Source organism: Streptomyces sp. NPDC059398 (genome assembly GCF_042751845.1).
GTDB lineage: Bacteria > Actinomycetota > Actinomycetes > Streptomycetales > Streptomycetaceae > Streptomyces.
This window is the reverse complement of the sequence record NZ_JBHYWP010000067.1, coordinates 2,546-45,263: the sequence shown is the minus strand read 5'-3', so window position 1 is coordinate 45,263 and position 42,718 is coordinate 2,546. Positions and strand designations below refer to the sequence as shown.

Below are 42,718 nucleotides of genomic sequence, written 5' to 3'. Positions count from 1 at the left end.
CGGGCGGGGGGTGGGGGGGGGGCTTGGTGGCGGCGGGGGTGCTCTGGCGGGCCCCCCCGCGGGGGGCCCCCCCCGCGGGTCCCCCGCCCCTCCGCGGGCTTCAGGGCGTACGACTTGCCGGACTTCGGGTCCGTGAAGTCGATCCGGCGCTCATAGGCGTCGGTCAGATTGAGCTGGCCTGTGACAACGTTCTCCCAGGTGGGGGCGGACGCGTCCTCGAAATCTGCGAGCCAGACCCGGGCGCCCGAGTTGAGGGCGTTGATGGTCATCTTGCGGTCGGTCGGGCCGGTGATCTCGACGCGGCGGTCGTTCAGCGCGGCCGGGGCCGGCGCGACCTTCCAGCTGTCGTCGGCGCGGATGCTCGCGGTCTCCGGAAGGAAATCGAGCGAGGACGTCCGGGCGATCTCGGCACGGCGCTCGGCACGGCGGACGAGCAGCTCGTCACGGCGGTGGGTGAACCGCCGGTGCAGCTCGGCCACGAAGGCCAGGGCCGCATCGGTGAGGACCTCGTCCTGCCGGGGCAGGGGCTCGGCATCGACGATGGCCAGCGGAGACGGCGCTGGTGCGGACATGAGCTGTCACTCCTTCAGCGGGCGGTACCTGACGGCCGCAGGACTCTCATGGTGGCACGGAGTGCCACGGGGTCGCGATACGGTCGCGGGCGCTCTGTGGGGCACAGAGCGCTTCTGACGTGTGGATACTAGTTTCCTCATGGTGGAAGTTCAACGCTATGTTGACATCGAGATTCTCCGGATCGACAGAAGTCGTCGCAGAGTGCCAGGCCGGTCACTCCAAGTGGAACAGGTCCTCTACCGTGTCGATGTCGTACTCCTCGGCGATGTCGGAGCACTCGACCAGGGTGACGGCCGCCCGGTGGGCCCTGAGATAGCCGCGGGCCCCGCGGTCGCCGACGGCGCCGGCCGCGATGTCCGTCCAGCGGTCGGCGCCGAAGAGGACCGGGTGGCCGCGCTTCCCCCCGTACGAGGCGGCCACCAGGCTTGTCGCGGAGCCGCCCGCCTCCCGTACCCGGGTCACCGCCGCCGCGCCGATCCCCGGCTGGTCGACCAGCAGGACGAGGGCGGCGTCCGCCCCCGACCCGGCGAGCGAGGCGAGTCCGGTGCGCAGGGACGAGCCCATGCCCTCCTCCCACCGGGCGTTGTCGGCCAGTACGCATCCGGACAGTTCCGCCCGTTTCCGTACGTCGTCCGCCGCGGCGCCCAGGACGACATGCACCGGTCCGCAGCCGCCCTCGCGCAGCACCCGCACCGCATGCTCGACCAGCGGCCGGCCGCGGTGCTCAAGGAGGGCCTTCGGCCGTCCGCCCAGCCGCCGCCCGCCGCCTGCCGCGAGCAGCAGCCCGGCCACCACCGGTCCGGCCGGACCGGTGGCGCCCGGGTGTTTCGGGTCCGTCGTGTTCATTCTTTTCCGCCTTCGTGTCGCATCAGGACTGGATACCTCATGGACACCACCCCGTCCGGCTGAATTCCCGCTGTGGAGTGGCGAGAACGCCGGGCGGTGGCGTTAACTGACTCGTGACCCGCGGTGTCCGACCAGCGCCACACGGTCGATCAACCGTAGGGAACGACCGGCACAGAGTGGTGCGAGGGGGAACTTTGTTGCGAAGTGCGGGCCAGAAACGCGTAACGGGCACCGGTGACGACCCCAGGGTGTCGGAGCTCAGCTCATCGGTCGCCCGGCTCCGCCGTGAACTGGCCGCCCACCCGGCCCAGTTCCCGGACCGTGCCATCGCCGAGGACGAACTGGCCGCCCTGGAGGCCATGGCCAGGAGCGGTGTGCCGGAAATCCTGCCGCTGCGCCGCTCGTTGCTGCTGGTCGCCGGGGCGATCGGCTCGGTCAGCGCCCTCGCGGTCTCCCTCGCGGAGGTGCGGAACGCGGTGGAGCTCTTCGGATCGGCCACCTGATGTCCGTCCGCAGAGTGGTGCCGGACATCACCACGGACGCCATGGCGGAGAGCCGCGACTTCTACGCTCTGCTCGGGCTCGGCGAGGTCATGAACCACGGCTCGCTCATCACCCTCGCCTCGCCCGTCAACCCCACCGCGCAGATCACCCTCACCACGCAGGACGCGAGCGCCGCGGTCCAGCCCGACGTCTCGGTCGAGGTGGAGGACGTGGACGCGGTGCACGCGGCGATGCTGGCCGCCGGGGCGGAGGTCGTGCGTCCGCTCCAGGACGAGGAGTGGGGCGTCCGGCGGTTCTTCGTACGCGATCCGAACGGCACGGTGGTCAATGTGCTGAGCCACCGGCACGGCGGATGAGCCGTTTCGCCGAGGCCGCGGCCACCGCCGACGTACGGGAGTCGACACCCAGCTTCGCGTAGATGTGCACCAGATGGGACTTCACCGTCGCCTGGCTGAGGAAGAGCGCCTTGCTGATCTGCTGGTTCGACAGCCCGTCCGCGACCAGCTGCAGCACCTCCAGCTCCCGGCGGGTGAGCGACTCGCCCGGTGTGCGCATCCGGTCCATCAGCCGGTGGGCGACGGCCGGGGCCAGCGCCGAGCGGCCCGCCGCCGCGGTCCGCACGGCGGCGGCCAGCTCCTCCGGCGGGGCGTCCTTCAGCAGATAGCCGCTCGCCCCGGCCTCGACAGCGGCCAGGATGTCCGCGTCCGTGTCGTATGTCGTCAGCACCAGGACCCTGGGCGCGCCTTCGGCGGCGGCGATCGCGGCCGTGGCCTGTGCGCCGTGCATGCCCGCGCCGAACTGAAGGTCCATCAGGACGACATCGAACCCGCCCGAAGCGGCCAGCTCGACGGCCTGCTCGGCGGTCGACGCCTCCCCGGCGACCCGGAAACCCGGCTCGGTGTCGAGTACGGCGCGCAGCCCGGCCCGTACCACCGGGTGGTCGTCGGCGAGCAGCAGCCGGATCGTCATGCGGACACCTCTTCCGGCGCGGGCGCCTGATCGGATTCGGGCAGCGGCAGGGTGACCGCGATGGCCGTCCCCTGGCCCGGCGCGGACTCGACGGCGAAGGTGCCGCCCAGCGACTCGACCCGCGCACGCATGGCGCGCAGCCCGAATCCGCCCTCTGTCGACGGGGTACCGGCGGAGAGCGGATCGAAGCCGGAGCCGTTGTCGACGACGTCCAGGGCGACCGCGGTCTCCATGAAGCTCAGGGTGATCCCGGCGCGGGACGCCCCGGCGTGCCGCACGGTGTTGGCGAGCGCCGACTGCGCGATACGCAGCAGCGCCACCTCGTACGGGGTGGGCAGCGCGACCGGCGTACCACTGGTGGAGAACCGGACGCGCGGTCCGGGGCTGCCGGTGCTGAGGCGGTCGAGCGCGGCCGCCAGCGAACCGTGTTCGAGCGCGGGCGGCGAGAGCGCCCGCACAAAGCGGCGGGCCTCGGCCAGATTGTTCTGCGCGGCCTGGCGCGCCTGTTCGATGTGGGTGGCGGCCGGAGCTCCGGCGGGCAGCGTGCGCCCCGCGGCCCGCAGCAGCAACTGGATGGAGGAGAGCCCCTGGGCGAGCGTGTCGTGGATCTCCCGGGCGAGCCGCTCGCGCTCGGCGAGTGTGCCCGCGGCCCGTTCGGCTTCGGCGAGTTCGGCCCGGGTCGAGATCAGCTCTTCGATCAGCCGGCGGCGGCTCTCGCTCTCGCGGTAGAGCACCTGGTAGCCGAGGACGGTGGCCACGGCGACCGCCGCCCCGAGCAGCGGCCCGATGAACGCACCGGGATTCAGCGCCGCGCCGTGCCCCAGATAGGCGGCGATGGCCGCACCCGCCGTGACCAGCACCACCGGAACCGACCAGCGCACCGGCAGCAGGTGCAACTGGAGGAAGTACAGCGGGAAGGCCATCCACAGCCCGTCCGGCGAGACCACGAGCAGCCCCAGCCAGGCGAGGCCCAGGACCCCGAGCCAGACCGCGGCGGAGCGGCGTGAACTCCGTACCGAAGGCCAGGCCGTGCCCGCCGCGTACACCGCGCCCATGACCGCGGCGGCGGCCACCACCGCGGGCGCGTCCGCCGGCTGACCGGCGAGCGCCCGCACCGCGGCCAGCGCCAGCAGCCCCGCCATCAGCAGATGGAGGCAGAGCCGCAGGACGAGCAGGGCGGGGGTCAGTGCACGGGGGTCCATGATCCCTCCAGCGTAGGCGGATCGTCCCGGAACGCCCTCAATCGAAAGGTTGACTGCCGGCTCCGCCCTTCGATCCGCGCGGAGCCATCCGTGGCGCGATGCCCGCGCACCTCTGTGGCCAGCAGGGTGGGGCACATGTTCGTCGCATGGAGAGATCTGAGGTTCGCCCGGGGGCGGTTCGCCCTGATGGGGACGGTCGTCGTACTCATCACGCTGCTGGTCGGGCTGCTGTCCGGGCTGACCGCCGGGCTGGCCAAGGACAACACGTCCGCCATCACCCGGCTGCCCGCCGACCATCTGGCCTTCGCCGCGCCGCCCTCCGGGCAGTCCCCGTCCTTCTCCGGGTCGCGGCTGCCGCAGAGCGCCTGGCGGACCTGGGCCGCTCAGCCCGGAGTGCGGAGCGCGCAGCCGGTGGCCATCGACACCGCCGATGCCGAGGCGGGCGGGCGCACGGCCGCGGTCTCCGCGTTCGGGGTGCGGCCCGGTTCAGGTCTGGCGCCCGTGGACCCGGGGCGCTCCGGTGTGGTGCTGTCCACCGGCGCCGCGGAGGACCTGGGGGCGGCGGCCGGGGACACCGTCACGCTGTCCGGCCGAAAGCTCACGGTGAAGGCGGTCGCCGGGGACGACTCGTACAGCCACACCCCGGTCGCCTGGACCTCGCTCGCCAAGGGGGAGCAGGCCAGTGTGGTGGCCCTGACCACCCACGGGGCCGACATCGGCACGGGCGACCGCGCCGCAGGTACGACGACGCTGACCCGGGACGGCTCGCTGGGCGCGCTCCCCTCCTACCAGGCGGAGAACGGCTCGCTCCAGCTGATGCGGGGCTTCCTCTTCGTCATCTCGGCCCTGGTGACAGGCGCGTTCTTCACCGTCTGGACGATCCAGCGCAGCGGCGACATCGCCGTTCTGAAGGCGCTGGGCGCCTCCACCCCGTATCTGCTGCGCGACGCGCTCGGGCAGGCGGTCGTGATGCTGCTGTCCGGGGTGGTGCTGGGCACCGCCGTGGCGGCCGGGACCGGCGCAGTCGTACCGGCGAGTGTTCCGTTTGTGCTCGATCCGCTGACCGCTGCCGTCCCCGCCGCCGTGACCGTCGCCCTCGGGGTGCTCGGCGCCGCTCTGTCCATCCGGCGGATCACCGCCGTCGACCCGCTGACCGCACTCGGGAGCGCACGATGACCCTCACCCTCGACGCCGTGACGCTGACCTACCCCGACGGGGACGGCCGGCTGGTCGCCCTGGACGCGGTCTCCCTCGATGTCCCGGCCGGTTCGCTGACGGCGGTGGTCGGGCCTTCCGGCTCCGGCAAGTCGAGCCTGCTCGCCGTGGCGGCGACGCTGGTCACCCCCGAGCGCGGCCGGGTGGTGGTCGACGGAACGGACACGGCCTCGCTGAACCGCGCGGGGAAGGCGGCGCTCCGGCGCGACCGTATCGGGATCGTCTTCCAGCAGCCGAATCTGCTCCCCGCGCTGACCGCCGCCGAGCAGCTCCAGGTGATGGCGCATCTCGCGGGCAGATCCACCGGGCAAGTACGGGAGAGAGCGCGGGAGTTGCTGGACGCGGTGGGCCTCGCCGACCAGGCGGGGCGGCGTCCGCACCAGCTGTCGGGCGGGCAGCGGCAGCGCGTCAACATCGCCCGTGCGCTGATGAACGAGCCGTCGGTGCTGCTGGTCGACGAGCCCACCAGCGCCCTCGACCACGAGCGGGGCGCGGGCGTGCTCGACCTGCTGACCACGCTGACCAGGGCGCGCGGGACCGCGACGGTGCTGGTCACCCATGACCACGCCCATCTGGACCGGATGGACCGGACGGTTTCGATGGCGGACGGGCGGCTCACGGTGCCGGTGGCATGAAGCACGCGGACAGGCGGCTCATGGTGCAGGGCGGCTGAGGTGCACGGATGGGCGGGACGCCCGGACCCGGACAGGGGCCTGGACCCGGACAAGCCGGGGCCAACCTGCTGCGGCCCCGTGGCCGCGAGGAGGGCGGGATCAGACCTGCTGCGGTCCCGTGCTCGCGAGGGTGGCCGAGAGTTCGAGTGCGATGCCCTGGAGGATCGGCACGATCCGCTCGGTCGCCTCCTCCGTCACCCGGCCCGCCGGGCCCGAGATCGAGATCGCGGCGGCGGTGGGGGAGTTGGGGACCTGGACCGCGAGACAGCGGACCCCGATCTCCTGCTCGTTGTCGTCCACCGCGTACCCCGCCCGGCGCACGGCCTCCAGCGCGTCGAGAAACCCCTCGGGCGTGGTGATCGTCTTCTCGGTGGCGGCCGGCATACCGGTCCTCGCGAGCAGCGCCCTGACCTCGGGCGCCGGGGTGTATGCGAGAAGTGCCTTGCCGACGCCGGTGGAGTGCGGCAGGACCCGCCGTCCCACCTCGGTGAACATCCGCATCGAGTGCTTCGAGGGGACCTGGGCGACGTACACGATCTCGTCCCCGTCGAGCAGGGCCATGTTCGCGGTCTCGCCGGTCTCCTCGACCAGCCGGGCGAGATAGGGGCGCGCCCAGGTCCCGAGCAGCCGGGCCGACGACTCGCCGAGCCGGATCAGCCGCGGGCCCAGGGCGTAGCGCCGGTTGGGCTGCTGACGTACGTAACCGCAGGCGACCAGGGTGCGCATCAGCCGGTGGATCGTGGGCAGCGGCAGACCGCTGGCGGCCGAGAGCTCGCTCAGGCCGACCTCCCCGCCGGAGTCGGCCATCCGCTCCAGCAGGTCGAAGGCGCGCTCCAGGGACTGGACGCCACCGCTCGGTGCTGCGGTCTTGGCGTCGGGTGCGCTGGCGTGGGACTGCGGCACGGCGGCGGTCCTTTCGAGGCGGGCGGGGCAAGGCGCCAGCCTACCGGTCCGCGGTCCGCGGCATCCGCTCAGGCGACGGGCGTAGGCGCCGGTCAGGACCCCTTTGTCCGGATCGGGCCGTCGGATGGGTACGATCCGGCCCCAGGGTCACCACGAGAAGCACATTCCGGTGGCCGAAATTTGGCTTTTGCTTTGTGGAATCGTACAGGCGACCGGTTCGGTCTTGACGCGCCACGGTGTGCGGCGAACACTCCATTACTGGAACGTGAATTTCGCTATATGGAAAGAGGGGCCCGGGTGTCCACCACCGAACTGGTACTGCGCTCGACGCGTGTCATCACCCCCCAGGGGACACGCGCCGCATCGGTCGCCGTTGCCGAGGGAAAGATCGCGGCAGTGCTGCCCTACGACGCGGAGGTGCCGGAGGGTGCCCGGCTGACGGACTTCGGGGACGATGTGCTGCTTCCCGGTCTCGTCGACACCCATGTCCATGTGAACGACCCCGGGCGTACCGAGTGGGAGGGGTTCTGGACCGCCACCAGGGCCGCGGCGGCGGGCGGCATCACCACTCTGCTCGACATGCCGCTGAACTCGCTGCCGCCGACCACCACCGCCGCCAATCTGCGGACCAAGCAGGATGTGGCCCGCAGCAAGGCCCATATCGATGTCGGCTTCTGGGGCGGCGCGATCCCCTCCAACGTCAAGGACCTGCGCCCGCTGTACGACGCCGGGGTGTTCGGGTTCAAGTGCTTCCTGTCGCCGTCCGGCGTCGAGGAGTTCCCCGAGCTGGACCAGGAGGAGCTCGCCCGTTCCATGGCGGAGATCGCCGGTTTCGGCGGGCTGCTGATCGTCCACGCCGAGGACCCGCACCAGCTGGCCGACGCCCCGCAGCGCAGCGGCCCGCAGTACGCGGACTTCCTGGCCTCCCGCCCGCGCGCCGCCGAGAACGCGGCCATCGAGGGCCTCATCGCGCTCGCCCGGCGCCTTGACGCACGGATCCACATCCTGCATCTCTCGTCCAGCGACGCGCTGCCGCTGATCGCCGCGGCCAGGCGGGAGGGCGTCCGCGTCACCGTGGAGTCCTGCCCGCACTTCCTGACCCTGACGGCGGAGGAAGTCCCGGACGGGGCAACGGAGTTCAAGTGCTGCCCGCCGATCCGCGAGGCCGCCAACCAGGACGCGCTGTGGCAGGGGCTCGCCGACGGGACGATCGACTGCATCGTCTCCGACCACTCGCCCTGCACCACCGACCTCAAGACCCCCGACTTCGCCGACGCGTGGGGCGGGATCTCCTCCCTCCAGCTGGGGCTCCCGGCGATCTGGACGGCTGCACGCGAGCGGGGCCACACCCTCGACGACGTGGTCCGCTGGATGTCCACGGCGCCCGCCGCGCTCGCCGGGCTCTCCGCCAAGGGCGCGATCGAGGCCGGACGGGACGCCGACTTCGCGGTCCTCGCGCCCGACGACACGTTCACCGTCGACCCGGCCGAGCTGTACCACCGGAACCAGGTCACGGCGTACGCGGGCAAGACCCTGTACGGGGTGGTGCGCTCCACCTGGCTGCGGGGCGTACGGATCGCCGAGGACGGCGTACCGGGCGAGCCGGTGGGCCGACTGCTTGAACGCGACGGCGGCTGAGGGGCGGGACGACGGTTCGGGGGCCGGGACCGCCCGGCGGCGCCGTCGAGGCGGTCTCATCGGCCGGGCCGCCCCGCCGGGCCGTGGACAGTAGGGTTCGCACGTCCCGGCAGAGCGGAGGACGGCACCGGCAGGTCCCAGTCCCGGTGGGAAGCGGAGCGGGCGCCTCGCACCGCCTCCGGAACCGAACGGCCGGTGCCGGCCGTTCATCTGCCGGTACGGACGTACGTACCCGCCCCGCCACCGCCCCAAGGAGAACCGGCCGTGACCCTCCAGCAAGAGATCGTCGGCAATGCCATGCAGATGGCCGTCGTCAGCCTTCAGCCAGGCCAGACCGTCTACTGCGAGGCCGGGAAGTTCCTCTTCAAGACCTCGAACGTGAGCATGGAGACGCGTCTCTCCGGTCCCGGCGGTGGCGGCGGCCAGCAGGGGCCGGGCCAGCAGGGGGCGAGCGGTGGCATGGGCGGGATGCTCAGGCAGGCCATGGGCACCGCGATGCAGGTCGGCCAGCGGGCCCTGGCGGGCGAGTCGCTCGCCTTCCAGTACTTCGCGGCGACCGGAGGCGAGGGCACGGTCGGATTCGCGGGCGTGCTCCCGGGTGAGATGCGGGCCCTGGAGCTGAACGGCAGCCGGGCGTGGTTCGCCGAGAAGGACGCGTTCGTGGCGGCGGAGTCCACGGTCGACTTCGGTATCGCCTGGCAGGGCGGCCGGACCGGCCGCAGCGGCGGCGAGGGCTTCATCCTGGAGAAGTTCACCGGCCGCGGCACCGTGATCATCTGCGGCGCGGGCAACTTCATCGACCTCAACCCGGCCGACTTCGGCGGCCGTATCGAGGTCGACACCGGCTGCATCGTCGCCTTCGAGGAGGGCATCGAGTACGGCGTCCAGCGCATCGGCGGACTCAACCGCCAGGGCATGATGAACGCCGTCTTCGGCGGCGAGGGCCTGTCCCTGGCCACTCTTGAGGGCAACGGCCGTGTCATCCTCCAGTCGCTCACCATCGAGGGTCTCGCGAACGCCCTGAAGAAGGCGCAGGGCGGCGACAAGCAGGGACCCACGGGCGGGCTCTTCTCCACGAACGCCGGATAGACCGGCCGGCGCCCGGGTAGACCGGCCGGGCCGTACGCCGTCGGCCAGGACCGGAGCTGTCGGACGGGGCCGTACGCTGTCGCTGTCGGTCAGGCCCCGGCGGCGTACGGCCCCTGACCGGCCCACGGCCCCGGCGGGGCAGCGTGCGGCCGGGCCCGGCGGTGCGCCCGCCCGCCGTGGATCCCGGGTCCCGGCAGCTCCCGCGGTCCCGGCAGCTCCCAAAGTCTCGGACTCCGCGACTTTGGTCTCGACTGCCCGCCTGAACACCGCACCGGCGCGGACCGCTGCGTAACTTTGTCGATATGACGCGTTCGGAGTACCCCTGGCTGCTGCCATCGGCCCTCGCGGGCAGCGAACCCGCCCCGGACCGGGTGAGGCCGCGCCGTACCCTGCGCGACTGGATCGTGGACGTCACGGCCTTCGTGATCGCGCTGGTCATCGGGGTGCTGGCCCTGGACTCCCTCAGCAACCAGCCGGGCTACTCCGACCTCGACAGCGTCGCCGACATGCTGATGGGCGCCGTCTCCTGCTGCGCGCTGTGGGTGCGCAGGCGCTGGCCGGTGGGGCTCGCCGCGGTGCTCGTGGTGGTCAGCGCGTTCGCGCCGCTCGCCGCCGGGGCCGTGCTGGTGGCGCTGTTCAGCGTGGCCGTGCACCGGCCGTTCCGGCCGGTCCTGGTGCTGGGGGCTGCGGCGGTCGCGGCGGGGGGAGTGCAGCCCGCTCTGCGCCCCGACCCGTCCATGTCCTGGATCAGCTCGACGCTGTACGGGATGGTCCTGGTCCTGCTGGTGATCCTGTGGGGCATGTTCGTACGCTCCCGGCGCCAGCTCGTCGTCGTGCTGCGCGAACGCGCCCACCGCGCCGAGGCGGAGGCCGACCTCCGCGCCGAACAGGCCCAGCGGCTGGCCCGCGAGGCCATCGCCCGGGAGATGCACGACGTACTGGCGCACCGGCTGACCCTGCTCAGCGTCCACGCCGGAGCCCTGGAGTTCCGGCCCGACGCACCCCCGCCCGAGGTGGCCCGCGCCGCCGGGGTCATCCGGGACAGCGCCCACGAGGCCCTCCAGGACCTGCGCGAGATCATCGGCGTGCTCCGGACCCCGGGCGACGGCGAGGAGAACCGGCCACAGCCCACCCTGGCCACGCTCGGCGCCCTGGCCGCCGAGTCCCGGCAGGCCGGGATGTCGGTCACCCTGCACGACGAGGTCGCCGACCCGTCCACCGTCCCGGCCGCCACCGGACGCACGGCCTACCGCATCGCCCAGGAGGGGCTCACCAACGCCCGCAAACACGCGCCGGGGGCCGAGGTCACCGTCACGGTCGCGGGCAGCCCCGGCACCGGGCTGACCGTCGAGGTACGGAACCCGCCGCCGCCCGGTGCCGTGCCGAAGGTGCCCGGTTCCGGCCAGGGGCTGATCGGGCTCACCGAGCGGGCCACCCTCGCGGGCGGCCGGCTCGACCACGGCGCGGCGGACGGCGGCGGCTTCCGGCTCGCCGCCTGGCTACCCTGGCCGGCGTGACCATCAGGCTCCTCGTCGTCGACGACGACCCCCTCGTACGCGCCGGGCTCGCCCTCATGCTCGGCGGCGCCGACGACATCGAGATCGCCGGTGAGGCGGCGGACGGCTCCGAGGTGCCCGCGCTGGTCGCGGCGCTCCATCCCGATGTGGTCCTGATGGACATCCGGATGCCGGGCGTCGACGGACTGACGGCCACCGAACGGCTGCGCGGCGGTGCCGGTGCCCCCGAGGTCGTCCTGCTCACCACCTTCCACGCCGACGAACAGGTGCTGCGGGCGCTGCGCGCGGGCGCGGCCGGGTTCGTGCTCAAGGACACCCCGCCCGCCGAGATCGTCGCCGCGGTCCGCCGGGTGGCGGCCGGCGACCCGGTGCTCTCGCCCGCTGTCACCCGGCAGCTGATGCGGCACGCGGCGGGCGGCGCCGCCGACGACCGGGCGGTGCGGGCCCGGACCCGGCTGGGCCAACTCTCCGAGCGTGAGCGGGAGGTGGCGGTCGCCGTCGGACGCGGCGAGCCCAACGCGGCGATCGCGGCGGCCCTCTATCTGAGCGTGCCCACCGTCAAGACCCAGGTGTCGCGCATCCTGGCCCGCCTCGGCCTCAACAACCGTGTCCAGATCGCGCTGCTGGTCCACGACGCGGGGTTCCTGGACGGCGGCGGCGACGTACGCTGAGGCGATGACGCTGATCGATCTGCGGCAGGACACGGCGGACTTCAACGCGAACCCGTATCCGTACTACGAGAAGATGCGCGCCGCCGGGCCGGTGCACCGTATCCGGACCGAGGACACCGACGCCGCTGGCGTCTGGCTCGTTGTCGGTCACGAGGAGGCACGGGCCGCGTTCAACGACCCGAGGCTGATCAAGGATCCCCGGCGACTGAGCGACTGGAAGGACGAGTCGGACGGCCTCTTCTCCAACATGCTGGACACCGATCCGCCCCAGCACACCCGGCTGCGCAAGCTGGTGGCCCGGGAGTTCACCGCGCGCCGCGTCCAGGCGCTGCGCCCGCGGGTGCAGGAGATCACCGACGCCTGCCTCGACGCCATGCTTGCGGCGCCCGAGCGCACGGCCGATCTGGTGGACTCGCTGGCCTTCCCGCTGCCGATGACCGTCATCTGTGAACTCTTCGGCGTGCCCGACCTGGACCGGGCGAGCTTCCGGGTCTGGTCCAACGAGCTGATCGGCCCCTCCGGCGGCGACCAGGAGAGCGCCGCGGTCCGGGCGATGAGCGGCTATCTCGTCTCGCTCATCGAGGCCAAGCGGGAGCGGCCAGGCGATGACCTGCTGAGCGCGCTGATCCGGGCCCGTGACGAGGACGGCGGACAGCTGTCGGCCCAGGAACTCGTCGGGATGGCCTTCCTGCTGCTCGTCGCGGGCCATGAGACCACCGTCAACCTCATCTCCAACGGCGTGCGCGCGCTCCTCGCGCACCCGGACCAACTGGCCGCGCTGCGCGCCGACATGAGCCTACTGGACGGAGCCGTCGAGGAGATGCTGCGCTACGACGGACCGGTGGAGACCGCCACCTACCGGCACGCGGCGGAGCCCCTGCGGATCGGTTCGGCCGACATCGCGGCGGGCGATCCCGTACTGGTCTCGCTCGGCTCGGCCGACCGCGACCCGGACCGCTTCCCGGACGCCGACCGGTTCGACATCCGGCGCGCCCCGCAGGGACACCTCGCCTTCGGGCACGGCATCCACTTCTGTCTGGGCGCGCCGCTGGCCAGGATGGAGGGCCGGATCGCCGTCCGTACGCTGCTGGAACGCTGCCCCGCCCTGGCGCTCGACCCGGACGGCGGCGCATACCAGTGGATTCCCGGGCTGCTGATGCACGGGGTGCGGAAACTGCCGGTGCGCTGGTGACACCGGGACGACGGGACGCCGCCGGACGACGAGGAGTGGTGTGATGAGCGGACCCGACCTGGAGCTGGCCCGCAGGACGCTCGACGCGCAGCCCTTCAGCCGGCTGCTGGGCACGCGCGTCACCGGGTTCGGCGACGGCGCGGCCGTCCTTGAGGTGGACGTACGCGACGAACTCCTCCAGCAGGACGGCTTTCTGCACGGGGGAGTCCTGGCGTACGCGGCGGACAACGCCCTGACGTTCGCCGCCGGGACCACGCTGGGGGCCGCCGTGCTGACCGGCGGCTTCTCCATCCAGTACGTACGGCCGGGCGCGGGCCGTACGCTCGTCGCCCGCGCCGAAGTGGTGCACACCGGGCGCCGCCAGGCCACGGTCCGCTGCGAGCTGTTCATGGTGCGCGACGACGGCGACGAGGTGCTGTGCGCCGTGGCGCAGGGCACGGTGCTCTCGGCCGCCGCGCCGCCATCGACGTGACAGGGCGTCAATCCGCTTAGCGGGCAGGAGTGTTGGGGAGTGTTCCGGTCATCCCGCGACCAGTTCGGCCGCGTGGACCGGGCGGCGCTCCCGGCGCGACAGCTCGCACGCCTCCGCGACGCGCAGCGCGGCCAGCGCCTCCCGGCCGTCGCACGGATTGGCCAGCTCGCCCCGTGCCACCCGCAGAAACGCGTCGAGCTCGGCCTCGTAGGCCGGGGCGAACCGCTCCAGGAAGCCGGGCCACGGCCGGCCCGCGGGCGGCGGGCCCTGCGGTTCGGTCGAGGTGACCGGCGTACGGCCGTCGAGCCCCACCACGATCTGGTCCAGCTCCCCGGCCAGCTCCATCCGTACGTCGTAGCCCGCCCCGTTGCACCGGGTGGCGGTCACCGTGACCAGCGTCCCGTCGTCCAGGGTGAGCAGCGCGGCAGCCGTGTCCACATCACCGGCCTCGCGGAACATCGCGGGCCCCGCGTCCGACCCGGTTGCGTACACCTCGGCCACCTCGCGCCCGGTCACCCACCGCACCATGTCGAAGTCGTGCACCAGGCAGTCCCGGTAGAGCCCGCCGGAGAGCGGCAGATACGCGGCGGGCGGCGGCGCGGGGTCGGAGGTCAGCGCGCGGACGGTGTGCAGCCGGCCGAGCGAGCCCGACCGTACCCGCTCGCGGGCCGCCGTGTACCCGGCGTCGAAGCGCCGCATGAAGCCGAGCTGGAGGACGGTGCCCGCCTCCTCGGCCTCCCGGAGCGCGGCCAGGGTGCCGGGCAGATCGGTGGCGACGGGCTTCTCGCAGAAGACCGGCAGTCCGCAGCGGGCGGCCCGGCCGATCAGGGCGGCGTGCGATGAGGTCGCCGATGCGATGACCACCGCGTCCACGCCCCGGGCGAAGAGTTCGTCCACCGACGGGACGGCCGTCGCCCCGGTCTGCCGCGCGACCTCCGCGGCGCGCGCACCTTCGGCGTCGGCCACCAGCAGCGCGCCGACGTCCCGGTGGCCGCTGAGCACCCTCGCGTGGAAGGAACCGATCCGGCCTGTCCCGATGAGTCCGATACGCATGGACCCCAACGTGGCCGCAGCTCCGCCCCCTGTCAAGCCTTTGTCCTGACAACCGGACCTGGGCTACCCTCTCGGCGTGTCCAAACCCGAGGCGGACCCCGCCCTCAGCCTTGAGCTCAGCGTGGACCGCGGCAGTCCGGTCCCGCTGTACTTCCAGCTCGCCCAGCAGCTGGAGTCGGCCATCGAGCGGGGCAGGCTCGCCCCGGGCAGCCTGCTGGGCAATGAGATCGACCTCGCGGGACGCCTCGGCCTGTCGCGCCCCACCGTCCGCCAGGCCATCCAGTCGCTCGTCGACAAGGGGCTGCTGGTCCGCCGCAGAGGAGTCGGCACCCAGGTGGTGCACAGCCGGATCAGACGCCCGCTCGAACTGAGCAGCCTCTACGACGACCTGCTCGCCGCGGGACAGCACCCCACCACCACGGTCCTGCGCAACGAGACCGTCCCCGCGCCCGCCGATGCGGCCGCCGCACTCGGAGTGCCCGAAGGCGGCCAGGTCCGGTATGTCGAGCGGCTGCGGTTCGCGTACGGCGAGCCCATGGCGCAGCTCCGCAACTATCTGCCCGAAGGGCTGCTGCCGCTGGAGACGGCGCGGCTGGAGTCCACCGGTCTGTACCGGCTGCTGCGCGTCGCGGGGATCACCCTGCACAGCGCCCGCCAGTCGGTGGGCGCGCGCGCCGCGACCGCCGACGAGGCCGCCCGGCTCGGGGAGCAGGAGGGGGCGCCGCTGCTGACCATGGAGCGGACCACCTACGACTCCACGGGACGGGCCGTCGAGTTCGGCACCCACACCTACCGGGCCTCGCGGTACGCCTTCGAGTTCCAGCTGCTGGTACGCCCGTAGGGCCTGCCGCCGAAGTGCGGACGCGAAGTGCCGTCCGCCGCGCGGTCGTCCGGGCCGCCACAGCTCGTAAGAATGTTCTGACAAACCATTGACGAGGCCGGGTGCCCGCCGCTAGAACTCCTCTGCCGCAACCCGGCGGCCGGGAGAGAGGGCGGACCCCCTTGCGTACGACCCGTACAGCAGCAGCGCACCCCTCCGCACCCCTGGGCGGTACCCGATGACTCGTCCGCGACCAGCGGTGACCCATACTTGGGCCGCCGGTCCGGACGGGACCGGCCAGCGTCCGCACCGGCGGGCACGGCAGCAGGCGCGGCGGCCGGCGCAGACACGGCGACCGCGGCAGGCACAGGAACACCGAGAAGGGCATCACGTCGTGGCAAGGGTACGAAGCTGGGTCAGCGGGGCGCTGGCGCTGGCGCTGGGGCTCTCCCTGGCGGGATGCAGCAGCACCGGGGGCAAGCGGGCCGAGGAGCGCGCATCGCGGGCCGCGGCCGTCGGAAAGGCGGCGGTGAACACCCCCCGCTGGAAGTTCGCGATGGTCACCCACTCGGGAGACGGCGACACCTTCTGGGACATCGTCCAGAAGGGCTCCAAGCAGGCGGCGGCCAAGGACAACATCACCTTCCTCTACTCGCACAGCGAGGAGGGCCAGCAGCAGGCCCAGCTGGTGCAGACCGCCATCGACCAGAAGGTCGACGGGCTGATCGTCACCCTTGCCAAGCCCGACTCGATGAAGGCCGTCGTGCAGAAGGCCGAGAAGGCCGGCATCCCGGTGATCACGGTGAACTCCGGCTCCGAGGAGTCCAAGCAGTTCGGCGCGCTCACCCATATCGGCCAGGACGAGACGATCGCCGGCCAGGCCGTCGGCGACGAACTCAACAAGCGCGGACGCAAGAAGGCGCTCTGCATCCTGCACGAGCAGGGCAACGTCGGCCATGAGCAGCGCTGCGCAGGTGCCAAGAAGAACTTCCACGGCACCATGGAGAACCTGTACGTCGACGGCACCAACATGCCCGACGTCCAGTCCTCCATCGAGGCCAAGCTCCAGGCCGACCACTCCATCGACTCGGTCGTCACCCTCGGCGCGCCCTTCGCCGACGCCGCCGTCCAGGCCAAGGACACCGCGGGCAGCAAGGCCGAGATCGACACCTTCGACCTGAACGCCAAGGTCGCCTCCGCCCTTCAGAAGGGCACCCTCGGCTTCGCCGTCGACCAGCAGCCGTACCTCCAGGGGTACGAGGCGGTCGACCTGCTCTGGCTCTACAAGTACAACCGCAACGTCCTCGGCGGCGGCCGCCCGGTCCTCACCGGCCCCCAGGTCATCACCAAGAAGGACGCGGGCACGCTCGCCGCCTACACGCAGCGGGGGACCCGATGAGCACCGCCACCCGGGCGCCCGACGAGCGGCTGCTGCGGCCCTCACTGCTGCGCCGGCTGCTCAACCGCCCCGAGCTGGGCTCGGTGGTGGGCGCCGTCGCCGTCTTCGTCTTCTTCTCCTTCGTCGCCGACAGCTTCCTGCGGCCCTCCAGCCTCTCCACCGTGCTGTACGCGGCGTCGACCCTGGGCATCATGGCCGTACCGGTGGCGCTGCTGATGATCGGCGGCGAGTTCGACCTGTCGGCCGGGGTGATGGTGACCAGCTCGGCGCTGGTCTCCTCGATGTTCAGCTACCAGATGACCGCGAACGTCTGGGTCGGCGTCGGGGTATCGCTGCTCGTCACGCTCGCCATCGGCGCCTTCAACGGCTTCATGCTGACCCGCACCAGGCTCCCCAGCTTCATCATCACGCTGGGCACCTTCCTGATGCTGACCGGGCTCAACCTCGGCTTCACCAAGCTGATCAGCGGCACCGTGTCGACGAAGTCCATCGGCGACATGGAGGGCTTCCCCTCGGCGAAGAAGGTCTTCGCCTCCCAGCTCAGCATCGGCAACGTCGACCTCAAGGTCACCCTCCTGTGGTGGGCCGCGCTGATCGCCGTGGCGACCTGGGTGCTGCTGCGCACCCGCGCCGGGAACTGGATCTTCGCGGTCGGCGGCAACGACGACGCGGCCCGCGCGGTCGGCGTCCCGGTCGTCAGGACCCGGATCGGGCTCTACATGGGTGTGGCCTTCGCGGCCTGGATCTCCGGTCAGCACCTGCTCTTCAGCTATGACGTGGTGCAGTCGGGCGAAGGGGTCGGCAACGAGCTGACGTACATCATCGCGGCGGTCATCGGCGGCTGTCTGATCACCGGCGGCTACGGTTCGGCGATCGGCTCCGCGGTCGGTGCCTTCATCTTCGGCATGACCAGCAAGGGCATCGTGTACGCGGAGTGGAACCCGGACTGGTTCAAGTTCTTCCTGGGAGCCATGCTGCTCCTGGCCGCCCTGCTCAATGCCTGGGTGCGCAAGCGAGCGGAGGCGTCTCGATGACGGAGCAGATCACGCCGGGGGAGCCGGAGCGGGCACCCCTGGTGGAACTCGACCGCGTCAGCAAGTTCTACGGGAACATCAAGGCGCTCGAAGAGGTCTCCCTCGTCGTGCACGCGGGCGAGATCTCCTGTGTGCTCGGGGACAACGGCGCGGGCAAGTCCACCCTCATCAAGATCATCTCCGGGCTGCACCGACACGACGCGGGACGCTTCCTGATCGAGGGCGAGGAGACGAGTCTCGGCAAACCGCGCGAGGCGCTCGACCGGGGCATCGCCACCGTCTACCAGGACCTCGCCGTCGTCCCGCTCATGCCGGTCTGGCGGAACTTCTTCCTCGGTTCGGAGCCGGTGAAGGGCGCGGGCCCGCTCAAACGCCTCGACGTCCGGCTGATGCGTGAGACGACCCGCTCCGCGCTGGCGCGCATGGGTATCGACCTGCGCGATGTCGACCAGCCCATCGGCACCCTCTCCGGCGGTGAGCGGCAGTGCGTGGCGATCGCCCGCGCCGTCCACTTCGGGGCCAGGGTGCTGGTCCTGGACGAGCCCACCGCCGCGCTCGGTGTGAAGCAGTCCGGGGTGGTGCTGAAGTACGTCGCCGCCGCCCGGGACGCGGGGCTCGGCGTGGTCCTCATCACGCACAACCCGCACCACGCCTATCTGGTCGGAGACCGCTTCGTCCTGCTGAAGCGGGGCGCGATGTTCGGCAGCCACAGCAAGGACCGGATCACCCTGGACGAGCTGACCCGGCAGATGGCGGGCGGCAGCGAGCTGGAGGAGCTGAGCCACGAGCTCCAGCGGGCACCGCGCCCCGGCGAGCCCGGCCCGCCGCAGCCGGGCCCGGACGGACCCGGCCCGGACGGACCCGGCCCGGACGACGGACCCGGCAGCACCGCATCCGACTCCGACAAGACGGGCGGAAACCCCGCCGGGGACGCCTCCTGAGGATTCGGGTGGCATCATCTGTCCGATGAGTACGTACCGTGACTTCGCGCACCGCGGCTCCGCCCGCGCCACGGTCCTGCGGACCGTCGGGACCCGCGAGCGGCGCTCGCACCTCACAGCGCCCCGCGTCCCGACCGTCGGCATCGACATCGGCGGTACGAAGGTGATGGCGGGCGTCGTCGACGCCGACGGCGTCATCCTGGAGAAGATCAAGACCGAGACGCCCGACAAGTCCAAGAGCGCCAAAGTCGTCGAGGACACCATCGTGGAGCTGGTCCTCGACCTCTCCGACCGTCACGATGTGCACGCCGTCGGCATCGGAGCGGCCGGCTGGGTCGACGCCGACCGCTCCAGGGTCCTCTTCGCCCCGCACCTCGCCTGGCGGGACGAGCCGCTGCGCGACGCGCTCCAGGGCAGGCTCGCCGTCCCCGTCATGGTCGACAACGACGCCAACACCGCCGCCTGGGCCGAGTGGCGCTTCGGCGCGGGCCGGGGCGAGGACCATCTGGTGATGATCACGCTCGGTACCGGCATCGGCGGGGCCATCCTGGAGGACGGTCAGGTCAAGCGCGGCAAGTACGGCGTCGCGGGTGAATTCGGTCATATGCAGGTCGTCCCCGGAGGCCACCGCTGCCCCTGCGGGAACCGCGGCTGCTGGGAGCAGTACAGCTCGGGCAACGCACTCGTCCGCGAGGCCAAGGAGATGGCCGCGGCCGACTCCCCGGTGGCGTACAGCATCATCGACCGCGTCAAGGGCAACATCCCCGACATCACAGGCCCGCTCATCACCGAACTGGCCCGTGAGGGCGACGCGATGTGCGTCGAGCTGTTCCAGGACATCGGGCAGTGGCTCGGCGTCGGAATCGCCAATCTCGCCGCCGCTCTCGACCCGTCCTGCTTCGTCGTCGGCGGGGGCGTCAGCGCCGCCGACGACCTCCTGATCGGGCCCGCGCGGGACGCCTTCCGGCGCCAGCTGACGGGCCGCGGTTACCGCCCCGAGGCCCGGATCGCGAAGGCGCAGCTCGGCCCGGAGGCAGGTATGGTCGGGGCGGCCGACCTCTCCAGGCTGATCGCCCGGCGGTTCCGCAGGGCGAACCGCCGCCGTGTGGAGCGCTACGAGCGGTACGCACAGGCCGCCCGTACCACCCGCACCACCCAGGGATCCCCGTAATGACGACGCCCGTGCCGCAGCAGACCTCGCCCCCCGGGGGCGGTGAGCGGTCGCCGGAGGACCACCGGCACATGATCCGCCGCCGCTGGCTCACCGCGGTGATCATCGTGCTTCTCATCGGTATCCCGGCCGGCTATCTGGTCATCTCCGCCGGGCAGAGCCGCGACAGCGGCCGGGCCAACGAGAAGGAGGCCATGGCGACCGGACTGGTGCACCACTGGCCGTCCAAGGTGCAGCGCCGTACGTTCAACGTACCGATCCCGGAGAACGCGGTGGGCGTCTGGTACTACCAGACCAGCAACTGGAAGGTCAGTCGGCTGTACGTCCGGTTCACCACCACCCAGGCCGGTCTCGACGCCTTCCTCAAGGAGGCGGGCACCAGCAGCGCGGCGCTCAAGGACGGGAAGGTCAGCGTCAGCCCGCGGAACGCGAAGATCGTCGGCTGGAAGTTCCCCGACACCCGCGACTGGGCGGGCACGACCGTCACCCGCAAGAAGCCGCTGCCCACCGTCGACATCACGGTGGACCGGACCTTCCCGCGTGGCAAGCGGGTGTACCTGGTGTCGACCGACACTCCCTGAGGCCGCTGTTCCGTACGGACTGACGCTACGGACTGACGCTGGTCAGCGGTCGTGACCTCGCGGGTCGGCCCGGCCGAGCAGTTCCCCGTTGTCCTGGCCGAGGGCGGGTGCGGGGCGGCGGAAGGTGTCCAGGCCCGCCCCGAAGACGACGGGGAAGCGGGCCTGCGGGCCGCCGCCGCGGTCCTGCGGGGTGGCGAAGAGCCGGCGCGCGATGGTGTGCGGGTCGGCGAGGAGTTCCTCCGGGGTGGCCACCACCGGGGCCCAGGGGACGTCGAGCCCGGTCAGGCGCTCCTCCCACCAGGCGTGGTCGCGCGCCCGGAACACGCCGTGCAGGAGGTCGCCGACCTGCCTGCGGGCCGTGGTGCGGTCGGCGCGCCGGTCGTAGGCGGTGGTGTCCAGCTCGGGGAAGTCGTCGGCCAGCCCGGTGCGGAAGCGGTACCAGAACTTGTCCTCGAACGTCGCCAGCGACAGGAGGCGTCCGTCGCCGGTGGTGAAGACGTCGTTGTCACCCTGGACCAGGCCGGCTTCGAGCGGGTCGGCGAGGCCGCGCAGCGGCAGCGCGAACAGTGAGCACCAGGCGGCGATGGATTCGCTCAGGGCCACATCGATGTGCTGTCCCTCGTGGCCGGGGCCGAGTGCGGCGGTGAGCGCGAGCGCCGCGTGCAGGGCGCCTGCCATGTCGCCGACCCGGACGCCGGGGCGGGTGATGTGGCCGTCCAGGCGCCCGGGTACGCCGAAGAATCCGGAGAGCCCGAGGAAGTTGAGTTCGTGGCCGGGCCGGTGGGCGTACGGGCCGGTCTGGCCGTAGCCGCTGAGAGAACACAGGACGAGGCGCGGGCTGGCGGCCCGCAGGGTGGCGTAGCCCAGATCCATGGCGTCCAGAACACCCGGGCGGAAGCTCTCCACGACGGCGTCGGCCGTACGCACCAGACCGAGGAACGCGCTGCGGCCCGCCGGGGTGCGCAGGTCGAGGGTGACCGAGCGCTTGTTGCGGTTGAGGGCATCGAAGAGGGCGGGCGAGGTACGCAGAGGATCGCCGGAGCCGGGGTCCTCGACCTTGATGACGTCTGCGCCCAGGTCGGCGAGGAGTGAGGTGGCGTACGGGCCCGGCAGGAGCCGGGAAAGATCGAGGACGCGGATGCCGGACAGGGCCGACCAAGTGGGCTCCGTACTCAAGTGGGCTCCGTACTACGGGAAGTGGCCATCGGATACCTGTTCCTGCTGGCGGGCGGGGCCAGGGAGGGGAGGAGGCGGGGAGGTGGGGAAGTGGACCTGACGGACCCGTGGGTCAGTCCGTGAACGCGAGGCCGTGGGCTATCCCGTTGCGCTGGATCTCCGAGGTGCCGGTGAGGATGCGGAACATGCGGATCTTGCGGAAGAGGAACTCGATCTCGTTGCCTCGGGTGAGGCCCTCCTTGCCGTGGATCTGGACGGCCTCGTCGAGAATGCGGAAGGCGGACTCGGCGACGAACAGTTTGCACATGAACGCCTCGGTGCGGACGTCGTCGCCGCGGTCCAGGGCGGCGAGCGCGGTGTAGGTCATGGAACGGGCGGCGTAGAGCTCGGTGGCCATATCGGCGACCTTGTGCTGGATGGACTGCAGCGTGAGCAGGGGCTGTCCGCCCGCGACCTTGCGGGTACGGGTGCGGTCGAGTGTGAGGGCGAGGGCACGGCGGGTGGCGCCGATGACCGTAGGGCAGTGCAGGAGCCGGTTGGTGGTCACACGGCCGAGCGCGATACGCATACCGCCGCCCTCTTCGCCCAGCAGGTTCCTGGCGGGGACGAAGCAGTCGTCCAGGACGATGTCGCTCTCGATGTGCTCGCCCGACATGGGGGTGGCCCCGTCGGCCACCCGGCAGCCGGGGCTGTCGAGATCGACGAGGAAGGCGGAGAAGGCGGGCTTCTCGCCCTCTCCCTCGCCGGTGCCCGCCATCCGTGCGACGACGATGGCGAAGTCCGCGAACGGACCGGCGGAGCTGAACACCTTGTGGCCGGTGAGACGGTAACCGTCGCCGTCACGGACGGCGGTGGTACGCATCGAGCGCACATCGGATCCGGCATCGGTCTCGGTGAGGGAGAAGCAGCAGGCGCGTTCGCCGCGTACGAGAGGGAGCAGATACGTGTCCAGCTGGTGGGGGGTGGCGTGCCGCAGGATGTCGCCCGCGCGCAGCGGGCCGCCCATGTCGCCCAGCACGCTGTGGCCCAGGACGCGTCCGGCGGCGCCGACTTCCTCCTTGAGGGCGGCCAGCGCCGTGTAGGTGAGGTTCTGGCCGCCGTACTGCTCGGGCAGGTGGATGCCGTAGAAGCCCAGTTCGCGGCTGCGCTCCCAGACGGGCTCCAGATCGGCCCGGGTGAGCCGGGACTCGTGGGTGATGCCGCGTTCCCTTTCGTAGTCGGCCAGTTCGCCGTCGAGATAGCTGCGGAGCCGGTCGACCAGGGATGCGGTCCTGGGGTCGGTGTGGACGGGGCGCAAGGAGAAGGTCATCGGGCGTCCTGGGGGTGTGGAGGATGGCGGGACTGAACGGGTTGCGGGGCTGGGCGGGTGGCCGCCGGCCCGCGGAGGGACGGGACGGGGTGCGCGGCTCAGTTCACGCGGCGCGCGGCGTCGGCCCAGAACGGTTCACGTACGGCCTTGCGGTCGAGCTTCCCGTTGCGGTTGTGCGGCAGTTCGTCCACGAAGTCGACGCTCCGGGGCTTCTTGAAGCGGTCGAGGCGGGCGACGCAGAAGGCGGCGAGCCCGTCGGCCGTCAGGGTGTGACCCGGGCGCGGCACGATGACGGCCTTGACCGCCTCCCCCCACTTCTCGTCCGGGACTCCGACGACGCAGACCTCCTGGACGCCGGGGTGCTCGTAGAGGGCGGCCTCGACCTCGGTGCAGTAGATGTTGAACCCACCGGAGATGATCATGTCCTTCTTGCGGTCGACGAGGAACACATAGCCGTCCTCGCGCATCCAGGCCAGATCCCCGGTGTACACCCAGCCGTCGCGGAACGTCTCGGCGCTCAGCCGGGGCTCCTGCCAGTACTCGCGTACGCAGTCGGGGCCCCGGACGATGAGTTCGCCGACCTCGCGGGACGGCACCGGGCGCCCGCTCCCGTCGACGACACGGAGTTCGGTGTCGTACACCGCACGACCGCAGGACTGCAGCAGTTCCGGGTCGTCGCTGACGGCGTGGGCGATCTCCTGGCTGCTCAGGGCCGCCACCACGCTGGTGGTCTCGCCGAGCCCGTACCCCTGGGCCACCACCGGGCCGAAGAACTCCACGGCGTCCCTGAGGCGTTGCGGTGAGATGGGGGCGCCGCCGACGCGCACACTGGTGAGACTGGACAGGTCCCGTCCGGCCGCGCCCGGGTGGGCGAGCACCATGTTCACCATGGCCGGCACCAGGAAGGTCGTGGTGATGCGCTCCTTCTCCACCGCGTCCAGGAACGCCCCGGGGCTCCAGGCGGGCAGCACATGGGTGGTGGCCCCGGCGAAGACATTGGCCAGCAGGGTCATACCGGTGGCGTGGGTGATCGGGCCGCAGGCGAGATAGCGCGAGCCGGGCTCCGGCCTGGACTCCTGGCTCATCAGCAGCTTGCGCATGTTCGCCAGCCGGTTGCCGAAGGTCTGCACCGCCGCCTTGAGTGCGCCGGTGGAGCCGGAGGTGAAGTTCAGGACGCAGGGGGCGTCCTCGCCGACATCGACGGGGAGGGCGGGTGCGTCCGTAGCCCCGGCCGGTGGTGCCTCGTGGAGCAGTGTCTCGTACAGCAGTGCCTCGTGGCCGGGGGGTGCGTCGGCGGCGGGGCCCGGTGCGGTGTCGAGGAACACGGGGAGGCAACCGGTGCCGGCCGTCGCGATGGCGGCGAGCGCATCCTGCCGGTGGGCCTCGTCGCATACAAGTACGCGCACGGGCGCATAGCGCAGGATGTGCTCGATCTCGGTGCGCCCCAGCCGGGCGTTGACCGGCGCACGCACCAAACCCGCTTTGTACAGGGCGAATTCGATCTCCACCAGTTCGTCCCGGTTCCAGGCGAGGGAGGCGACCGCGTCGCCGGGCCGCAGTCCACGGGCGAGCAGGGCAGCGGCGAGGCGGTCGCTCCTGGTGTCCAGCTCCGTGTAGGTGAGGGAGCGCTCCCCGCAGACCAGTGCGGTCGCGTCGGGCCAGTACCGGGCGCTGCGGGTGAGGTAGGTGCCGAGGTTCATCAGCGGTCTCCTGTTGACGCTGTGACTGATTGAATACAACCAGAATGTTTCCAGACAGCTTGTTCAGTAACGTGTGGGCTGTCAAGAGCCCTCTAGACTGTGGGCGCAGCACGGCAAGGGGCATCGGGAGAAGGCGAAGGGGATCCGCATGGCCGAGGACAGGCGCACCAGGCGTACCCGCCGGGCTCTCGGCGGGGCACTGGTGGAGCTGGTGCTGGAGCGCGGCTTCGGCGCGCTCACCGTCGAGGACATCACCGAGCGGGCCGATGTCGCGCGCGCCACCTTCTACGCGCACTTCAAGGGCAAGGACGACCTGTTCGCGCGCGTGACCGCCGATCTGCTGGAGCAGCTCACGCAGCGCCTGGAGCCGGTGGTCTCCGAGAGCGCGGTCGGCTTCACCGGGAAGCCCCTGCTGGAGATGGTGCGTCACGTCAGCGAGGAGCGGGACGCGTACCGTGCGGTGCTGCGCGGGGAGGGGGACGGCAGGCCGCTGCAGATGTTCGTGGACTCCTGCGCCGAGGCCACCGCCAGGGAGTTCAAGGCCCGAGCCGAACGCAACAACGTCCAGCCCCGCATCGACGCCGACCTCCTGGCCCGGGTCTGGGTGGGGGAGCAGGTCGCCGTCCTGCGCTGGTGGGCCGAGCAGGACACCCCGCCCATGCCGGCCGAGGAAGTCGTACGCATGCTCCTGGACCTGGCCCTGCACGGCCGCTACTGGGCCAGCGGTTTCCCGGCCGCGCACGTGAACTGACCCTGCTCGTAAGGGAATCGCCCCCGGTCACTGAACGGCTGTTCCCAGGCGCGCGGCGTCCCGCGCCGGGTGGATGCAGCAGACGGCGACCAGCCCGCAGACGGTCATGACCACCGCCGCCAGGGCGAACGACTGGGCATAGCCCGCGTCCGGGGATGGCGCCATGTCCAGGATCCGGCCGGTCAGGGAGGGCGCCAGCAGACCCGGGAGCGTCCCCGTCGCCGCCACGATGCCGAACAACGCTGCCCGCTGAGGTGCGGGCGTCACCGCCGCGGCCGTCATGTAGTGGAGCGGGAAGGCGACCGAGTGCGCCCCGAACGCGACGGCGATCAGGGCCAGTCGGACCGATGACGCACCCGCGACCGGGATCAGCGCCATCGCCACGCCGGCGCACGCCACCGCCAGCCCCTGGGGCGCCCCGCTCGTCCAGCGCAGCGACACCCCCCGCCGGGTCAGCCGGTCGACGACGGGGGACAGTGCGAGCAGCAGCAGGAAACTGAGAGCGGATACGGCGCTGAGCACGGAGGCCGAAGCCCCGGGGCTCAGCGACAGCTCGGTCCTGAGGTACGAGGGCAGCCATGCCTGGCTCAGCGCCATCGCCCACGAGGCCCCGAACGCGCTCGCCACGCTCCCGGCCACCGTGCCGCACAGCAGGAGCCGTCGGTAAGGGACTCGGGGCTGTTGTCCGGAGGCCCCCGAACGCGACCGCGCCGCCGGGCGGTCGTACGGCCCGTCGCGCCCGACGCACCACCACACCCCGCTCCACAGCAGGCTCACCACCGCCAGCGCGGCGAACGCGGACCGCCACCCGAAGTCGGTGATCAGCCAGGTCACCACGGGCGCCGCTATCAGGGTGCCCAGCGCGGCGCCGCTGATCTGCAGGGCCGAGGGCAGACCGCGGCGCCCGACCGGGAACCACGTGTAGAGGACGTGCATCGACATGGGCGTGGCCGGTCCCTCGGCGGCGCCGAGCAGCACCCGTCCGGCGATCAGGGCCGGTACGGCCGTCACGATCAGGACCGGCAGTTGGGCCGCCGCCCACAGCAGGCACATCACGAACAGCAGGACCCGGCTGGAGATCCGGGAGGCTAGGACGCCGACCACGACCCCGGAGAGGCTGAACAGGAGCGAGTAGGAGCTGGAGATCAGCCCGTAGGTGCTGTGGCTGATGTCCAGCTCTTCCATGATCGGGCCGGCCGCCAGGCCGAGGACCGACTTGTCCGCGAAGTTGACGATCATGTACGTCACGATCAGCGCGGTGATGAGCCAGGCGCGACGCCGGTCGAACACCGGCTCCGGGTCGTCGGGGACATCGGGAGCCAGCTGCGGTGACGACTGCGGTGACGGCCGGGGGGACATGGACTCAACTCCTGCGGTTCAGGAAGAACAGGCGGAGGGCTCTGCAGCGGGGGAGCCGGGATCCCCGGGGGAGCCGGGAGCGCCGGTCGCGCCCGTGGGGGCGGGCGTGGCATGCAGGGCAACTGAACAACTCGTCTATTAGCGATTGAACTGTCCGGCAAAGTAGCTGGCTGACCGGTTCTGGTCAATGGCTCCGCCGTGAGGAGCCCCGGATGTGCACATCGCCACTGTCGGATCGATGTCAGATCGCTGTCCGATCGAGTTCGTAGCGGGTGGGTCTGGCGTACGATTCTGAACGGGTTGTATGTTTAAGGTCGAACAGTTCGCCAATATCGAGGGGTCCAGATGACCGACACACCACTCATGAACCTGCACTGGTCCCGCGGCTACACCGACCCGGCCTGGGTGCGCCGGTACACCACATCGGAACGCGAGTTGCTGCCGAGCCGACGCGTCTGGCGTGGGCCGGACGCAGCCCGCAGCCTCCCGGTGGATACGGCAGGTACGGCAGGTCTCGACGAGTTCACCGTCACAACCCCCGACGGCGCCGCCATGACGCTCGCGCAGCTCTTCGAGGCCGCCCAGACCGATGCCTTCCTGGTCATGCACCGGGGGACTCTCGTCCATGAGACCTATCCGCACGGTCTGCGGCCCCACGAACCCCACTTCAACGCCTCGGCGGCGAAGTCGTATCTGGGCCTGGTGGCGGCCGTGCTGGCCCATCAGGGGGTACTGGACCGCGCGGCACCGGCCACCACCTATGTCCCCGAATTCGCCGGTACGGCCTTCGGCGACAGCACGGTCGACCATCTGCTGCACATGGGCACGCAGGTCTCCTACGGCGGGCGCCCCTTCGACAAACCGATCGAGGCCCAGCGCTACTTCGCCGTCATCGCCCCGCCCTTGCGCCCCTACGGCTACAGCGGCCCGGCCAGCATCCGTGAGCATCTGGCCACCGCGCGCGCCACCGCTGCCCCGGGCACCGAGTTCCGCTATGAGAACGGCAATGTCGAAGCCCTCGCCGAGATCCTCCGCCGGGTCACCGGGGTCACCACATCGGCTCTGCTCAGCGACATGATCTGGTCCCGCCTCGGCGCCGACGAGGACGCCTACTACGTGCTCGACGGCGAAGGCACCGAAGCGGCCTGCGGCGGCTTCAGCGCCACGGCCCGCGATGTGGCCCGGCTGGGAGAGATGGTTCGCTGCGGAGGCGCCACGGGTGGGCGGCAGGTCGTCCCCGAAGCCGTGGCCGCCACGATCGCGGACGCCCCCGACGGCTACGCCAGGCACGTCCGTTTCCCCGCCGCGCCGCCGAGCGCTCCCGCCAACCTCTCGTACCACGACCTGTGGTGGATCCTGAACGACGGCGACGGTTCGTTCATGGCCAGCGGCATCCACGGCCAGCGACTCTTCGTCTCACCGCGGCTGGAGACCGTCATCGTCCACTACGGCTCCCAGGTCATGTCCCCGGCCGTGCCCGCCGCCCCGCTCGTCCCGGCCTTCCTGCAGCTCGCCGCCCATCTGCAGCGCACCCGTTGACCCAGGGGGAAGGGCCCCGGCTCAGGACACGTGCGGTCCCCCGAGGTACTTCCCGTGGCTGTCGTACGGCCAGGCGTTGGCCCGGCAGCCGTGCAGCCCGTCGATCTGCTGCATCATCGCCGGGGCGGGGAGGCCGGGCCCCGGGCAGGTCTCATGGCCGTGGCCGATGCGGTGGCCGACCTCGTGGTTGATGATCAGGGCCCGGTAGTCGTGCAGGGACCCGGGGAACTGGGGCGAGCCCTTCTTCCAGCGCTTGAGGTTCACGATGACCTGGTCGCCGACGTCGCAGTTCACCTCGCCGTGGGTGTGCAGCCCGGCCGCACCGCAGATCCGGTCCACCGTGTCCGGCGTCGCTATCTTCACCTCGAAGTCGTACGGCCCCGATGACACCAGCTGGAACCCGTCGTGGCCGTCGGCCGTCCAGCCGCGCGGATCGCCGAGGATGCCGTCGATCTCCCCGGCCGCGCTCTTCGCGGAGACACCCGAGCCGCCCTCCACCTCCACCTTGTACCGCCGGATGTCGCCCTTGCCGACCGCGCCACCGGAGGCCGCAGCGGTGGTGAACACCCCGGTCCCGCTCTGCGGAACGGGGTGCGACGTGGACGCGGTGGGAGTGAGGGACGGCTTGGGCGGAGCAGCCGGTTTCGACGGAGTCCGCTGCGCCGAAGGCGTGTCCTCCGGCAGCGGTGAGGCGTCGTACTTCCTGGCCCCGTCACCCGGCTCGGTGGCCGACCGCGCCGGGCCACCACTCCCGTACACCACCACCAGGGTCAGCGTGGTCACGCCGCCCAGCGCCAGCAGGCCGAACCACTTCCCCTTGTGGGTGGGGGGCCGGTGGGCGCGGTGGGTGGACGGGCTGTCCGCGCTCGCGGACGGGCCGGTCCCTGAGGGACGTCGGGGGGATGGCTTCTTGGCGTGGCGCATGGTGCGGCGAGGGGTTCCCTTGTCGGTGGCCGGGGAGCCGGGGCTGATGACAGTGCCCCGGAGGAGCGAGGTGGTCCCAGGCTGGGAAACCCACATGATGGGATGTTGCGCAAGGGGTAACAGAGGCGTAACAAAAGTTAGATTGTCGTACGATCGTGTGCCTGGTGCTCTGCGGGCAGTACCGGCGCGGCGGTTGAGACCATTCCGTCACAGCTGCCGCCCACAGCCCCACCACCCACCCCGGCAGCGAAGTCGGCGCACCATACTGGGGACATGTCCCGCGTGCTGCTCATCGAAGACGACGACTCTGTCCGCAGAGCCGTCGACCTGGGGTTGAGGCGTCAGGGCCACGAGGTCCGCACCGCGGTGACCGGCGAGGAAGGGCTGCGCCGGATGGTTTCCTTCCGGCCCGAAGTCCTGGTGCTCGACCTGATGCTGCCGGGGATGGCGGGCCTCGACGTGTGCCGCCGGGTGCGGGAGAGCGAGCAGCTGCCGATCATCATCGTGACCGCCAAGGGTGACGATGTGGATGTGGTGGTGGGCCTTGAGGCGGGCGCGGACGACTATGTGGTCAAACCGGTACGGGCCCGGGTCCTCGACGCACGCATACGCGCGGTGCTGCGCCGCGCCGACGCCCCCGTACCGGCGGGCGACAGGCCGCCCGTCGAGTCGCACGGTTCGCTGGCCATAGACCGGGCCGGGCTGGTCGTCACCCGGCACGGCACTCCGGTCGTCCTCGCCCCCTCCGAACTGCGCCTGCTGCTCACCCTCTCCGGCTCACCCGGCCAGGTGTTCAGCCGGCAGCAACTCCTCGAAGCGGTCTGGGAGCACAGCTACCACGGCGACATCCGCCTGGTCGACGCCTGCGTCAAACGGCTCCGCTCCAAGCTGGGCGAGTCGCGCACAGGGCCCCAGTGGATCGAGACGGTGCGCGGCTTCGGCTACCGCTTCCGTTCGGCGTCGGAGAGGAACGACGACCGGTGATACCACTGGCCGCCGCCCGGCGGCCCCTGAGCGGCCTCCGGGTCCGGCTGGTGCTCTCCTTCGTCCTGGTCGCCACCGTGAGCGCCCTGGGCACCGGCGCCCTGACCTTCCGGGAGGCGCGCACCGGTGTTCTCCAGCAGAGCCAGGACTCCGTGGTCAACCAGTTCCGGCAGAGCGTCGACACCCTGGCCCCCGCGCTGTCCCCGACCCCGGACCAGGGCGATCTCGACGCCCTGGTGACACGGCTCGCGAAGGACCACCGGATGGACGGATGGCAGGTCCTGGCCACCTACCGCGGGCTCACCGCGGCCTCCGCCCCGTCGTCCGGTTACGGTGAACTGACCGCGTCGCTGCGGAAGTCCGTCACCACCCGTGCGGTGGCCGTCTTCCAGCGGGTACGGGTGAACGGGCAGTCGGTACTCGTCGTCGGGCTCCCGGTCACCTACGCCGACAGCGCCTACAGCTACCGCACGCTCTCCGGACTCTCCCTCTATCTCGTGGTGCCGCAGCGCATCGAACAGACCTATGTCAACGCGCTGGTCACCGCGGTCGAGCACGCCACGGTGCCCGCCCTGGTGCTCGCCGTCCTGCTGGCGCTGCTCCTCGCACGGGGTGTACTGCGGCCGGTACGGGCGCTGCGTGGAGCGACCCGCCGGATGGCCACGGGACGCCTGGACACCCGCCTCACCGTCCAGGGATCCGACGAACTCGCCGACCTCTCAAGGGCGTTCAACGACACCGCTGCCGCGCTGGAGGAATCCGTCGCGGAACTGCGCCGGATGGAGGACCGGGCCCGCCGTTTCGCCGCCGACGTCTCGCACGAACTGCGCACCCCGCTGGCCGCGATGACCGCCGTCACCGATGTGCTCGCCGACGAGGCCCCGCACCTGGAGGGCGACACCGGGGACGCCGTGCGGCTCATCACCGAGGAGACCGTACGGCTGACCCGGCTGGTGGACGATCTGATGGAGATCTCCCGCTTCGACGCCGGAGCGGCGGAACTCCATCCCGACGACATCGACCTCGCGGAGTCCCTGCGGCAGACCCTCGCGGCGCGTGGCTGGCTCGGGGAAGTGGACACGGACCTGACGAGCGGCGTGCGGGCGCGGGTCGATCCGCGCCGTCTCGATGTGGTGGTGGCCAATCTGGTCGGCAACGCGCTGCGGCACGGCCGCCGTCCGGTGACGCTCACGCTGCGCCCGGTGGAGGGAGGGACGGCGGCGGTACAGGACGCGGACCGTGCCGGATGGCTGGAGAACGCCGCGCTGCCGGGGCGTATCAAACGGGTCAGAAGCACCGGACGGCAGGACCGGCCCGTCGGCCAGGCCCGGACGGACGGTACGGAAGGGGAAGTTGGCACAGTCGGAGCGGGCAGGGCGGACGGAGCGGACGAGCAGTACGCGTTCGGACCCGGAAGGTGGGTGGTGATCGAGGTGGCCGACCACGGCCCCGGGATCGACCGGACGGCGCTGCCCCATGTCTTCGACCGTTTCTACAAGGCCAGTTCGGCGCGGGCCCGCAGCGAGAGCAGCGGCCTGGGGCTCGCCATCACGGCGGAGAACGTCCATCTGCACGGCGGACGGGTGCGTGCGGCCAACCGTCCGGGCGGCGGCGCGGTCCTCACCGTCGTCCTTCCGGTGGGGCCCGCTCCGGCCCCGGCTGTGGATGCCGGGCAGGATGACGGAGGGGGACCCGCGTGAGTGACGCTATGGATGGCGGCCGGGGTGCCGTACGTGGGGGACGGCAGGCGCGAGATGGCGGCCGGGCTGCCGTACGTACGGAACCCCAGGCACGAGGTGGCGGCCGGGCGCCACTGCGGTGGAGTGCGGCGGCCGGACCGGTGCTGGTGGCGCTCGCGGTCGGCCTGACGGGGTGCGGGGTCCCTCCGTCGGAGGTGATCGAGGTGGGCAGGCCGGCGACCGGTATGTTGCCGGCGGCGGCGGTCTACTTCTTCGCCAGGGACCCGCAGGTGTCCCTGACCCCGGAGAACGGCTCCCCGGAGAGCTCGCCCCCGGGCAGGCCCGGCCGGACGGGCGCCGCAGTCCCGGGCGTCGCGGGAGCGGCACCGCCACCCGAGGCAACCGATACCGGGCATCTGGTCGCGGTGCCCCGCCCGCCGTCGTCCGGCACCGACCCGGTCTCCTACGCCGTACGGCAACTGGCCGACGGGCCGACGACTGGGGAGTCCGACGAGCTGACCACAGCCCTGCCCCCGGTGAAACACCCGTCCCGCATCACGGTCGAGAACGGCCGCAACGCCGACACGGTCGTCATCCGGTTCCCCGCCGGCACCGCCCGGCTCACCGACCCGGCCCTGCAACAACTGGCCTGCACGGCCGCACGGGCCCACCGCCTGACCCAGAGCCAGGGAGGCCAGTCCGCGACAACCGGCCCCGCCCTCCCGGCCCCGCCGACCGAGGCCGCGCCAACAGGACGGGGCCCGGTCGAGATCCGGGTGACCGACCGGCGGCGGGGCGGCGGCGGGAAGCCGGGCAAGGGCTGGGACACCGGGGTGACGGATGGCGCCTGCCCGTCGTAGGGAGGCCGCCGGGCAGTTGCCGCGTACGGTCGTGAAAAGTGACCCAGCGCCAGGCTCCGTATGATCGAGGCATGGTCCTCCCCGTCATCCGCCGCAGGGCAGCCTGGGGCCTGGCCCTTCTCGTGGTGACCGCTTTCTGTCTCTACGCCCTGTTCCCCGTGCAGACCCAGTGCTCTCTCTCCTCCGAGCCATACGGATCGAGCTACAGCCCGCGGAGTGCAGGGCACTCCTCGGGGCCCGGAGGATGCGGCGAGGAACGCATGCGCTTTCTGACCTGGCTGGGATGACGAACAGTACGGGCCCGGTACACCGCTCCGCCCCCGGCCAACGCCGCCCAGGCCGACATCACACGACAGATGTGAGACGGCCACCGCCCCCCTGATGCCCAGGAAAACACCAGGTCAAGCCGGAAATCGCGGAGAGTGCAGGGGAGTTGCCCAGGGCCCCGGCTGCCAATTCGTAACACGCAGCGGTGTTCTCTTCTCGTTCACTTTGTTGGTATTCCTGGGGCCGACACCGCGTCCAGCCGGGGGTGCAGTGTCGGTCACCGGAAGGACAACGCTGTCTTGACGACCGACTTGATGCAGGACGGCAGAGCCGCTCCGCCAGGTCCGGCGACTGCCGGGGAGGCAGGGCACCGGATCCGCGCGCGGCGTCGGCGGCGCGAGTATCTGCTGTTCGCCGCCTTCGCCGCCCCGAACTTCTTCTTCCTGCTGGTCTTCGCCTACTGGCCGGTGATCTACAACGCCTATCTGAGCCTCACCGACTGGGACATGGTTTCCTCGTCGTGGCACATGATCGGCCTGGACAACTACGCGTCGCTCTTCGCCGACCCCGACTTCCGCGCCAGTCTGTGGACGACCGTGCTGTTCGTCGTCGGAATCGTCGTCGGCGGACTGGTACTCGGCCTGGCCACCGCCCTGTTGCTCAATCAGCGGCTGCGCGGGCGGGACATCGTACGGACGCTGGCCTTCGCCCCGTACGTGCTCTCCGGAGCCGCCGTCGGCACCCTGTGGCTGTTCGTCTTCGATCCCAACTACGGGCTGATACGCCCCTTGCTCGCCCCCCTCGGCATGACAGCGCCGTCGATGATGACCGACTCCAAGTGGGCGCTGCCCGGCCTCGTCCTGGTCTACCTCTGGAAGAACACCGGCTTCGTCGCCGTGGTCTACCTCGCCGGTCTGCAGGGCCTGCCCAGGGACGTGTTCGAGGCGGCGGCCCTGGACGGCGCGGGAGCGTGGACGCGGCTGCGCCGTATCATCCTGCCGCTGCTCTCGCCCGTCACCTTCTTCCTGTTGGTGACCTGCACCATCAGCACCTTCCAGGCGTTCGATGTGATCGCGGTGATGACCGGCGGCGGGCCCGGCACCTCCACTTCGATCCTCAGCTGGTTCATCTACGACCAGGGCTTCCGTACCTTCGACGCGGGCCGGGCATCGGCCGCCGCGATGATCATGTTCGTGGTGCTGGTGCTGATCACTGGATTCCAGGCGCGCTTCCTCCAGCGAAAGGTGCACTACCAGTGACCGTCGCCGACTCCCTGCCGGACGCCTGCCCGGGCACCCACCCGGACGCCATGGGCAGCCGCTCAGGGCCCCGCCGCGCCCGCGCCCGTCGCTTCGGCCTGTACGCCTTGCTCGTCCTGGTCGCCTTTATCGCGGGCGGTCCGCTGTACTGGCTGATCTCATCGGCGCTGAAGACCAACCCGCAGATCTACAGCTACCCCCCGCACTGGATCCCGACGGACCTGCGCTGGTCCAACTTCTCCGACGCCTGGAGCGCCGCACCGTTCGGCCGGTTCTTCCTCAACTCACTGATCGTGTCCGTGACCGGCACCGTGATCGAGCTGGCCGCCGCGCTGCTGTGTGCGTACGCCTTCGTCTTCCTGCCGTTCCCCGGCAAGAAGGTCCTTTTCCTCTTCCTGCTGGGCGCGATGATGGTGCCCGGCCATGTCACCCTGCTGCCGAACTTCCTGACCATCGCTCAGCTCGGCTGGGTCAACTCCTATGCGGGGCTGATAGCGCCTGGCCTCGGCTCGGTCTTCGGCACCTTCCTGCTGCGCCAGCACATGCTGACGCTGCCTCAGGAAGTGACGGACGCGGCCAAGGTCGACGGGGCGGGGCATCTGCGCATCCTCTTCCGGGTGGTGCTGCCGATGTCGCGGCCCATGGTGATCACCGTCGCCCTGGTCGTCCTGGTCGGCAAGTGGAACGACTTCATCTGGCCGCTGATCGTCACCAGCAGTGCGGACATGCGGACCCTGCCGATCGGTCTGCTCTTCCTCAAGAACACCGAGACCTTCGCCAACTGGGGCGCGATCCTCGCCGGCGCCGTCATGGTGATCGTGCCGGTCCTCGTCGTGTTCTTCCTCGCCCAGCGCTACATCATCGCGGGACTGACCCAGGGAGCCGGAAAATGACGCGGATCTCGCCGCGGAAGCCCGCGGGCCCCGTGCCCGGCCGGCGCAGGGTGCTCGGGGCAGGCGCGGGGCTGGGGCTGGCCGCCGCGCTGAGCGCCTGTGGCCAGACCACGGGGACGGTCGCGCAGCCGGGCGGTTCGGTGCCCCACGCGTACCGGGGGCGCACCAGGGTGGTGCTCTGGTCGACGTTCGCCGATCCGGTGGGCCCGGCCCTGCAGAAGCTCGTCGACGCCTTCAACCGCGAGCAGCGGGACGTCTATGTGGAGGTGCAGTTCCAGGGCACCTACGACGAGTGCGCCCAGAAGGCGGTCATCAGCCTCCTCGGCGCCCAGGCCCCGGACCTGTGCGTGCTCTCCGACGTGAAGTGGTACAAGTTCTACTTCGGTGACGCCCTGGAGCCCTGGGACAGCTACTTCGCACGGGGTGAGCTGGAGCGTACCTACAACCCGAGGCTGCTCAGCGAGGGCGTCCGCAAGGGGCACACCTGGTGGCTGCCGCTGGCCCGCTCCACGCCGCTCTTCTACTACAACAAGACCCTCTTCAGGAAGGCGGGCGTACCGGTACGCCCCCCGGAGAGCTACGACGAGCTCTACGACTGGTCGCACCACATCACCCGGCAGAGCGTGGGCGGCAAGCGGGTGGCCCTGGAGGCGTACCAACCGGTCGACGGGGACTGGCAGTTCCAGTGCAGCGCCTGGCAGTGGGGCGGTGCGTACTCCAGGGGCCTGGACGTCACCGTCGACGAGGGTGGAGCGGTGGCGGCGGGCGAGTGGCAGCGCAAGCTGGTCTTCAAGGACAGGATCGCCTACATGGCGACCGAGCCCACCGCCGACATGGGCAACCAGCTGATCGCCACGCTGGTGACCTCCACCGGCGCTCTGAAGAAGATCAACGAGATGGCGAAGGCGGCCGGCTGGGAGCTGGGCACCGGCTTCCTGCCGAAGAAGGAGAAGTTCGCGGTCAACACAGGTGGTGGCGGCCTCGGCATCTTCAAGCGCGTGCCACGCGAACGCAAGGAGGCCGCTGCCCAGTTCGTACGCTTCCTGGCCCGCCCCGAGAACGCCGCGCAGTGGGCCGTCGAGACCGGCTACCTGCCGGTGGTGCCCGCGGCGGTCAAGGAGCCCACTCTCGCCCAATTGATGAAGGACGACCCGAACTTCGCCACGGCCGTCAGGCAGCTGGACCTCACGCGCCCCGGCGACCAGGTACGCATGATGATCCCGAACGCGAATGTGCGTATCTACACCGCCCTGCAGCGCATATGGTCGGCGAACACCCCCGCACAGCAGGCCTTCGCGGAGGTCGCCGACCAGCTGCGCAAGGGCGTCGACCGTTACGGACCCATGATTGAGGAGCACCTGTGAACCACCCCGTGAGGCGTCCCGTGGTGTACGCACACCGCGGAGCGCGGGCCGAGGAGCCGGAGAACACCCTGCGGTCCTTCCGGCGGGCTCTCGCTCTCGGCGCCGACGGCATCGAACTCGACATCCGCCTCACCTCCGACGGCCACCTCGTCGTCATCCACGACAAGTCCGTGGACCGTACGACCAACGGCACCGGCCTGGTCGCCGACTTCACACTGGCCGGTCTCCAGGCGCTGGATGCGGGGAAGGGGGAGCGTATACCCACCTTCGACGAGGCCATGGAGGTCTGCGGAGACGTCGTCCAGATCGAGATCAAGGCCCTGGAGGCGGTGGAGGCGCTCGCCGAGCGGGAGCGCCGCACCCCGCTGCCCGGGTCGGTGGTGCTGACCTCCTTCAGCAAGGCCGCCGTGGAAGAGGCCGCCCGGTGGCTGCCGCACGTCCCCCGGGGCCTGATCACCCACCACCCCGGTGACGAAATGATCAAGGAAGCCCTGGACCTCAAGGCCACCTGGGTGTGCCCGGAGCTGAAGCCCGAGCTCACCCGTGACCTCGTGGACCGCTGCCACGAGGGAGGCATCCAGGTGGACGCCTGGCCCACCGCGGAACGCGCCCAGCTGCTTCGCTGGGTCGCGATCGGCGCGGACGCCGTGACGACGGACTACCCGGGGCGGATCGGCGAGTGGCTGGCCACGTCGGGCAGTTGACGGTCTGCGGTTGACGGTGTGCCCCGGTCCCTTCGGTGGTGGGAGGAGGCTGGGGTGCGCCTCCCACCGGCCGAGGGGGCCGGGGTGTGACTCCCATTGCCGCGGAGGCCGGGTCCGCCTCCCACTGCTGAGGGCCGCCGGTGAACTGGTCACCGAGACCGCGGTGGCGTGCGGCTGGTCCAACCCCTCCAGCTTCATCGACGCGTTCACCGAAGTCGTCGGTGAGACGCCCGGCCGCTATCAGGCGGATCTGCGCAGCCGTCGGTAGTCACCGGCCTGCCATCGCCATGGGCCGGGCACCCGCTCCGCGAGGTTGGCGGCTTTCCGGTACCGGCTGTCCAGACACCGGTGGAGCGCGGGCATCAGGCCGTTCCAGAGTGGGAGCGGTACGCCGCATCTACGTACGGCTACTCCTGGCTCAGCGTCCTGGCCGCGGTCCCGGCCGGCCCTTCCGGGATGGCGATCCACTCACGTGGCCTCGCCGGCATGATCCCCCGCGGCGCGCACGCCAGCCGCATCTACCTTCAGTGCGTGGTCGACGACACCCCCGGGCAGTGGCCGGACGGGCGCGTCTGGAGCGAACTGGAAGCCCGCTTCGGTACGGCCGTGACGAGGGGCGAGATCATCGACAAGCGGACAGTGCCGCTGCGCAGCGTGGTCTTCGACCCGATGAGCCACGGCAGGCTCTACCTCCTGGGAGACGCCGCCCACATCGTCCCGCCGATGAGCGCCAAGGGCATTCACCTCGCCCTGCACGACACCGAGGTCTTCGCCCGCGCCGTCATCCGCCGGATCAAGGACGGGGACCGAAGCCTCCTCGACGGCTGTTCGGAGACCTGTCTGCCCCACATCTGGAACTACCAGGCGTTCGCGACCTGGATCACCGACATGACGCACAACGCCGGCTTCACGGGCCACGAGGGCGATTTCCGCAAGCAGGTCGCCCGCGCCGAACTCCGGCGCCGGTTCACCTCGTCCGCGGCGAACAGGCTCTTCGGCGAACTCACCGCCGGAGCCAACTGACGGGCCGTCAATCGGGCCGAGCCGGAGGTTAGCTTGCTAGTATGCTAGCATCGCCTTTGTGGGTGATGAGGAAGTCAAACAGTTCAACGTGTACCTGCCCGTCGGGCTGATCAAGCAGATCAAGTACCGCGCCATCGAGTCCGGCACGTCACTGTCCGCGTTGGTCGCGGACGCGATGCGGGCCTACCTCGACGATGCCGAGGGGCAGAGGCGGCAATCGACTGATGAGGAGACCTGACATGCCGACCGAAGGAATCGAGGCCGTGTTCCTGACGACCCACAACTGGGGCAAGGCGGCGAAATTCTTCCAGGAGCTGGGTTACGAGCTGGAGTTCGCGACGGACCACAACTCCGGGCAGCTCCGCAACGGCGACGGGCCGTACGTCTTCATCGCCGAGGTCCCCGAGGACCGGGAACCCGAGACGCGGATCGTGCTGAAGGTGCCGGACGCGGACGCGTTCCGTCCCGATCCCGTCGTCGAGGTGGTCACGCCGTTCGAGGAGACCCATTTCGGGACCAGGGAGATGACTGTCCGCGATCCCGACGGGCGCCTGTGGAGCCTCCAGGCTCCCGTCGAGAACTGACGGCGACGTAACGCGACGAAAGGGGACACCATGACAGACGCGCAGACCGGGCCGGCGGACGGCAGCGGGGTGCCGGACAGTACCGCCGTACGGACCGCCCTCTGGCGCGCCATGCATGTCCAGGTCGACCCGCCCCCGCACGTGATCGAGGACGAGATCGGTCTGCGGCTGGCAGATCCGGGCGACGACTGGCGCGACCGCCCGGACATGGACCCCCATGCCACCAGGGCGTTCCGGGCGGCCATCGTGGCACGTGCTCGCTTCATCGAGGATCTGATCGCCGAGCAGGCCCGCGCAGGCGTCACCCAGTACGTCATCCTGGGGGCCGGCCTGGACACCTTCGCCCAGCGCAAGCCGGAGTCCCTCGCGGGCCTGCGGGTCTTCGAGGTCGACCAGCCCGGCCCGCAGGCATGGAAGCGCCGCCGCCTGGTCGAACTCGGTTACGGCATCCCGGACTGGCTGCACCTGGTGCCGGTCGACTTCGAGGCGAACGAGGACTGGCTGAAGCAGCTGGCCGCTGTTGGCTTCGACCCCGGCCGACCGGCGGTCATCGTCTCCACCGGCGTCACCATGTACCTCACGAAGGATGCCACCGCGGCCACCCTGCGGCAGATCGCCGCGGTCGCCCCCGGCTCGACGCTCGCCATGACCTTCCTGCTGGCCACCGACCTTGTTGACGAGACCGATCGCTCCGGCCTCCGGGCGAGCAAGGAAGGCGCACAGGCGTCCGGAACGCCGTTCATCAGCTTCTACACCCCGCAGGAAATGCTGGCGCTGGCCCACGAAGCCGGTTTCGAGGACGCCCACCATGTGTCGGGAGCTTCGCTCGCCCCGCGCTACTTCGCCGATCGCACCGACGGCCTCCGCCCGTCGAGCGGAGAGGACCTGCTGCTGGCCACCACCTGACCGGCCCTGTGGTCAACGCGGCCGAGGCAGCGTCCGGTACGCCGTGAAGTCCCGGACGGGTGAGCGTCTGCCTCAGCGCCTGCCTCCGCTCACGGTCCGCGCCAGACGTTGGCGAAGGCCGCCTTCTCGATGGACCGCCGCTGGCGTACGGCCTCCAGTTCCATCACCGCGTCATGGACAATGGCCACCACCGTCGTGACCGCCGCGTCACCGAGGCCGGGCTCGTCGTCGGACCGTTCGCCTTCGATGCCCACGACCGAGGCGAGAGCGGCCAGCACGGGGTCCTGCTCCTTCCAGCGGTCGGCCGCGTGGCGGCGCGCGGGGGTGTCGGCCGGTTCCATGCGTTCGGAGCCGAAGGACAACCGGCCGCTCCGCTTCGGCGTCAGCTCGCCGTCCTCCTCCAGGGCGGCCTGGTACGCGGCCGAGAGGTCGCTGCCCCGGCGCCACAGCCAGTCCTCGATCCGCTCGTAGGGCGCCTGCCGGGTGAGCTCTGCCGCGGCCTCGTCCATGAGCCGGTCGGTCGGCAGTGGGGGCCCGCCCGGCACGATGCGGTCGCCGTCCACGGCGACCGCCTCCGTATCGATGAGGTCGATCAGCTCGGCTCCCGCGAGAGCGAGCGACAGGTCGCCCTGTCCCACGGGACGCTTCGAGTCCATGGCGGTGAGGAACAGGTCTTTCGCCGTGGTCATGAATGGCTCCCCTCGGAGGCTTCGGCAGCGCGGCGTGTCGCTGCTGTCGGCGTCGGCGTCCGCGTCGGTGTGGGCGGCCACGTCCTGTCCGGGGCCAGGTCCGGCGGCGGGGCGACTGCCGCGCTTGCTATCAGTATCGCCCCCCGCCGCACGGTCGGAGCCGTTTCGCGGGACGGCGGGGTGTTCTGCCGGCGCTCATTCGGCAGGCGTCAGAGAGCGGGTGCGGAGGCGGCGTCGTAGGTGGCGCGGGCGGCGGTGATGTCGGCCCGGTGGCGTTCCGCCCAGCCGACGAGCCCGGTGAGGCTTGCGTGGAGTTCGCGGGCCATGGGCGTGAGGCTGTACTCCACCTTGGGCGGGACGGTGGGGTAGACGGTCCTGATGAGCAGGCCGTCACGTTCCAGCTTGCGCAGATTCAAGGTGAGCATGCGTCGGCTGATGCCGGTGATGGTGCGTTCCAGCTCGGTGAACCGTACGGGGCCGTGCGCGGCGGCGACGAGGATCCCGATGCTCCATTTGCCCGCGACGCGGTCGAGGACCTCGGTGAGCGGGCACGTCTCGTTGCTGACCTGGTCGGACACATCGGTGTGACTGCGTGACATAAAAGTGCCTCCTTCCGCCGCACGCCATGGTTACAGAGGGTGACTGCTGTAACAAGTCGTGCACCAAAGGAAGGGATCCCCGTGCGGAGAACCGACGCGTCAGCACAGACATCGCCCTGGCCGGCCCTGGCCGTACTCTGCGCAGGCCAGTTGATGGTCATCCTCGACGGGACCGTCGTGAGCGTGGCGCTGCCCTCCGTCCAGCGGGACCTCGGCTTCTCCCCGTCGGGGCTGGCCTGGGTGGTCAACGCGTATCTGGTCCCCTTCGGCGGCCTGCTGCTGCTCTCCGGACGGCTCGGCGACCTCATCGGACGCAAGCGCGTCTTCATCACCGGTCTGGGCGTCTTCACGGCTGCCTCGCTGCTGTGCGGTGTGTCCCAGGGCCCGGCGATGCTGCTCGCCTCCCGGTTCCTCCAGGGCATCGGCGGCGCGGTGGCCTCCGCTGTCACGCTCGGCATGGTCGTGACCCTCTTCCCGCAGCCGAAGGAGCGGGCCAAGGCCATCGGCGTCTACAGCTTCGTCCAGTCCGCCGGCGGCTCCTTGGGCCTCCTCGCCGGCGGCGCGCTGACACAGACCGTCGGCTGGCACTGGATCTTCTTCGTCAACGTACCGATCGGCATCGTGGCCGCGCTGCTGGCCGGACGCCTGCTCGCTTCCGAGTACGGCGTCGGCCTCGACAAGGGGACCGACTTCCCGGGCGCGCTCCTGGCCACGTCCGCGCTGATGCTCGGCATCTGCACGATCGTCGGGACCACCGGTCACGGCTGGACTTCCCTACGTACGCTGAGCTTCGGCGCCGGGGCACTCGCCCTGTTCCTGGCCTTCGTCGCACAGCAGGCGAAGGCGTCCCACCCGCTCCTGCCGCTCCGCGTCTTCCGCTCGCGCAACGTCTCGGGGGCGATGGGCATCCAGGCCCTCATGGTGGCCGGGATGTTCAGCTTCCAATTCCTGTGCGTGCTCTACCTGCAGAAGGTGCTCGGCCTCGACGGGATACGCACCGGCCTGGGAGTCTTCCCGGTCTCGGTCGCGATCGGCGTGCTGTCCCTCCGCCTCTCGCCCAAGCTGATCTCGCGCTTCGGCCCCCGTGCCGTACTTCTTCCGGGACTCTCGCTCATCGTTGCGGGTCTCGCCCTGCTCGGCCGCGCACCGGCAGGCGGGAGCTACGTCGTGGACGTCCTGCCCGCACTGCTGCCGCTCGGCGTCGGCTTCGGTCTCGCGATGCCGGCGCTGGCCACCCTTGCGATGTCGGCGGCCACGCCCCAGGACTCGGGGGTCGCATCCGGCATGTTCAACACCATGCAGCAGATCGGCAGCGCCTTCGGCCTCGCCGTCCTCAGCACGCTCGCCGCCTCGCGTACGGATGCCATGCTGGGCGACGGTGCGAGCACGGCCTCGGCGCTGACGGGCGGTTACCAGCTCGCCTTCCGTACCGGCTCGGGCCTCGTCGCCGTCGCTCTCCTCCTCGCCGCCACTCTGCTGCGGGCGCCTGCCACGGCGCCCCGCCCCGCGTCCGACGAGAGGCCGGTCACTGAGAACGCCGCGCCCTGACCGGGCAGGCCGGCCGCTCGGCGACCGGGCCGGCAGCCCCGAACCCCGCCCCGAACCCCCGGGCGCCCGCGCCGCGCCCCCCCGATCGGGGCTAGACCGCGGGGGGCCGCGGCGGGCTGCGGGGCCGCGCGCGCCGCG

43 protein-coding genes and 2 pseudogenes are annotated in these 42,718 nt (G+C 71.1%); 32 read left to right on the top strand and 13 right to left on the bottom strand.

Annotated features, from left to right (window positions below; translation table 11 throughout):
• Together ACFXBC_RS22800 and ACFXBC_RS22795 are read right to left on the bottom strand one after the other, a co-directional pair.
• A pseudogene (locus tag ACFXBC_RS22800) lies at nt 1-572 on the bottom strand (hypothetical protein); the annotation flags it as partial.
• A gap of 214 nt (nt 573-786) precedes the next feature.
• Nucleotides 787-1,419 (bottom strand): NTP transferase domain-containing protein, encoded by a 633-nt coding sequence (locus tag ACFXBC_RS22795; RefSeq protein ID WP_385027316.1) that lies wholly within the window; start codon nt 1,417-1,419, stop codon nt 787-789.
• 194 nt (nt 1,420-1,613) lie between these two features.
• On the opposite strand from ACFXBC_RS22795, the gene ACFXBC_RS22790 reads away from it, so the two are divergent.
• The gene (locus ACFXBC_RS22790) at nt 1,614-1,922 is read left to right on the top strand and encodes a DUF5955 family protein (protein WP_385027313.1); all 309 of its coding nucleotides are present in this window, start codon (nt 1,614-1,616) and stop codon (nt 1,920-1,922) included.
• Nucleotides 1,922-2,278 (top strand): VOC family protein, encoded by a 357-nt coding sequence (locus tag ACFXBC_RS22785; protein ID WP_385027310.1) that lies wholly within the window; start codon nt 1,922-1,924, stop codon nt 2,276-2,278. The genes ACFXBC_RS22790 and ACFXBC_RS22785 overlap by 1 nt, the downstream gene beginning before the upstream one ends.
• On the opposite strand, the gene ACFXBC_RS22780 is transcribed toward ACFXBC_RS22785, so the two are convergent.
• Both ACFXBC_RS22780 and ACFXBC_RS22775 read right to left on the bottom strand, forming a co-directional pair.
• Nucleotides 2,247-2,891 carry a response regulator gene (locus ACFXBC_RS22780; protein WP_385027307.1) on the bottom strand — a complete coding sequence of 215 codons (645 nt, stop codon included), beginning with the start codon at nt 2,889-2,891 and terminating at the stop codon, nt 2,247-2,249. The genes ACFXBC_RS22785 and ACFXBC_RS22780 overlap by 32 nt on opposite strands.
• On the bottom strand, nt 2,888-4,093 hold the full coding sequence (locus tag ACFXBC_RS22775; RefSeq protein ID WP_385027304.1) for a sensor histidine kinase: 1,206 nt from the start codon (nt 4,091-4,093) through the stop codon (nt 2,888-2,890). Before ACFXBC_RS22775 ends, ACFXBC_RS22780 begins: the two co-directional genes overlap by 4 nt.
• 135 nt (nt 4,094-4,228) lie before the next feature.
• Here ACFXBC_RS22775 and ACFXBC_RS22770 point away from each other — a divergent pair, with 135 nt between their 5' ends.
• Both ACFXBC_RS22770 and ACFXBC_RS22765 read left to right on the top strand, forming a co-directional pair.
• Nucleotides 4,229-5,269 carry an ABC transporter permease gene (locus ACFXBC_RS22770; RefSeq protein WP_385027301.1) on the top strand — a complete coding sequence of 347 codons (1,041 nt, stop codon included), beginning with the start codon at nt 4,229-4,231 and terminating at the stop codon, nt 5,267-5,269.
• Nucleotides 5,266-5,943, top strand: a complete 678-nt coding sequence (locus tag ACFXBC_RS22765) for an ABC transporter ATP-binding protein (protein ID WP_385027298.1) — start codon at nt 5,266-5,268, stop codon at nt 5,941-5,943. Before ACFXBC_RS22770 ends, ACFXBC_RS22765 begins: the two co-directional genes overlap by 4 nt.
• 138 nt (nt 5,944-6,081) lie before the next feature.
• Here ACFXBC_RS22765 and ACFXBC_RS22760 read toward each other — a convergent pair whose 3' ends face one another.
• On the bottom strand, nt 6,082-6,885 hold the full coding sequence (locus ACFXBC_RS22760) for an IclR family transcriptional regulator (protein ID WP_385027295.1): 804 nt from the start codon (nt 6,883-6,885) through the stop codon (nt 6,082-6,084).
• Nucleotides 6,886-7,182: 297 nt separating this feature from the next.
• Here ACFXBC_RS22760 and allB point away from each other — a divergent pair, with 297 nt between their 5' ends.
• The 6 genes from allB (at nt 7,183) to ACFXBC_RS22730 (ending at nt 13,464) form a co-directional block, all read left to right on the top strand.
• Complete coding sequence (allB, locus tag ACFXBC_RS22755; RefSeq protein WP_385027292.1) at nt 7,183-8,523, top strand: allantoinase AllB; 1,341 nt, start codon at nt 7,183-7,185, stop codon at nt 8,521-8,523.
• A 264-nt stretch (nt 8,524-8,787) separates the two neighbouring features.
• Nucleotides 8,788-9,612, top strand: coding sequence for an AIM24 family protein (locus ACFXBC_RS22750; RefSeq protein ID WP_385027289.1), 825 nt, complete (start codon nt 8,788-8,790; stop codon nt 9,610-9,612).
• 302 nt (nt 9,613-9,914) lie between these two features.
• A complete protein-coding gene (locus ACFXBC_RS22745; RefSeq protein ID WP_385027285.1) occupies nt 9,915-11,129 on the top strand; it encodes a sensor histidine kinase in 1,215 nt (404 codons plus the stop codon).
• A complete protein-coding gene (locus tag ACFXBC_RS22740) occupies nt 11,117-11,800 on the top strand; it encodes a response regulator (protein WP_385027334.1) in 684 nt (227 codons plus the stop codon). Before ACFXBC_RS22745 ends, ACFXBC_RS22740 begins: the two co-directional genes overlap by 13 nt.
• Nucleotides 11,801-11,804: 4 nt before the next feature.
• Nucleotides 11,805-12,992 (top strand): cytochrome P450, encoded by a 1,188-nt coding sequence (locus ACFXBC_RS22735; RefSeq protein ID WP_385027282.1) that lies wholly within the window; start codon nt 11,805-11,807, stop codon nt 12,990-12,992.
• Nucleotides 12,993-13,035: 43 nt separating this feature from the next.
• Complete coding sequence (locus tag ACFXBC_RS22730; RefSeq protein WP_385027279.1) at nt 13,036-13,464, top strand: PaaI family thioesterase; 429 nt, start codon at nt 13,036-13,038, stop codon at nt 13,462-13,464.
• Between the two features lie 48 nt (nt 13,465-13,512).
• Here the strand turns inward: ACFXBC_RS22730 and ACFXBC_RS22725 are convergent, their stop codons facing one another.
• Entirely contained in the window at nt 13,513-14,517 is a 1,005-nt protein-coding gene (locus ACFXBC_RS22725; protein WP_385027276.1) for a Gfo/Idh/MocA family oxidoreductase, read from the bottom strand.
• 121 nt (nt 14,518-14,638) lie between these two features.
• Here ACFXBC_RS22725 and ACFXBC_RS22720 point away from each other — a divergent pair, with 121 nt between their 5' ends.
• The 6 genes from ACFXBC_RS22720 to ACFXBC_RS22695 all read left to right on the top strand — a co-directional run bounded on the left by ACFXBC_RS22720 (nt 14,639) and on the right by ACFXBC_RS22695 (nt 20,463).
• Entirely contained in the window at nt 14,639-15,358 is a 720-nt protein-coding gene (locus tag ACFXBC_RS22720; protein ID WP_385027331.1) for a GntR family transcriptional regulator, read from the top strand.
• Between the two features lie 373 nt (nt 15,359-15,731).
• Nucleotides 15,732-16,736: a sugar ABC transporter substrate-binding protein gene (locus ACFXBC_RS22715; protein ID WP_385027273.1), complete on the top strand. Its 1,005-nt coding sequence runs from the start codon at nt 15,732-15,734 to the stop codon at nt 16,734-16,736.
• Nucleotides 16,733-17,770, top strand: coding sequence for an ABC transporter permease (locus ACFXBC_RS22710; protein WP_385027270.1), 1,038 nt, complete (start codon nt 16,733-16,735; stop codon nt 17,768-17,770). The genes ACFXBC_RS22715 and ACFXBC_RS22710 overlap by 4 nt, the downstream gene beginning before the upstream one ends.
• Nucleotides 17,767-18,711, top strand: coding sequence for an ATP-binding cassette domain-containing protein (locus tag ACFXBC_RS22705; RefSeq protein ID WP_385027267.1), 945 nt, complete (start codon nt 17,767-17,769; stop codon nt 18,709-18,711). Before ACFXBC_RS22710 ends, ACFXBC_RS22705 begins: the two co-directional genes overlap by 4 nt.
• A 25-nt stretch (nt 18,712-18,736) precedes the next feature.
• The gene (locus ACFXBC_RS22700) at nt 18,737-19,882 is read left to right on the top strand and encodes an ROK family glucokinase (RefSeq protein ID WP_385027264.1); all 1,146 of its coding nucleotides are present in this window, start codon (nt 18,737-18,739) and stop codon (nt 19,880-19,882) included.
• The gene (locus ACFXBC_RS22695; protein ID WP_385027261.1) at nt 19,882-20,463 is read left to right on the top strand and encodes a hypothetical protein; all 582 of its coding nucleotides are present in this window, start codon (nt 19,882-19,884) and stop codon (nt 20,461-20,463) included. The genes ACFXBC_RS22700 and ACFXBC_RS22695 overlap by 1 nt, the downstream gene beginning before the upstream one ends.
• 42 nt (nt 20,464-20,505) lie before the next feature.
• Here ACFXBC_RS22695 and ACFXBC_RS22690 read toward each other — a convergent pair whose 3' ends face one another.
• From ACFXBC_RS22690 to ACFXBC_RS22680, 3 genes are all read right to left on the bottom strand, one after another.
• On the bottom strand, nt 20,506-21,639 hold the full coding sequence (locus tag ACFXBC_RS22690) for a CaiB/BaiF CoA transferase family protein (RefSeq protein WP_385027258.1): 1,134 nt from the start codon (nt 21,637-21,639) through the stop codon (nt 20,506-20,508).
• 112 nt (nt 21,640-21,751) lie between these two features.
• Nucleotides 21,752-22,948, bottom strand: coding sequence for an acyl-CoA dehydrogenase family protein (locus ACFXBC_RS22685; RefSeq protein WP_385027255.1), 1,197 nt, complete (start codon nt 22,946-22,948; stop codon nt 21,752-21,754).
• Nucleotides 22,949-23,046: 98 nt separating this feature from the next.
• Nucleotides 23,047-24,648 (bottom strand): AMP-binding protein, encoded by a 1,602-nt coding sequence (locus ACFXBC_RS22680; protein WP_385027252.1) that lies wholly within the window; start codon nt 24,646-24,648, stop codon nt 23,047-23,049.
• Nucleotides 24,649-24,796: 148 nt separating this feature from the next.
• Between ACFXBC_RS22680 and ACFXBC_RS22675 the strand changes: the two genes are divergently transcribed.
• A complete protein-coding gene (locus ACFXBC_RS22675; protein WP_385027249.1) occupies nt 24,797-25,399 on the top strand; it encodes a TetR/AcrR family transcriptional regulator in 603 nt (200 codons plus the stop codon).
• Between the two features lie 27 nt (nt 25,400-25,426).
• On the opposite strand, the gene ACFXBC_RS22670 is transcribed toward ACFXBC_RS22675, so the two are convergent.
• Nucleotides 25,427-26,758: an MFS transporter gene (locus ACFXBC_RS22670; protein WP_385027246.1), complete on the bottom strand. Its 1,332-nt coding sequence runs from the start codon at nt 26,756-26,758 to the stop codon at nt 25,427-25,429.
• 345 nt (nt 26,759-27,103) lie between these two features.
• On the opposite strand from ACFXBC_RS22670, the gene ACFXBC_RS22665 reads away from it, so the two are divergent.
• Nucleotides 27,104-28,297 carry a serine hydrolase domain-containing protein gene (locus ACFXBC_RS22665; protein WP_385027243.1) on the top strand — a complete coding sequence of 398 codons (1,194 nt, stop codon included), beginning with the start codon at nt 27,104-27,106 and terminating at the stop codon, nt 28,295-28,297.
• Nucleotides 28,298-28,318: 21 nt separating this feature from the next.
• Here ACFXBC_RS22665 and ACFXBC_RS22660 read toward each other — a convergent pair whose 3' ends face one another.
• Nucleotides 28,319-29,221 carry a DUF3152 domain-containing protein gene (locus ACFXBC_RS22660; RefSeq protein ID WP_385027328.1) on the bottom strand — a complete coding sequence of 301 codons (903 nt, stop codon included), beginning with the start codon at nt 29,219-29,221 and terminating at the stop codon, nt 28,319-28,321.
• Nucleotides 29,222-29,494: 273 nt separating this feature from the next.
• On the opposite strand from ACFXBC_RS22660, the gene ACFXBC_RS22655 reads away from it, so the two are divergent.
• The 13 genes and pseudogenes from ACFXBC_RS22655 to ACFXBC_RS22595 all read left to right on the top strand — a co-directional run bounded on the left by ACFXBC_RS22655 (nt 29,495) and on the right by ACFXBC_RS22595 (nt 39,744).
• Entirely contained in the window at nt 29,495-30,205 is a 711-nt protein-coding gene (locus ACFXBC_RS22655) for a response regulator (protein ID WP_385027240.1), read from the top strand.
• Nucleotides 30,205-31,905 carry a sensor histidine kinase gene (locus ACFXBC_RS22650; protein ID WP_385027325.1) on the top strand — a complete coding sequence of 567 codons (1,701 nt, stop codon included), beginning with the start codon at nt 30,205-30,207 and terminating at the stop codon, nt 31,903-31,905. The genes ACFXBC_RS22655 and ACFXBC_RS22650 overlap by 1 nt, the downstream gene beginning before the upstream one ends.
• A complete protein-coding gene (locus ACFXBC_RS22645) occupies nt 31,906-32,073 on the top strand; it encodes a hypothetical protein (protein WP_385027237.1) in 168 nt (55 codons plus the stop codon).
• A gap of 35 nt (nt 32,074-32,108) precedes the next feature.
• Nucleotides 32,109-32,744 (top strand): hypothetical protein, encoded by a 636-nt coding sequence (locus ACFXBC_RS22640; protein ID WP_385027234.1) that lies wholly within the window; start codon nt 32,109-32,111, stop codon nt 32,742-32,744.
• A gap of 566 nt (nt 32,745-33,310) precedes the next feature.
• A complete protein-coding gene (locus tag ACFXBC_RS22635; RefSeq protein WP_385027231.1) occupies nt 33,311-34,270 on the top strand; it encodes a carbohydrate ABC transporter permease in 960 nt (319 codons plus the stop codon).
• On the top strand, nt 34,267-35,163 hold the full coding sequence (locus tag ACFXBC_RS22630) for a carbohydrate ABC transporter permease (RefSeq protein WP_385027228.1): 897 nt from the start codon (nt 34,267-34,269) through the stop codon (nt 35,161-35,163). The genes ACFXBC_RS22635 and ACFXBC_RS22630 overlap by 4 nt, the downstream gene beginning before the upstream one ends.
• Nucleotides 35,160-36,527 (top strand): ABC transporter substrate-binding protein, encoded by a 1,368-nt coding sequence (locus tag ACFXBC_RS22625; RefSeq protein WP_385027225.1) that lies wholly within the window; start codon nt 35,160-35,162, stop codon nt 36,525-36,527. Before ACFXBC_RS22630 ends, ACFXBC_RS22625 begins: the two co-directional genes overlap by 4 nt.
• On the top strand, nt 36,524-37,231 hold the full coding sequence (locus ACFXBC_RS22620) for a glycerophosphodiester phosphodiesterase (RefSeq protein WP_385027222.1): 708 nt from the start codon (nt 36,524-36,526) through the stop codon (nt 37,229-37,231). The genes ACFXBC_RS22625 and ACFXBC_RS22620 overlap by 4 nt, the downstream gene beginning before the upstream one ends.
• 16 nt (nt 37,232-37,247) lie before the next feature.
• Nucleotides 37,248-37,499, top strand: coding sequence for a helix-turn-helix domain-containing protein (locus ACFXBC_RS22615; RefSeq protein WP_385027322.1), 252 nt, complete (start codon nt 37,248-37,250; stop codon nt 37,497-37,499).
• Between the two features lie 134 nt (nt 37,500-37,633).
• Nucleotides 37,634-38,254: pseudogene (locus ACFXBC_RS22610) on the top strand (FAD-dependent monooxygenase); the annotation flags it as partial.
• A gap of 58 nt (nt 38,255-38,312) precedes the next feature.
• The gene (locus ACFXBC_RS22605) at nt 38,313-38,492 is read left to right on the top strand and encodes a CopG family transcriptional regulator (protein WP_385027219.1); all 180 of its coding nucleotides are present in this window, start codon (nt 38,313-38,315) and stop codon (nt 38,490-38,492) included.
• A gap of 1 nt (nt 38,493) precedes the next feature.
• Nucleotides 38,494-38,838, top strand: coding sequence for a VOC family protein (locus ACFXBC_RS22600; RefSeq protein ID WP_385027216.1), 345 nt, complete (start codon nt 38,494-38,496; stop codon nt 38,836-38,838).
• Between the two features lie 30 nt (nt 38,839-38,868).
• Nucleotides 38,869-39,744 carry a class I SAM-dependent methyltransferase gene (locus tag ACFXBC_RS22595; RefSeq protein ID WP_385027213.1) on the top strand — a complete coding sequence of 292 codons (876 nt, stop codon included), beginning with the start codon at nt 38,869-38,871 and terminating at the stop codon, nt 39,742-39,744.
• An 89-nt stretch (nt 39,745-39,833) separates the two neighbouring features.
• Here the strand turns inward: ACFXBC_RS22595 and ACFXBC_RS22590 are convergent, their stop codons facing one another.
• The gene (locus ACFXBC_RS22590; RefSeq protein WP_385027210.1) at nt 39,834-40,433 is read right to left on the bottom strand and encodes a GPP34 family phosphoprotein; all 600 of its coding nucleotides are present in this window, start codon (nt 40,431-40,433) and stop codon (nt 39,834-39,836) included.
• Between the two features lie 209 nt (nt 40,434-40,642).
• Nucleotides 40,643-41,032: a winged helix-turn-helix transcriptional regulator gene (locus ACFXBC_RS22585; protein ID WP_385027207.1), complete on the bottom strand. Its 390-nt coding sequence runs from the start codon at nt 41,030-41,032 to the stop codon at nt 40,643-40,645.
• A gap of 81 nt (nt 41,033-41,113) precedes the next feature.
• Here ACFXBC_RS22585 and ACFXBC_RS22580 point away from each other — a divergent pair, with 81 nt between their 5' ends.
• Nucleotides 41,114-42,580 carry an MFS transporter gene (locus ACFXBC_RS22580; protein ID WP_385027204.1) on the top strand — a complete coding sequence of 489 codons (1,467 nt, stop codon included), beginning with the start codon at nt 41,114-41,116 and terminating at the stop codon, nt 42,578-42,580.
• The last annotated feature ends 138 nt before the right edge of the window (nt 42,581-42,718 follow it).

Excerpts from the sequence above, each read along its gene's own strand:
- ACFXBC_RS22735 (WP_385027282.1), top strand. The coding sequence starts at position 11,805 with ATGACGCTGATCGATCTGCGGCAGGACACGGCGGACTTCAACGCGAAC.
- ACFXBC_RS22600 (WP_385027216.1), top strand. The coding sequence starts at position 38,494 with ATGCCGACCGAAGGAATCGAGGCCGTGTTCCTGACGACCCACAACTGG.
- ACFXBC_RS22795 (WP_385027316.1), bottom strand. The coding sequence starts at position 1,419 with ATGAACACGACGGACCCGAAACACCCGGGCGCCACCGGTCCGGCCGGA.
- ACFXBC_RS22705 (WP_385027267.1), top strand. The coding sequence starts at position 17,767 with ATGACGGAGCAGATCACGCCGGGGGAGCCGGAGCGGGCACCCCTGGTG.
- ACFXBC_RS22595 (WP_385027213.1), top strand. The coding sequence starts at position 38,869 with ATGACAGACGCGCAGACCGGGCCGGCGGACGGCAGCGGGGTGCCGGAC.
- ACFXBC_RS22590 (WP_385027210.1), bottom strand. The coding sequence starts at position 40,433 with ATGACCACGGCGAAAGACCTGTTCCTCACCGCCATGGACTCGAAGCGT.
- ACFXBC_RS22695 (WP_385027261.1), top strand. The coding sequence starts at position 19,882 with ATGACGACGCCCGTGCCGCAGCAGACCTCGCCCCCCGGGGGCGGTGAG.
- ACFXBC_RS22680 (WP_385027252.1), bottom strand. The coding sequence starts at position 24,648 with ATGAACCTCGGCACCTACCTCACCCGCAGCGCCCGGTACTGGCCCGAC.
- ACFXBC_RS22745 (WP_385027285.1), top strand. The coding sequence starts at position 9,915 with ATGACGCGTTCGGAGTACCCCTGGCTGCTGCCATCGGCCCTCGCGGGC.
- ACFXBC_RS22780 (WP_385027307.1), bottom strand. The coding sequence starts at position 2,891 with ATGACGATCCGGCTGCTGCTCGCCGACGACCACCCGGTGGTACGGGCC.
- ACFXBC_RS22665 (WP_385027243.1), top strand. The coding sequence starts at position 27,104 with ATGACCGACACACCACTCATGAACCTGCACTGGTCCCGCGGCTACACC.
- ACFXBC_RS22685 (WP_385027255.1), bottom strand. The coding sequence starts at position 22,948 with ATGACCTTCTCCTTGCGCCCCGTCCACACCGACCCCAGGACCGCATCC.
- ACFXBC_RS22585 (WP_385027207.1), bottom strand. The coding sequence starts at position 41,032 with ATGTCACGCAGTCACACCGATGTGTCCGACCAGGTCAGCAACGAGACG.
- ACFXBC_RS22775 (WP_385027304.1), bottom strand. The coding sequence starts at position 4,093 with ATGGACCCCCGTGCACTGACCCCCGCCCTGCTCGTCCTGCGGCTCTGC.
- ACFXBC_RS22770 (WP_385027301.1), top strand. The coding sequence starts at position 4,229 with ATGTTCGTCGCATGGAGAGATCTGAGGTTCGCCCGGGGGCGGTTCGCC.
- ACFXBC_RS22710 (WP_385027270.1), top strand. The coding sequence starts at position 16,733 with ATGAGCACCGCCACCCGGGCGCCCGACGAGCGGCTGCTGCGGCCCTCA.
- ACFXBC_RS22655 (WP_385027240.1), top strand. The coding sequence starts at position 29,495 with ATGTCCCGCGTGCTGCTCATCGAAGACGACGACTCTGTCCGCAGAGCC.
- ACFXBC_RS22660 (WP_385027328.1), bottom strand. The coding sequence starts at position 29,221 with ATGCGCCACGCCAAGAAGCCATCCCCCCGACGTCCCTCAGGGACCGGC.
- ACFXBC_RS22785 (WP_385027310.1), top strand. The coding sequence starts at position 1,922 with ATGTCCGTCCGCAGAGTGGTGCCGGACATCACCACGGACGCCATGGCG.
- ACFXBC_RS22730 (WP_385027279.1), top strand. The coding sequence starts at position 13,036 with ATGAGCGGACCCGACCTGGAGCTGGCCCGCAGGACGCTCGACGCGCAG.
- ACFXBC_RS22700 (WP_385027264.1), top strand. The coding sequence starts at position 18,737 with ATGAGTACGTACCGTGACTTCGCGCACCGCGGCTCCGCCCGCGCCACG.
- ACFXBC_RS22725 (WP_385027276.1), bottom strand. The coding sequence starts at position 14,517 with ATGCGTATCGGACTCATCGGGACAGGCCGGATCGGTTCCTTCCACGCG.
- ACFXBC_RS22670 (WP_385027246.1), bottom strand. The coding sequence starts at position 26,758 with ATGTCCCCCCGGCCGTCACCGCAGTCGTCACCGCAGCTGGCTCCCGAT.
- ACFXBC_RS22765 (WP_385027298.1), top strand. The coding sequence starts at position 5,266 with ATGACCCTCACCCTCGACGCCGTGACGCTGACCTACCCCGACGGGGAC.
- ACFXBC_RS22625 (WP_385027225.1), top strand. The coding sequence starts at position 35,160 with ATGACGCGGATCTCGCCGCGGAAGCCCGCGGGCCCCGTGCCCGGCCGG.
- ACFXBC_RS22675 (WP_385027249.1), top strand. The coding sequence starts at position 24,797 with ATGGCCGAGGACAGGCGCACCAGGCGTACCCGCCGGGCTCTCGGCGGG.